This is a genomic window from Veillonella atypica (assembly GCF_041431435.1).
GTDB lineage: Bacteria > Bacillota > Negativicutes > Veillonellales > Veillonellaceae > Veillonella > Veillonella atypica.
On the sequence record NZ_JAPVXV010000004.1, the window covers coordinates 57,672 to 115,342 of the forward strand.

The 57,671-nt window shown below is 39.6% G+C and carries 54 protein-coding genes, 1 tRNA gene, 2 other RNA genes and 1 other annotated feature (1 of these 58 only partly in view); of the genes, 2 read left to right on the forward strand and 55 right to left on the reverse strand.

Features of this window, described 5'->3' with window-relative positions; translation table 11 throughout:
- Nucleotides 1-90 precede the first annotated feature (90 nt).
- The 5 genes from O3598_RS05885 to O3598_RS05905 form a co-directional block, all read right to left on the reverse strand.
- Entirely contained in the window at nt 91-555 is a 465-nt protein-coding gene (locus tag O3598_RS05885; RefSeq protein ID WP_287500271.1) for a hypothetical protein, read from the reverse strand.
- Nucleotides 556-598: 43 nt separating this feature from the next.
- A complete protein-coding gene (locus tag O3598_RS05890) occupies nt 599-916 on the reverse strand; it encodes a hypothetical protein (RefSeq protein WP_287500270.1) in 318 nt (105 codons plus the stop codon).
- An 898-nt stretch (nt 917-1,814) separates the two neighbouring features.
- Complete coding sequence (locus O3598_RS05895) at nt 1,815-2,189, reverse strand: hypothetical protein (protein WP_371447521.1); 375 nt, start codon at nt 2,187-2,189, stop codon at nt 1,815-1,817.
- Nucleotides 2,179-3,021, reverse strand: a complete 843-nt coding sequence (locus O3598_RS05900) for a BRO family protein (protein ID WP_371452133.1) — start codon at nt 3,019-3,021, stop codon at nt 2,179-2,181. Before O3598_RS05900 ends, O3598_RS05895 begins: the two co-directional genes overlap by 11 nt.
- 247 nt (nt 3,022-3,268) lie before the next feature.
- Nucleotides 3,269-4,606, reverse strand: coding sequence for a hypothetical protein (locus O3598_RS05905; RefSeq protein ID WP_371452135.1), 1,338 nt, complete (start codon nt 4,604-4,606; stop codon nt 3,269-3,271).
- Nucleotides 4,607-4,719: 113 nt separating this feature from the next.
- Between O3598_RS05905 and O3598_RS05910 the strand changes: the two genes are divergently transcribed.
- Nucleotides 4,720-4,947: a hypothetical protein gene (locus O3598_RS05910; RefSeq protein WP_156718414.1), complete on the forward strand. Its 228-nt coding sequence runs from the start codon at nt 4,720-4,722 to the stop codon at nt 4,945-4,947.
- A gap of 355 nt (nt 4,948-5,302) precedes the next feature.
- Here the strand turns inward: O3598_RS05910 and O3598_RS05915 are convergent, their stop codons facing one another.
- The 5 genes from O3598_RS05915 to infC form a co-directional block, all read right to left on the reverse strand.
- Nucleotides 5,303-5,785, reverse strand: a complete 483-nt coding sequence (locus O3598_RS05915; protein WP_371452137.1) for a hypothetical protein — start codon at nt 5,783-5,785, stop codon at nt 5,303-5,305.
- 79 nt (nt 5,786-5,864) lie between these two features.
- Nucleotides 5,865-6,506: a polysaccharide deacetylase family protein gene (locus O3598_RS05920; protein ID WP_371452139.1), complete on the reverse strand. Its 642-nt coding sequence runs from the start codon at nt 6,504-6,506 to the stop codon at nt 5,865-5,867.
- Nucleotides 6,507-6,676: 170 nt separating this feature from the next.
- Nucleotides 6,677-7,027, reverse strand: coding sequence for a 50S ribosomal protein L20 (gene rplT, locus O3598_RS05925; protein ID WP_005376311.1), 351 nt, complete (start codon nt 7,025-7,027; stop codon nt 6,677-6,679).
- Nucleotides 7,028-7,073: 46 nt separating this feature from the next.
- A complete protein-coding gene (gene rpmI, locus O3598_RS05930; RefSeq protein ID WP_005376016.1) occupies nt 7,074-7,271 on the reverse strand; it encodes a 50S ribosomal protein L35 in 198 nt (65 codons plus the stop codon).
- Between the two features lie 21 nt (nt 7,272-7,292).
- Nucleotides 7,293-7,847: a translation initiation factor IF-3 gene (infC, locus tag O3598_RS05935; protein ID WP_005376236.1), complete on the reverse strand. Its 555-nt coding sequence runs from the start codon at nt 7,845-7,847 to the stop codon at nt 7,293-7,295.
- Nucleotides 7,848-8,156: 309 nt separating this feature from the next.
- Between infC and O3598_RS05940 the strand changes: the two genes are divergently transcribed.
- Entirely contained in the window at nt 8,157-9,671 is a 1,515-nt protein-coding gene (locus tag O3598_RS05940) for a DASS family sodium-coupled anion symporter (RefSeq protein WP_371452141.1), read from the forward strand.
- A 442-nt stretch (nt 9,672-10,113) separates the two neighbouring features.
- Here the strand turns inward: O3598_RS05940 and O3598_RS05945 are convergent, their stop codons facing one another.
- The 45 genes from O3598_RS05945 to O3598_RS06165 form a co-directional block, all read right to left on the reverse strand.
- Entirely contained in the window at nt 10,114-10,635 is a 522-nt protein-coding gene (locus tag O3598_RS05945; protein WP_287503338.1) for a MarR family winged helix-turn-helix transcriptional regulator, read from the reverse strand.
- Nucleotides 10,636-10,862: 227 nt separating this feature from the next.
- Complete coding sequence (gene thrS / locus O3598_RS05950; RefSeq protein ID WP_005380602.1) at nt 10,863-12,773, reverse strand: threonine--tRNA ligase; 1,911 nt, start codon at nt 12,771-12,773, stop codon at nt 10,863-10,865.
- A gap of 74 nt (nt 12,774-12,847) precedes the next feature.
- Nucleotides 12,848-13,077, reverse strand: a binding site (T-box leader).
- 513 nt (nt 13,078-13,590) lie between these two features.
- A complete protein-coding gene (locus O3598_RS05955) occupies nt 13,591-14,583 on the reverse strand; it encodes a hypothetical protein (protein ID WP_371452143.1) in 993 nt (330 codons plus the stop codon).
- A 46-nt stretch (nt 14,584-14,629) separates the two neighbouring features.
- Nucleotides 14,630-14,974, reverse strand: a complete 345-nt coding sequence (locus O3598_RS05960) for a DUF4911 domain-containing protein (RefSeq protein WP_005380637.1) — start codon at nt 14,972-14,974, stop codon at nt 14,630-14,632.
- Between the two features lies 1 nt (nt 14,975).
- Nucleotides 14,976-16,217 carry a peptidase U32 family protein gene (locus tag O3598_RS05965; RefSeq protein WP_105084666.1) on the reverse strand — a complete coding sequence of 414 codons (1,242 nt, stop codon included), beginning with the start codon at nt 16,215-16,217 and terminating at the stop codon, nt 14,976-14,978.
- Nucleotides 16,217-16,822 carry an O-methyltransferase gene (locus tag O3598_RS05970; protein ID WP_005382665.1) on the reverse strand — a complete coding sequence of 202 codons (606 nt, stop codon included), beginning with the start codon at nt 16,820-16,822 and terminating at the stop codon, nt 16,217-16,219. Before O3598_RS05970 ends, O3598_RS05965 begins: the two co-directional genes overlap by 1 nt.
- A gap of 121 nt (nt 16,823-16,943) precedes the next feature.
- Nucleotides 16,944-18,356, reverse strand: a complete 1,413-nt coding sequence (gene mltG / locus O3598_RS05975; protein ID WP_371452145.1) for an endolytic transglycosylase MltG — start codon at nt 18,354-18,356, stop codon at nt 16,944-16,946.
- Nucleotides 18,357-18,550: 194 nt separating this feature from the next.
- Nucleotides 18,551-18,841 carry a DUF1292 domain-containing protein gene (locus tag O3598_RS05980; protein ID WP_005376289.1) on the reverse strand — a complete coding sequence of 97 codons (291 nt, stop codon included), beginning with the start codon at nt 18,839-18,841 and terminating at the stop codon, nt 18,551-18,553.
- A gap of 66 nt (nt 18,842-18,907) precedes the next feature.
- Entirely contained in the window at nt 18,908-19,330 is a 423-nt protein-coding gene (ruvX, locus tag O3598_RS05985) for a Holliday junction resolvase RuvX (RefSeq protein WP_005380531.1), read from the reverse strand.
- On the reverse strand, nt 19,330-19,590 hold the full coding sequence (locus O3598_RS05990; protein WP_005376219.1) for an IreB family regulatory phosphoprotein: 261 nt from the start codon (nt 19,588-19,590) through the stop codon (nt 19,330-19,332). Before O3598_RS05990 ends, ruvX begins: the two co-directional genes overlap by 1 nt.
- Before the next feature lie 99 nt (nt 19,591-19,689).
- A complete protein-coding gene (alaS, locus tag O3598_RS05995) occupies nt 19,690-22,308 on the reverse strand; it encodes an alanine--tRNA ligase (RefSeq protein ID WP_371452147.1) in 2,619 nt (872 codons plus the stop codon).
- Between the two features lie 243 nt (nt 22,309-22,551).
- A complete protein-coding gene (locus tag O3598_RS06000) occupies nt 22,552-23,346 on the reverse strand; it encodes a C40 family peptidase (RefSeq protein WP_016475778.1) in 795 nt (264 codons plus the stop codon).
- A gap of 83 nt (nt 23,347-23,429) precedes the next feature.
- Nucleotides 23,430-24,440 (reverse strand): glycosyltransferase family 2 protein, encoded by a 1,011-nt coding sequence (locus O3598_RS06005; RefSeq protein ID WP_156718423.1) that lies wholly within the window; start codon nt 24,438-24,440, stop codon nt 23,430-23,432.
- A 247-nt stretch (nt 24,441-24,687) separates the two neighbouring features.
- The gene (locus O3598_RS06010) at nt 24,688-25,065 is read right to left on the reverse strand and encodes a hydrogenase expression/formation C-terminal domain-containing protein (RefSeq protein ID WP_005376242.1); all 378 of its coding nucleotides are present in this window, start codon (nt 25,063-25,065) and stop codon (nt 24,688-24,690) included.
- Nucleotides 25,066-25,123: 58 nt separating this feature from the next.
- Nucleotides 25,124-25,699: a HyaD/HybD family hydrogenase maturation endopeptidase gene (locus O3598_RS06015; RefSeq protein ID WP_005376020.1), complete on the reverse strand. Its 576-nt coding sequence runs from the start codon at nt 25,697-25,699 to the stop codon at nt 25,124-25,126.
- Nucleotides 25,692-26,498, reverse strand: coding sequence for a Ni/Fe-hydrogenase, b-type cytochrome subunit (gene cybH / locus O3598_RS06020; RefSeq protein ID WP_005376195.1), 807 nt, complete (start codon nt 26,496-26,498; stop codon nt 25,692-25,694). Before cybH ends, O3598_RS06015 begins: the two co-directional genes overlap by 8 nt.
- A gap of 14 nt (nt 26,499-26,512) precedes the next feature.
- Complete coding sequence (locus tag O3598_RS06025; RefSeq protein ID WP_371452149.1) at nt 26,513-28,414, reverse strand: nickel-dependent hydrogenase large subunit; 1,902 nt, start codon at nt 28,412-28,414, stop codon at nt 26,513-26,515.
- On the reverse strand, nt 28,414-29,553 hold the full coding sequence (locus O3598_RS06030) for a hydrogenase small subunit (RefSeq protein ID WP_371452150.1): 1,140 nt from the start codon (nt 29,551-29,553) through the stop codon (nt 28,414-28,416). The genes O3598_RS06025 and O3598_RS06030 overlap by 1 nt, the downstream gene beginning before the upstream one ends.
- A 211-nt stretch (nt 29,554-29,764) precedes the next feature.
- A complete protein-coding gene (locus O3598_RS06035; protein ID WP_005376172.1) occupies nt 29,765-30,103 on the reverse strand; it encodes a thioredoxin family protein in 339 nt (112 codons plus the stop codon).
- 38 nt (nt 30,104-30,141) lie between these two features.
- Nucleotides 30,142-30,498, reverse strand: an RNA gene (gene rnpB / locus O3598_RS06040) — RNase P RNA component class A.
- 65 nt (nt 30,499-30,563) lie between these two features.
- Nucleotides 30,564-31,670, reverse strand: a complete 1,107-nt coding sequence (locus O3598_RS06045) for a Nif3-like dinuclear metal center hexameric protein (RefSeq protein WP_371452152.1) — start codon at nt 31,668-31,670, stop codon at nt 30,564-30,566.
- A gap of 21 nt (nt 31,671-31,691) precedes the next feature.
- Nucleotides 31,692-32,429: a tRNA (adenine(22)-N(1))-methyltransferase gene (locus tag O3598_RS06050; RefSeq protein WP_371445102.1), complete on the reverse strand. Its 738-nt coding sequence runs from the start codon at nt 32,427-32,429 to the stop codon at nt 31,692-31,694.
- Nucleotides 32,430-32,548: 119 nt separating this feature from the next.
- Nucleotides 32,549-32,623 (reverse strand) — tRNA-Ile (locus O3598_RS06055).
- 507 nt (nt 32,624-33,130) lie between these two features.
- The gene (gene folE, locus O3598_RS06060; protein ID WP_005376291.1) at nt 33,131-33,694 is read right to left on the reverse strand and encodes a GTP cyclohydrolase I; all 564 of its coding nucleotides are present in this window, start codon (nt 33,692-33,694) and stop codon (nt 33,131-33,133) included.
- Between the two features lies 1 nt (nt 33,695).
- A complete protein-coding gene (locus tag O3598_RS06065) occupies nt 33,696-34,358 on the reverse strand; it encodes a radical SAM protein (RefSeq protein WP_371452154.1) in 663 nt (220 codons plus the stop codon).
- Nucleotides 34,333-34,671 carry a 6-carboxytetrahydropterin synthase QueD gene (queD, locus tag O3598_RS06070; RefSeq protein ID WP_005382629.1) on the reverse strand — a complete coding sequence of 113 codons (339 nt, stop codon included), beginning with the start codon at nt 34,669-34,671 and terminating at the stop codon, nt 34,333-34,335. Before queD ends, O3598_RS06065 begins: the two co-directional genes overlap by 26 nt.
- A 106-nt stretch (nt 34,672-34,777) precedes the next feature.
- The gene (rpoD, locus tag O3598_RS06075) at nt 34,778-35,944 is read right to left on the reverse strand and encodes an RNA polymerase sigma factor RpoD (RefSeq protein WP_009660799.1); all 1,167 of its coding nucleotides are present in this window, start codon (nt 35,942-35,944) and stop codon (nt 34,778-34,780) included.
- Nucleotides 35,945-35,965: 21 nt separating this feature from the next.
- Complete coding sequence (gene dnaG, locus O3598_RS06080) at nt 35,966-37,723, reverse strand: DNA primase (RefSeq protein ID WP_371452156.1); 1,758 nt, start codon at nt 37,721-37,723, stop codon at nt 35,966-35,968.
- Nucleotides 37,724-37,893: 170 nt separating this feature from the next.
- Nucleotides 37,894-39,438, reverse strand: a complete 1,545-nt coding sequence (rny, locus tag O3598_RS06085; protein ID WP_255308902.1) for a ribonuclease Y — start codon at nt 39,436-39,438, stop codon at nt 37,894-37,896.
- Between the two features lie 127 nt (nt 39,439-39,565).
- Complete coding sequence (locus O3598_RS06090; RefSeq protein WP_156718429.1) at nt 39,566-40,018, reverse strand: regulatory protein RecX; 453 nt, start codon at nt 40,016-40,018, stop codon at nt 39,566-39,568.
- Nucleotides 40,019-40,073: 55 nt separating this feature from the next.
- Nucleotides 40,074-41,117 (reverse strand): recombinase RecA, encoded by a 1,044-nt coding sequence (recA, locus tag O3598_RS06095; protein ID WP_005376148.1) that lies wholly within the window; start codon nt 41,115-41,117, stop codon nt 40,074-40,076.
- Entirely contained in the window at nt 41,117-42,367 is a 1,251-nt protein-coding gene (locus tag O3598_RS06100; RefSeq protein ID WP_156718430.1) for a competence/damage-inducible protein A, read from the reverse strand. The genes recA and O3598_RS06100 overlap by 1 nt, the downstream gene beginning before the upstream one ends.
- A gap of 63 nt (nt 42,368-42,430) precedes the next feature.
- Complete coding sequence (gene rimO, locus O3598_RS06105) at nt 42,431-43,777, reverse strand: 30S ribosomal protein S12 methylthiotransferase RimO (protein ID WP_371452158.1); 1,347 nt, start codon at nt 43,775-43,777, stop codon at nt 42,431-42,433.
- Nucleotides 43,778-43,841: 64 nt separating this feature from the next.
- Entirely contained in the window at nt 43,842-44,882 is a 1,041-nt protein-coding gene (locus tag O3598_RS06110) for an ABC transporter substrate-binding protein (protein ID WP_038123109.1), read from the reverse strand.
- Nucleotides 44,879-46,807, reverse strand: coding sequence for a YgiQ family radical SAM protein (locus tag O3598_RS06115; protein WP_371452160.1), 1,929 nt, complete (start codon nt 46,805-46,807; stop codon nt 44,879-44,881). The genes O3598_RS06110 and O3598_RS06115 overlap by 4 nt, the downstream gene beginning before the upstream one ends.
- A 34-nt stretch (nt 46,808-46,841) precedes the next feature.
- A complete protein-coding gene (locus O3598_RS06120) occupies nt 46,842-47,294 on the reverse strand; it encodes a helix-turn-helix domain-containing protein (RefSeq protein WP_005376169.1) in 453 nt (150 codons plus the stop codon).
- Between the two features lie 13 nt (nt 47,295-47,307).
- Entirely contained in the window at nt 47,308-50,001 is a 2,694-nt protein-coding gene (locus O3598_RS06125; RefSeq protein WP_371452162.1) for an FtsK/SpoIIIE family DNA translocase, read from the reverse strand.
- A gap of 77 nt (nt 50,002-50,078) precedes the next feature.
- A complete protein-coding gene (locus O3598_RS06130) occupies nt 50,079-51,383 on the reverse strand; it encodes a replication-associated recombination protein A (RefSeq protein ID WP_371452164.1) in 1,305 nt (434 codons plus the stop codon).
- A gap of 28 nt (nt 51,384-51,411) precedes the next feature.
- Nucleotides 51,412-51,584, reverse strand: a non-coding RNA gene (gene ssrS, locus O3598_RS06135) — 6S RNA.
- A gap of 100 nt (nt 51,585-51,684) precedes the next feature.
- On the reverse strand, nt 51,685-53,487 hold the full coding sequence (gene aspS / locus O3598_RS06140; RefSeq protein WP_005380601.1) for an aspartate--tRNA ligase: 1,803 nt from the start codon (nt 53,485-53,487) through the stop codon (nt 51,685-51,687).
- 7 nt (nt 53,488-53,494) lie between these two features.
- On the reverse strand, nt 53,495-54,766 hold the full coding sequence (gene hisS / locus O3598_RS06145; protein WP_316580699.1) for a histidine--tRNA ligase: 1,272 nt from the start codon (nt 54,764-54,766) through the stop codon (nt 53,495-53,497).
- On the reverse strand, nt 54,766-56,193 hold the full coding sequence (gene hemZ / locus O3598_RS06150; protein WP_371452167.1) for a coproporphyrinogen dehydrogenase HemZ: 1,428 nt from the start codon (nt 56,191-56,193) through the stop codon (nt 54,766-54,768). Before hemZ ends, hisS begins: the two co-directional genes overlap by 1 nt.
- Complete coding sequence (locus O3598_RS06155) at nt 56,186-56,674, reverse strand: Fur family transcriptional regulator (RefSeq protein WP_005380706.1); 489 nt, start codon at nt 56,672-56,674, stop codon at nt 56,186-56,188. Before O3598_RS06155 ends, hemZ begins: the two co-directional genes overlap by 8 nt.
- A gap of 30 nt (nt 56,675-56,704) precedes the next feature.
- Nucleotides 56,705-57,340, reverse strand: a complete 636-nt coding sequence (locus tag O3598_RS06160) for an MBL fold metallo-hydrolase (protein ID WP_371452169.1) — start codon at nt 57,338-57,340, stop codon at nt 56,705-56,707.
- A protein-coding gene (locus O3598_RS06165; RefSeq protein WP_016475797.1) for a RelA/SpoT family protein crosses the window boundary here: on the reverse strand, nt 57,340-57,671 show its 3' portion. 1,909 nt of this gene lie beyond the right edge of the window; 332 of the gene's 2,241 nt are visible here — the last part of the coding sequence; its start codon lies off the right edge, out of view; it ends in the stop codon at nt 57,340-57,342. Before O3598_RS06165 ends, O3598_RS06160 begins: the two co-directional genes overlap by 1 nt.

Sequence of the window (57,671 nt, forward strand, 5' to 3'; positions counted from 1 at the left end):
GCATTTAAAAAAATTACACTGCATATCTTTTAATTAAAGTATACAGTGTAATTCATATAAAAGCAAATGTAATTTTTAAAAATGCATATCTTATTTCATCATTTGTTGATATTTAATAAATTCAGCTTTAGCTACATTAATTATTTTTCTATATAGATCCTGATTAGCTTGCATATCTGTATAACGAACAAACACTCCAGATTTACTAAAGGATTTAGACTCTGCAGCAAACGGATTAACATGAGAGGCTACGCCAGCTTCCCTCCCAATAATTAATGAATCATGATATGGGTTTACATAAAAAGTATAATAAGTGCCTAAATGACTACCTCCAGATGCACAGTAAGCGACAGGAACTAAACCATAGTCCTTAAATATACGCATAGAATAGGATGCTACTTCGGATACATCACCATCATTCATTGACATATCTGCAACAACCCAACCATTATAAGAGCCATAGCCTTCACCTTTACCTACTAACTCAGATGTTCTTGCCTGGGAACCAAAAGCTGTTATACTGATAACCAGTAACGCTAATAAAAATTTCCTCATTTAAATCTTTTCCCCTTAACTCTTTTAAATAAATTTTACGTCATTATATTCTGGAATACTCTACAAAAGTATGAGTAGATTCGTTTTCAATAATCATATAATTAGGATTATCATCGGCTATAGTAATTTGATTAATATATCGCCCACCAATCAAAGAAACTCTAATATAAGTTTTTCCATTTATATGATTTATATCTTTAATAGTATAATGTGATTTACCTAAATAATGTGAATCTACATGTAAATAATTACCACTCTTAGATACCCATGATCCTTGCATAGTAAACGCATCCGTTGCTAATACGGGGGAACTACTAAAAGCTAAAAATATTGATAATAATAAAAATTTATAATACCGCATAGTTTCTCCTTCCTACTAAACAAAAAGCTACCTACCTCGTATTCTTAATATCAAATGCCCCATTTCTTTCGGCATCTTAGCCTCAAGCCCGCTTGAGAGTGTGTTATAAATTAGTTGTTGCACAAAATACTAATCAGTTAGAATCATACCTCGTACAGTTTTAGGAAAAATCTTCCTCTCACATAAATTCTCTCAAATAGTATATATGTATAGAATATCATATTTCATTTGACTTATAGTAGTATAATATAAGTATAAAAAATAGGAGATGATTACTATGAAATTTACTAAACGTATACTCATCGTGACTACCCTAGCCGTGACTGCTGTAGTGTCCACAGGATTTGCTTATGATTATATATGCAATAATTCTCAGTACAATTGCAATACTAACACACAATACAACTGCAATAACAATGCTAACTATGCACCATACAACAATAACAACCAAAACTATTGCGGTTCAAACTCTAATACTAGAGGATGCGGCGGATATAGAAGATAAGATATTAGACATGACAGAAGCCTATAGTACAATTTTCGTGCTATAGGCTTTTATCATCTATAAGTATACATAACTCTATAGCATATTAACATAAACAAGGTTAAATAAGTGTCGACAAATTGTCGACACTTATTTATACTGAACCTAGAGTCATCAACGTGAGTTAGGCTCATCACCGAAAGGTGGTGATGCTATGAACAATTATGAAAAAGTAATACTCATCATTGCTATATTGTCTCTAGCAGTATCCATTCTTACTTTTATTTTAAAATAGGGATTATAGGACATAACATAAGACCTCCCATAAATCATATATAAATAAAATACCACATCATACAGGACAAAAAATCCCTATCTGATGTGGTATTATTTTCTTTACGCTCTACTTCCTCACTATATACAAAATGTAATACTACTTTTAGGATTTTTCAGTTTCGGAAAGCCATATATCTCCAACGCATGTAAAATCTTTTGAATAGTCTCTTTGATATTATCTTTAGACACAGGTATAGAACTTACGATATATATAATGCCATCAGCTTTTGCAGGATAAATGCTTACAACACAATCATGACTATGTATGATACGAAGCAGATATACATCATAGGTAGACTCAACATAAAAATCAAACTCCTGATTTTCATATATTACATCAGGTATATCGTGTACTGGCGCTACTGTACAATCAGATATCAGAAAAGAATCTTCATCAAAATGTACTCTACAATTACGCTTTCGTTTCATCCGTTCAAATCGTTCATCTATCATGTTTCACCACATCACTAATTAGTCGTCCCAAGTCTATGGCATTTTTAGATGTAATAACAGGTTTGCCAGTTCTAGCTTCAATCGATTTACGTGCATCACCAGCAATAGAACCACCATCTTGAGCAACTTGTTTATTCTCGTCTAATCCTTGAGGATTAGTTGCCTCCGCAATATCCTTTGTAGCCGTTTCGGCTAACATATTTAAGATAAGTTCTGTAGTAGGCATATTATCTCGTAGATTTTCTTTTTTTAGCCCCTTAAAGTCCTTATATTCTCTAGTTGTCATTCCAGACCAAGCTTTAGAGATTTCATTCGTTAGGATAGCATATTCATTGCCACCCTTAACACCATGATCTTGCCATATATCTGTAAGTTCTTTACGCACTTGAATAGCCTGTAATCGTTGGTTAATCCATTCTCGGCTATAGCCCTTACGCGCATATGATTCTAAAGCCCTATCAATCGTGAGTTCCGGATCAATGATTTCATCAATACGTTCTTTACCAACCTCTGCTAACCACATTTTAAAAGGTTCTGCCTTAGGTGATGGAACAGATTGGATTATACGAAAAATACCTTGCATATCAGCTACATCAGTCTTATATGACTTACCATCTGTCGACTTAAGTTTCAGTTGTCGACAAAATGTCGACAACTCACTTCGTTCTTCTTCTGACATACGTTTTTTCACACGATACCAATAGTCACGCGGATTATTGCTTTCAGTCAGAGAACCTATCACATCAACTACACTAAAATACCACTCTTCCCTTTCATTATCCCACACAGAACGAATTTGACTACCTTCAAACATCTTTACATCATCACTCATACATCTTCCTCCTCTCTTTAATCACAAATATATGTTCTATATTATTATCTATAGTATACGCCTTTTAGCATAAGAAATAAAGATATTTTCTAGAAACATAGAGCTCTTTTTTAACTTTCATCACACACAAAAAGCCCTCTATCACAAGGTATATACCTCACAACAGAGAGCCTATAGTTACATGAAAAAATCTAACCGATGGTGAGAGTTACTTCACAAGGTATTTTTAGAACCCTTACATTATCTATTATTTCGCATTCTTAATATCAACCGTCGCCATGTCTTTTGGCATCTTAGCCCCAAGTCCACTTTGGAATGTGTTATAGTAGTCCTTATTGTTATTAGTATCTACATATTGCACAATATCTCGCAAATCTTTTTCAACTAAAGAGCTTGTATTATAGATCATAATAAAGTGATTGTATACGTATTGTTTATCATGGGATATTAACATATAAATCGTTGTTTTAGGACGCTTAATTTGCATATATACGGATGACATAGCATCATTCCATACGGTAGCAAATTGGATTGGTTGATGCATCGAATACTTGTCAGTTAGAATAATACTGCGTACAGCTTTAGGGAAAATCTTCTCTGGATGTTGTATATCATCAGCCTCAACCGGCATCACCATGATACCTTCTCTATACTGATCGCTATCGTATACATACATGTACGAATCATTCTTATCTTCCCGTATCATTTTACTTGTTTTTAGCGTTAAGAATGTAAAATCATTAATTCTTAATGCTTTACTTTTTGAAAGTATATCCTTCGCTGGTTCAATGGATGGTAATACATAGTTAACCAATGGGGACATTATTATCTCTTTAGCCTTATCAACACCTTGTACTTTTAACACACTAAACTGTTTTCTAGGCATAAAATTATAACCCACATGATACGAAATCGTCGGTGTATTCTTCATCGTAAAATTAAGGCTCCCCACCATTGGTGCATCCTTAGCATACGTGACATCCCATGTCGCTTTTTCAACCGTGGGATACGTAAATTTACCAGCATATAATGAATGGTCATCACCACGAAATACGCCAGCTGTTTTCTCTGCGATAGCTTTCATATCATCAACAGTCAGCTTGCTATAAGGAATCTTACTATCCTCCCAATTATTGCCTGCTGGTTGATGACGTAATTCATAAGCCATCATACCGTTGGGGCTCATAATCATTGCATTTCTGAAAGCAGGTGTACCATCTGCAATCTTCTCAGTATTCCCATATCGACTCGAGTAAGGCATGGTGAATTTTACATTGGCTCCATCCTCTTTCAAAATAAATATTGATGAAGAAAAATCTAATGCATGGTTCAACTCACGATTTGAATAAATGATATCATTTAGATCAAATTCGCCATTACCTACCACTTGTTTGGGCATATATGTTTTTATATCCTTTTCAACATCCCGTTCCATCTGTTGCGCATCCGCATCAGTCTTGCGATAATTCTGATATGCATCCTTTGATACCGTCGGATCTGCACCAGGTATATTAATATCAATTGCGTTACTACTAAAGGCAACACAACTTAAACAGAGCATAGCCATCAATACACGTTTCATCATACAAACTCGTCCTTTCACATAAATTCTCTCAAATAGTATATATATATAGAATATCATATTTCGTTTGACTTATAGTAGTATAATATAAATATAGAAACTAGGAGGTGATTACTATGAAACTTACTAAACGTATACTCATCATGACGGCTTTAGCCGTAACTGCTGTAGTGTCCACAGGATTTGCTTACGATTATGTATGCAATAATTCTCAGTACAATTGCAATACTAACACACAATACAACTGCAATAACAATGCTAACTATGCACCATGTAACAATAACAACCAAAACTATTGCGGTCCAAACTCTAATACTAGAGGATGCGGCGGATACAGAAGATAATATATTAAACATGACAGAAGCCTATAGTACGATTTTCGTGCTATAGGCTTTTATCATCTATAAGTATACATAACTCTATAGAACATTAACATAAACAAGGTTAAATAAGTGTCGACAAATTGTCGACACTTATTTATACTGAACCTAGAGTCATCAACGTGAGTTAAGCTCATCACCGAAAAACGCCTAACGTATAAAAGCATTCGCAGTGCTTACACGTTAGGCGCATTCTAAATTTGCAATTTTGTAGATGGGCCTAACGCTAGCTACACGTTGATGGCTCTCTTTGTATTTATAATATAACATACTTTACGTTATATAGCAAAAATACAAAATTCAAAGTATCTTAAATTTATCAATGTATAACTAATCCCGCTATTCCCCACATCACGGCGATAACGCCAAATATAAATCCCCATATACTAAGGAACGAATAGATCATAGATTGATGAGGATAGATTCTGATGGAATAAGAGCCATAATCATCCTTACCACCCATCAAAAATCGACTAATAGTGCCAAAGATCTTAGCCATCGGACTAGGGTTATCGTTAAATACAATCTGATATGTTCCCGGCTTAGCATGAAATGTATAGAGCTCGATGCGTACATCGATTACTTTAGTTACGCTAGCGGGTATATAGCTAGTTCTTAATGAGACTTCCTTTTCTGTTTCACAGTTAATCAGCTGCAATCCAAACATCCCTAAAGGAGATTTTTTAAATCGATTACCATTAAGCCATACCCCATAGCGACCAGCTGTTTCAATGGTAAAAACACCTTTATCCGTTCTATAGGGCATATCATGTATAGCCGAGATAGTAAAAATCTTCACCATATACCGAAGGCTAATCACCAGTAAGAACAGTCCGATGGGTATCATTAATAATGTTACATACAATATAACGCCACCTTTATTACGAGTTCATGCGGTTAAAGTATTCAATAGATTGCGGTGTAAATCCAATATAGGTAGTGCCATTAGAATAAGGTCCTAATTCATATGGTTGGTAAACTAGATCGATGTTCCCCTTACCGCGTAGGCAGTAGTTATCAGTTACATATTTTACACTCCAGCCTTGAGGAATACGGCTCTTTGTATGGGAACCTGTGTAGTAATCTAATACATAAAATCGTAATCCTCTGTCCAACTGTTCTGCATTAGCGATTTTTACATAATTGTATAGAGGAACACGTTGACCTGTTATTTTATTATATACAAGTCCTCTGGTATTAGTCATACCATGAACGGCACCGGCATAGTAATGATAGGTCGTCAATAGAATGGAAACAACTTGGCTATCTTCATAGGTTACCTTATAATTTTGAGCCACCTTATAAATATGTTGGTTGTAATACATATCCTTTGCTTCTAGCACATAGTTTGCGATATCTGTATTAATCGCTTGTTGAGCATAAGCAGAATCAGTATATACCAAAGGATATTTTAAATCTAAATTGGCATCTGATTGGCTACCAGTTACAACTTTTGCATAGCCTGGTATGGCTAACATAGCACCTACGGCCCCTAAAACTAAAGCTTTCTTTAATACGTTCATACTAATCCCTCCTCTACCTGAGATTTGTTAACGAAATATCTATACTGAGTATTTCGCCATGAACTAGTAAATCTCCTTTTTATTGTTTCTGTACCATCGTACTAGAGGAGGCTTTCACCATACAAAAAAGGACCCTCCAAAGAGAGTCCTTAATTCGTTATGGTATGCTATTAAGCGTTTTTAGCTACTTCAACAAGTTTAGCGAATGCTGCTGCATCGTTAACTGCCAAGTCAGCCAACATTTTACGGTTAACTTCAACGCCTGCTTTAGTCAAACCAGCGATGAAACGGCTATAAGTTGTGCCATTGATGCGAGCTGCTGCGTTGATACGAGCAATCCACAATTGACGGAATTCGCGTTTTTTCGCACGACGGTCACGACGAGCATAGTACAACGCTTTCATTACTGTTTCGTTAGCTTTTTTGAACAAACGAGAACGAGTACCGCGGTAACCTTTAGCTAATTTCAAAATCTTTTTATGACGTGCATGAGCTGTAACGCCCTTTTTCACTCTTGCCATTGTATATTCCTCCTAAATTACGATATATCAATCTAATAGTTAGCGATTAAGCGTATGGTAAGCATTTAACTACGCGTTTGTAGTCAGATTTAGCAACCAATGTAGCTTTACGTAAATTACGTTTACGAGCTGGAGATTTTTTCTCAAGAATGTGGCTTTTGAAAGCTTTTGCACGCTTGAATTCACCAGTACCAGTTACTGCGAAACGTTTAGCCGCTGCGCGACGAGTTTTAATTTTTGGCATAATTATAATCCTCCCAATATCCTATTTACTTACTAAAATCATGGTCATATTACGACCTTCTAATTTAGCTGCTTTTTCAATAGACGCCGTTTCTTTGAGTTCTTCAGCAAAACGTGTCAACACTGCCATGCCAAGTTCAGGGTGAGAAAGTTCACGACCGCGGAACATGATGGTTACTTTTACTTTGTTACCTTCACCCAAGAATTTGGATGCGTTTTTCATTTTTACGTAAAAGTCATGGTCTTCAATATGTGGACGTAACTTAACTTCTTTTAAAGTTACGATTTTTTGTTTCTTTTTCGCTTCTTTCTCGCGTTTTTGTTGTTCATAACGATATTTACCGTAGTTCATAATGCGAGCTACTGGTGGTTTAGCGTTAGGTGCAATTTCCACAAGATCAAGATGCTTTTCTTCAGCCAATGCCAACGCCTCACGGCCAGACATAATACCGATTTGTTCGTTTTCAGGACCTACGACACGAAGTTCACGAGCACGAATCTCTTCATTAATGCGTGGTGTATCCTTGCTAATAGCTTTCACCTCCAAGAGAATAAAAAAACGGATGGCATACACCATCCGAATAGAGTTCTCTATATGTAACCTCATACTTCATGGTATTAGGTGAGTGGCGGATGGCCTCTGCTTCATAAATTACTTAATTATAATAACAAATTGACTGGTGAAAGTCAACACTAATCTTGTACTTTCCCATATATTTATTATTACAACTCCTATAGTATAACAAAGTTTATGAATTTCGTACAGGTCCATACATCTCATTTTAATTATAATGATACCCTCGTATGTATACAATATTCTTATATATTATCACATACTTATTTATGAAATACTGTATAATAATAGCTACAGAAAGGAGTGTTTATTATGAGTACAGTAAGTAGTACTAACACAACACAGCATACTGCGGCTCCTCCGAAGGGTCCTACGACAGCACAAAATATCGGACTTATTCTCGCATTTATTGTTTTAGGTGTCATTTTATTATTACCAACGCCTGAAACATTATCCACTGGTGGCCATCGCATGATTGGTGTCCTCGCCTTTGCCATCATCCTATGGATGACATCGGCTGTATCCTATCCGGTCAGTGCGACCATGATCACAGCCCTTACGGCCTTATTACTCGGTTTCTCACCAAATCCTGAGGCCCCTGCTAAAATGATGGGCACCGCTAACGCATTAAAGCTCATCATTTCTGGTTTTTCATCACCTGCTATGATCCTCGTTGGTGCAGCCATGTTTATCTCGGTGGCCATGCGTAAAACGGGCCTCGACCGACGCATCGCCATGCTCGTTTTATCTAGCGTCGGCACCAAGGTAAGTCGCATTTATCTCGGCGTTATCATTACGGGCCTTATCCTAGCATTCTTTGTTCCAAGTGCAACAGCCCGTATTGCTTGCCTCGCTCCGATTATCATCGGTATCGTTGAGAACTTAGGTATTGAACGTAAAAGCCGCGTTGCGGCCCTTCTCATGGTGGGCGCTGTACAGGCTGATACATTCTGGAATATCATGATTCAAACGGCGGCCGCCCAAAACCTTGTGGCCGTAGGATTTATGCAAACACAGATGAATACATCTGTTAGCTGGATTGACTGGCTCACAGCTGCTGCTCCATTTTCCATCATCATGGTAATTATTGCCTACTTCTTAACACAAGCATTAATTAAACCAGAATTCAAAGAACTCGTCGGCGGCGATGTACAACTCGCTAAGATGCGCCAAGAAATTGGACCTATGAGCACCGATGAAAAGAAACTCTTATGCATCTCCATCGGTTTACTTGCATTGTGGGCTACAGGTGGTAAATTACATTCCATCGATACTACAACTACTACAATCATAGCGATTGCCCTATTCTTCTTCCCTAAAATTGGTATTATGGATTGGAAATTCGCACAACCAAATATCGACTGGGGTTCCATCGTTATGTTCGGTGCTGGTATCGGTCTCGGTACAGTTTTACTTAAAACAAAAGCAGCCACATGGCTCGCTCAAGTATTCGTTAACGCATTCTCTTTAGAATCCGCTACGGTGTTCTTGTTGATTGCCATCATGGCTGCATTCCTCATCGTAATCCATCTAGGATTTGCCTCTGCTACCGCCCTTTCATCAGCGATGATACCAATCGTTATCTCCATCGTTGTAGGTCATAATGCAGAAGGACTCAATCCAATTGGCGTAACCATGATCATGCAATATGCCATCTGCTTTGGTCTAGTATTACCAGTAAACTCACCACAAGGTATGGTGGCTTATGGTACAGACACATTCGACGTAAAAACATTCATGACAACAGGTATTCCTTTGACCATCATCGGCTATGTAATGATGCTCGTATTTGCACTTACATACTGGCACTGGATAGAGATTGCCTAAAATACTACAGGCCTGTATCATTTCTTGGGACCGTTAATACACCTTCCTAAAATTAGTACAGGCCTGTTCTATTTCTAGAGACACATATACACACCTTCCCCAAATTAGTACAGGCCTGTTCTTTTTCTAGAGACGCACATACGCATCTTCCTCAAATTAGTACAGGCCTGTTCTATTTCTAGAGACGCACATTCACACCTTCCTCAAATTAGAACAGGCCTGTTCTTTTTCTAGAGACGCATATATACACCTTCCCAAAATTAGTACAGGTCTGTTCTTTTTCTAGAGGCGCACATACACATCTTCCTCAAATTAGTACAGGCCTGTTCTATTTCTAGAGACGCACATTCACACCTTCCCCAAATTAGTACAGGCCTGTTCTATTTCTAAAGATGCACATTCACACCTTCCCAAAATTAGTACAGGCCTGTTCTATTTATTTTTATTGGATATAATCCGAATCAATAAAGTTAGCTATAGGTTTCTTTGCCATTCTATTATGTATATGAATTAATAGTCTTGTTGTTTGTTCTCGTTGTTCTTTAGGTATTTGAGAAAACAAGGCCCCCATTACCTTATTATGCGTTGATGATATGCGTTCGTAGGTACGAACTCCTTTCTTTGTTAGCATAACATCCCGAGATCGTTGGTCGCTCCAATGTTTTACAGTGGTAACTAAACCTTTTTTCTCAAGATTTTTTATAACCCACCCCACATGACTAAGGTGTTTGTTATTTAACAAGGCTTTGAGTTCCGTATAAGTTACTACATGTTTCGTCTTATACACATGTTTAATAATAGAAAATTCTTCACGTGTTACATTGCCAGCATCATAGATTTTAGATTCTTTATCATAGAAATCTTTATAAACCAAGTCAATCATCCCCCATAATTGACGATGAGCGAGCGTAAGATTTTTATTCTTTTTACGTTGCAAAATTGAAGCTAAACTTGACTTCTCCACACAAGGTCACCACCTAATCATAATAAGATGTTCATTATAATTTCTCCCGATACTATAATAAAAGAAAAATCCCCTTATATATGAACTGCTACTATTAGATTATAAAATCTAAAGATAACTGTCCAGTATATAAGAGGATTTTTTATACTAAATTATTATTGACCAAATATCGTTAAATCCATCAAAAAATGATAGATAAATAATCAGATATATCAACAATTATATAATTAGTTGCGTTCTTTAATTTCAATTTTAATGGAATTGAAGAATTCGTCGAATGGAACTGTACCCAATTCGTCGCCGCCGTGTTTACGTACGTTAACGGAATTATCTTCCATTTCTTTATCGCCAACAACGAGCATGTAAGGAACTTTTTCCATTTGTGCTTGGCGAATTTTGTAACCAATTTTTTCGTTGCGATCGTCTACTTCTACGCGAACGTAGTCATGGCGCATTTGTTTTGCCAATTGGTTAGCGTATTCCACGTGTTTTTCTGAAATAGGTAATACTTTCACTTGAACAGGTGCCATCCAAGTTGGGAATGCACCAGCATAGTGTTCAGTCAAGATACCGATGAAACGTTCCATGGAACCGAAGCATGCACGGTGAATCATGATAGTACGATGTTTTTGACCATCTTCACCAATGTATTCTACGTTAAAGCGTTCAGGCAAGTTCATATCCAATTGGATAGTACCACATTGCCATGTACGGCCCAAGGAATCTTCGATATGGTAATCGAGTTTAGGACCATAGAACGCGCCGTCGCCAGGGTTGATAACATAATCGATGCCTTTTGCTTCGATAGCGTTACGCAATGCTTCTGTAGCTGCTTCCCAAATTGCATCATCACCCATTGCATTGTCTGGTTTAGTAGACAATTCAACATGGTATTTCAAACCGAATTGGCTATAGATACGGTCGAACAATTCGATAACTTTCATCAATTCGGATTGCATTTGTTCAGGCAACATAAATACGTGCGCATCGTCTTGTGTGAAAGCACGAACGCGGAACAAGCCGTGTAGTGCGCCAGATAATTCATGACGGTGAACTAGGCCAAGTTCTGCATAACGAAGTGGCAAGTCACGGTAGGAATGCATTTCGTTTTGGTAAACTAAGATACCGCCTGGGCAGTTCATAGGTTTAATTGCATATTCTTCGTCATCAATGATTGTAGTATACATATTTTCACGGTAATGATCCCAGTGACCAGATGTTTCCCACAAATGTTTATTCAAGATGATTGGTGTGCGGATTTCATCATATTCGAAATCATGATGTACTTCGCGCCAGAAGTTTTCCAATTCGTTGCGAAGAGCCATGCCTTTTGGCAAGAAGAATGGGAAGCCAGGACCTTCTTCTTTGATAACGAACAAACCAAGTTCTTTACCAAGTTTACGGTGGTCGCGTTTAGCCGCTTCTTCAAGCATGTGAAGGTATGCATCTAGTTCTTCTTTCTTTTCAAATGCTGTACCGTAGATACGTTGCAACATTTTGTTCTTTTCATCGCCGCGCCAGTATGCACCTGCAATGCTTTGTAATTTGAAAGCTTTCACCTTACCAGTGGATGCAACGTGAGGACCTGCACAAAGGTCAACAAAATCGCCTTGTGCATAGCAAGAAATCACAGCATCTTCAGGAAGGTCTTCGATCAATTCTACCTTGTAATCTTCGTTTTTAGATTTGAAGAACTCGATAGCCTCTTGACGAGACATTACGGATTTAGTGATAGGCAAGTTTTCTTTCACAATACGGCTCATTTCCTTTTCGATTTTAGTCAAATCTTCAGGAGTCAATGTATGCTCCATATCGATATCGTAGTAGAAACCTTTATCGATAGCAGGACCGATAGCCAATTTTGCTTCTGGCCATAAGCGTTTAACCGCTTGTGCCATAACATGAGAAGCTGTGTGACGTAATGTGTGTTTACCACCATCTTCTTCGAATGTTAAAAACGCTACTTCAGAACCATCTACAAGTTCTTCACGAAGGTCTGTTAATTCTCCATTTACATTGGCTGCTAACACTTTTTTAGCCAAACTATTAGACAATTTTTTTACTGCTTCCCCAAGAGTAGTGCCAGCAGCGTATTCCTTTGCACTACCATCAGGTAAAATGATTTTTACATCTGCCATTTTAATTTCCTCCAATTTATTATCTAGGATAGACTGGATTTTTGTAATAAAAAAAGACCCCCTATCCCTACAAAACAAGGGACGAAGATCATTCGCGGTTCCACCCTAGTTAATTCACCGCATCACAAGGATACAGTTCATTCACTTCATTAAGCCCGATAACGGTGGCTGCCGTATTTGCCTACTTAAGTTCAACAAATCAGTTTAAAGGGGGTAACTCTAATATATGTGTAAGGCATTTCCAGCATCTGCCTCTCTCTGGTACACAGGGATATAAGAATCATGTCCTTTGCATCACTTTTACTAAGATATCTTATCATAGGTCCTAAAAAATTTCAACTATATAAGTACCTCCTAAAAAATAGAACAGGCCTGTTCTATTTCTAAATATACTCTATTAACATGTCTCTCAAATTAGTACAGGCCTGTTCTATTTCTAGAGGCACGCATACACATCTTCCTAAAATTAGTACAGGCCTGTTCTATTTCTAAAGGCACGCATACACATCTCTCTAAAAATTAGTACAGGCCTGTTCTATTTCTAAAGATACGCATACACATCTCTCTAAAAATTACTACAGGCCTGTTCTATTCCTAAAGGCACGCATACACATCTCTCTAAAAATTAGTACAGGCCTGTTCTATTCCTAAAGGCACGCATACACATCTCTCTAAAAATTAGTACAGGCCTGTTCTATTTCTAAAGATACGCATACACATCTTCCTAAAATTAGTACAGGCCTGTTCTATTCTTAAAACACGCTCTATTAACGTGTCCCTCAAATTAGTACAGGCCTGTAGTATTTCCAAGAACTATCTATTTACGTTCAAAGTGCGCAGATAGCATGGATCCAATTACTTTTTCAATTTTAGAGTTTGTAATGTCTGGGCCCTTGAATAGGATCAACATTACGTCGTCGGAATTGTCTTGTTTAGATACCATCAAAACGCCGCTACCATGAGCACCATTATCGTCGTAATCTTTTGCAACAATAATCATGTTAAGGTAATGGTCTTTCATATATGTATATACTTTGCTTTGTTTAGCGGAGTTGCCGATGCTGCTCGCCATTCCCATAGCGCGGTTAAATACGATAGCATTCGCATTGTGCGGGTTATTGCGAAGTTGTTGTTTTTCTTCATCGTTTAGTGGCAATAGGTTAACCATCATGGATTCACCCATGCGGCCACGAAGCATAGCCGGCATGGTTTCGCGCACGTCCGCCGGAATGTCGTTACTAGGATTGAGTTTTAAATCCTTAGGAACGGTCATGTACAATGTCCCCTTGCTGTTTTGACCTTGTACAGTTTTACTATTGTCGATAGCGCCCATTGTGAAAGTGTCTTTAATGATTTCCAGTTGTACGCCCAATGGTTTTTCAGGTACACCACGGCTAGCTACTTGAATATCACCAGATTTAGTTTTCTTAATAGTTTCCACAGACCAAGTTGCACCTGGTTTGCCTTCATCGCTAGGAGATGTCAACGCAGCAGGCACTTCTTTGGCACCTGTAAATACATAGGTTTGTGCTGGCACAATTGTATCAGGAGCACCGGACTTGTTGAATACAGCACCATATAATACATTTGGTACAACAGTAGAACCAATTTTCAAATTATTGTTTTCTTGGCTTTCAACATCAAAGTTAATATTGCCAGCAAATGTTACATCTGGATTATGATTAATCACAACAACCGTACCTGGTTGTGGAATCATGACAGGGCCATTTGGCGCTGCAAAAGCAGCGGTTGCCATAGAGGCACCAAGTGCTGTTAAGACTAATGCGCGTTTTAATACATTACATTTCATTATTATTCTCCTAAATTTGGATAATTCTCTAATCGATGTTATTGAACTATATTTCTAAGGTAACCTCTGGCAAGCGAGATAGGATTTCGCTGGCTAGACTACGCGTATCCGGTGTACACCGCACCATGCAGCGCCCCGACTTGTCTAGGCTAGTCATAACACCTACGTATTCATAGCCTTCTAAGATGCGATTGACATAATTGGTATGTTTTGGATCTATGTGAAAGTACAAATATCCTTCCTCCCCTGTGCCGCTATACGAAGGCGGTTCAGGAAAGCCTGACAATGAACGGGACGGCATCAATGGTTCTTGATTATCGCGTAACGGTATCGTCTCATCAGGTGTCATTTCGTCAAGCATTGACATAGTAGCAGTATTTTCATGTACCATGTTACTCTGCTTTCACCTTGCACTCGCGGCGCATCATGGAATATGGTTCCAATTTTGTATCCATATACAAACGAACCTTCATTTGCGCATGAGGTGCTACGTCGATAGGATTACCATCTTCGTCTGTCATTTTTTCGATAACAGCCTCTACGAGTTCACCCTTAGGTTGGCAGAATTCTACCTTATCACCAACCTTAAAGTTATTACGTTGTTCAAGGTCAACATATTTTTCTTCATCGTTATAGCCAAGCACTAAACCGATGAAATCATGGGATTGAGTATTTGTAGATTTCCCGTAGTTTTGTGCGCTTTCATCAGGGCGACCATTCGCAAAGCCATCTGTGTAAGGGCGGTGGGAAATTTTTTCTAATTCAGCAATCCATTCTGGACGAACGTACCAGTTTTCACGTTCTTTCAAATAGGTATCGATAGCTGTACGGTATACCTTAGCTACCGTTGCACAATAGTGAACGGATTTCATGCGACCTTCAATTTTAAGGCTATCGATGCCTGCTTCATACAATTCTGGAATGCGATGAATGAGGCATAAATCCTTGGAGTTAAAGATGTATGTACCATGTTCATCTTCTTCGATTGGATAATATTCACCAGGGCGATTAGATTCTACAATGCTGTATTTCCAACGGCAAGATTGAGAACATTGACCGCGGTTAGCATCGCGTGTACCTGTCATATAGTTAGATAAGAGGCAACGGCCAGAATAGGAAATACACATAGAACCATGAACGAAAGACTCGATTTCAATATCTACATGTTCCTTCATTTCCTTAAGATCCGCTACAGATACTTCGCGAGCTGCTACAACGCGAGCCGCACCAAGTTCCTTCCACATTTGCACAGTATGCCAGTTCGTCGTGGATGCTTGTGTACTTACATGAAGTTCAAGGCCTGGTGCTACGCGTTTAGCCAAGCTAAAGATGCCCATATCAGCAACGATAATCGCATCTACACCGATACTTTCAAGAAATTTCAAATAGTCTTCAAGACCTTCAAAGTCCTCGTTATGAGGAATGATATTGCATGTAACGTGGATTTTTTTACCATGTTCATGCACAAATTGAACGGCTTCCTTCAATTCTTCGTCGGAAAAATTGGAGTTACCAGCACGCAAACCAAATCGTTTGCCTGCACAATAAACGGCATCCGCACCATAGCGAATGGCCATTTTTAATTTGTCCATATTACCTGCTGGACAAAGCAATTCCATAAAATGATCTGCCATTATTTGTTGTGTCCTTTCCACACACTTACACTCATGCCATCTCCCATCGGGTAAATGGTGGTGTTAAATAATTCTTTATTTTCTACATATGCTAAATACGCTTGTAATCGCTTAACAATAGTTTTGAATCGATGCGGAGCCTCTTTGTCGCCACGCACATAGCCTCTAAAGAGAACATTATCGGCAAGGATGACGCCACCTTCTTTCACATGAGGCAATATGACCTCTAGCTGATTAAGATATTGTCCCTTTGGGCCATCGAGAAATACGAGATCATATTCACCTTTAATTTGTGTTAATACGTCCTTCGCATCACCTTTAATCAACGTGATTTGATCCTTATACTCGGATTGACCTATATAATATTTCGCCATCTCATGGCGAACCTCATCCAATTCAATAGATGTGATTTTCCCGCCTCGTTCAATAAGAGGTGCCATCAGTAATGTAGAGTAACCAATGGCGGTGCCCACCTCTAGCACAGAGGTGGGCCGATATAATCCAATCAATTCTTCAAATAAATGCACCTCAGATTCCCGAAGGATGGGTACATTATTAATCATCGCGTAAATACGCTGCTCATTTAATATCTCATTTAATTCCATAAAATGTATTATAAATTCCCGCTATATATTTGACTATGAAAGTAATCATATACGCACAAATTACTGTGCGTATATGACATGCTAATACAATATAATAGTTTACAGTATCTAAATACGCTGATTATCTATCAACGCCGCCGCGATTATTACCAGAAGCAGGTGCCGTTGGTGTGCTAGGTCTGATCACACGAGGTTCTTCCGCTGCTGGCGCCGATTGAACCGGTGCTGATTGCTGTGGAACTACTTGTTGCATGCTTTCTGGTATTTGGCTAGGCGATGATGTTGTAGCCGGTTGTTCAGTCGCCGCTGGTGCTGCTGGCGCTGGCGTTACTTGAGTTGCTGCCGGTACAGTTGTCGGTGTATATGTATATGTTGGTTCTACATCTACATATTGAGAATCTGCCGCTACAGCCTCTGCAGAGCTATAGTTATAATCAGGTTCGGATGTAGCCGCTACGTCATAGTTAGGACCAGCTTGTGCCAATGCAGGAGCCTGACCTTGATTAGAAGAGCCTGCACTCGCTTGTTCAGCACCATAAATTTTTTCAACCTCAGCCATATGCTCAGCATATGTTTTGGAGAAATGATTATGACCATCTTTATCTGCTACAAAGTATAGATAATCTGTATCTTCAGAATGAAGAACCGCATCTAACGCCTTTTTACCAGGGTTTGCAATCGGTCCTGGTGGCAAACCTTTACTTACATATGTATTGTAAGGACTTTGTAACTGCGTATCTCCAAGCGTTACATTTTCCTTTGCATAACCAAGAACATAAGAAATAGTTGCATCAGATTGCAATGGAATACCATGTGCTAAGCGTTTCTTAAATACACCCGCAATGGTTGGGCGATCCGCATCATATAATGATTCACGTTCAACGATGGATGCTAAGGTTACAAAATCATGAATACTCATGTGTTGTGCTTGAATTTGTTTTTTTACAGCTGGTGTTAAATAGCGATTCATTTGCTCAGACATCATCAAAATGACATCCTTTGGCGTAGCACCAACTGGCACTTCATAAGTGCTTGGGAAAAGGAAACCTTCTACAGGATATGTAGTCGGTTTAGTACCCTTCATATATGGGTATGGGACGAATGTTTTCGCCTCTGCCAAGAAATCAGAAGCTTTCATAATTTGAGCTTTTTCAAGAGCAATGGCGATATCCCCTACGGTATACCCTTCAGGAATCGTTAATTTAATGGACTCAACGTGACCCTCTTGTAATAAGTTAATTAATTCATGGACCGATACCTTATTTGGAATTTGGTAGTGACCAGATTGTAGTTTTGAACCGGTTCCACTAAGAGCTAACCATAATTTAAACACCTGTGTAGACCGAATTAGTCCATGTTCATAGAGCATATCGGCAATTTCTGTTCCTGTTGCATCCTTGCCTATTACGAGGACTTGAGATCCACCGTCATCGTTAAAGGTATTTGGTACAAAATAGGATGCACCTAAAGCACCACCACCTAAAATAGCAAGGCTAAGAACACCTACGGAAACATATTTTAAGGCTTTTCTCATGGATGAGTTCCTTTCTATTACAAACCATTGTATATCATCTTATTATACCATATTAAAGGCTTTCGATGTATCTCTTCTTTTATATTATCTATCATACCAAATTACCATGAGTCAATTAGTACACAAGAGATTACAATTACAAAAAAGACCCTAGTATAACAACCGTTATACTAGAGTCTTTGAGAGCTTAGAAATTACTCTTCTTCACCCATTGCTTCGTACATATTTACCAATACTTCGAAGTTTTCATCATCTTCATCTAATGGAACATATTCCTCTTCGCCTTCATCGTTTGTTTCGATGCGAGCCAAAATCATATATGTATCATCTTGACCTTCATGTTCTTCATCTTGTACATGAACAAGTACAGCGTATTCTTGACCTTCATGATTCAAGATTACATCTTCTGTAAAATATTGTTTATTACCATCTTCATCTTCAAATTCGAGATAGAAAATTTCACCTTCGTAATTTTGATCAACCATGGGTATTCCCTCCTTTATTATGTATATAAGAACCTGTATGATATTCGCATTAGATATCTATGCGAATTAAGATTTACTAAATTGTAGTCTGTCTAAATAGCCTTGTAAAATAACGACAGCAGCCATTTTATCGATGACGCCCTTTCGTTTTTTACGACTCACATCAGCTGCGATAAGTTGACGTTCGGCCATAACGGTAGATAAACGTTCATCCCAAAATGTAACAGGCAAGTCGATGACCGCCTTCATTTTTTCGACAAATTCTTCCGTTTTTTCAGCGCGCTCACCCTTGGTGCCGTTCATATTCTTCGGCATGCCCACTACGAGTTCATGCACTTCGTATTCTGAAATCAATTCACGCAATCGGTTAAAGTCATTTTCTAAGGATGTACGACGAATCGTTTCTATACCTTGAGCAGTCATCAATAGCGCATCACTACATGCGATGCCAATGGTGCGACTACCTACGTCTAATGCCATAATTCTCATTATAGTTGTTTAGCCTTTGCGTATTCTTTTAATAATTCTTCGATTAAATCATCACGTTCTAAACGGCGAATATCACTACGTGCATTATTATAGCTTGTAATGTACGCTGGATCCCCAGAGATAAGATAACCTAAGATTTGATTGATAGGATTATATCCTTTTTCTTGAATAGATTTATAAACGCGAGTCAATACCTCTTCGGCAGTCATCGGTTCATCGTCTACTTTACGGAATAACATAGTTTCATCTGAAACCTTCATGGGTATCCCTCCTTTGTATGAATGGGCCACGTACGTGGCCCACATATATGTATTGTATGTTTCTATTATAGCATATGCAAGATATACCTATAGAACGTATTATGCGTTAAGAGCTTCTTTAACAGCTTCGCCAGCTGCTTTTAATGCATCCATCAATTTAGCTGGTTCTTTACCACCTGCTTGCGCCATATCTGGACGACCACCGCCATTACCACCAGCTACTTGAGCTGCTGCTTTAACGATATTACCAGCTTTTACGCCTTTACCGACAACATCTTTGGAAACTTTACATACAAAGTTTACCTTGTCATCGCCCATAGCGGCACCTACGAGTACTACGCCAGAACCATCTAATTTATCAAGGCCCATATCAGCGAAATCACGCAATTCATCAATAGAGGATGCTTTCACAGACGCAGCAACAAATGCTACATCGCCAATTATAACCTTACCAGCTACGATATCAGCAGCACCTGCAGCAGAAACCTCTTTGCGAATTTGATCTAATTCTTTAGCTGTTTCTTTAGCCTCTGCCAATACTTGGTGCAAACGTTCTTCTACTTGGGCAGGTTTAGTTTTTAATTCACTAGCAATGCGTTCAATAGTCAAACGATCATGTTTTGCTGCATCAAGAGCGGCACGACCTGTAATCGCTTCGATACGACGTACACCAGAACCGATACCGGATTCAGATGTTAAGCGGAAGGAACTGATGAAAGCTGTATTGCCTACATGAGAACCGCCGCACAATTCAACGGAGAAACCAGGAACCTCTACTACGCGAACTACATCGCCATATTTATCGCCAAAGAGTGCCATAGCACCTTTCGCTTTTGCTTCGTCCATAGACATTTCAGCAATAGCAAGATCTGTAGCCTTAAGGATTTCTTCATTTACAAGGGCTTCGATTTGATCAAGTTCCTCTTGTGTTACAGGAGAGAAATGTGTGAAATCGAAACGCAAGTAATCAGGTGTTACCAAAGAACCTGCTTGGTTAACATGTTCGCCAAGCACGCGTTTTAATGCAGCATGTAACAAGTGAGTTGCTGTATGATTACGAGCCATCGCTGCACGACGAGCTGTATCTACTTCAAGCGTTACATCATCGCCTTCGGAGATGGAACCTTCTACAACAGTACCGATGTGGTATACAGTACCTTCTGGTAAGCGTTTTGTATTATGAACCTCTACCTTGCCCATTGGACCAACGATAAAGCCAGTATCACCTAATTGACCGCCACCTTCTGCATGGAATGGTGTAGTGCGCACAATAACAGTGATTTCATCACCATCAACAGCTGTTTGTAAACGTTCAGAGCCTTTACCAAGCATCAATACAGAGGATGCAGTTTCTGCTTCATTTTCTACAAGTTCTTCGTCTTTTAAGAATGTAATATCTGGTGTAGCTACCTTAGCATCTTCTTTTACGCGAGCTTCACGAGCGCGTTCACGTTGTTCTTTCATGGCAGCGTCAAAGCCTTCATGGTCGATTGTGAAACCGCGTTCGGATGCGATTTCTTCTGTTAATTCCCAAGGGAATCCATATGTATCATATAGTTTGAATACTTCTGTACCAGGAACTACAGTTGCTTTTTCAGCAGCCAATGTATCGATTAAGGAATTCAATAACTCAAGACCTTGTTCCAATGTTTGGTTGAAACGTTCTTCTTCGTTTTGAACGACACGTTTAACGAAGTCTTGTTTTTCAGCAATGGATTTGATACCAGGGCCAAGAATATCTACAACTACATCGATAAGTGGTGTTAAGAATAGACCTTCGATACCAAGCAAACGGCCATGACGTACGGCACGGCGCAAGATACGACGCAATACGTAACCGCGACCTTCGTTGGATGGCAATACACCATCGGAAATCAATGCGGTTACAGCACGAGCATGGTCAGCAATAACCTTCAAGGATACATCTGTATTTGGGTCTTCGTTATACTTAACACCAGCCCGTTTTGCAGTCGCTTCGATGATTGGGAAAATCAAATCTGTTTCAAAGTTTGTTTTGCAATGTTGCAATACGGAAGCCAATCGTTCAAGACCGGCGCCAGTATCGATGTTTTTATGTTGCAATGGCTCATAAGAACCATCTGGCATTTTATTGAATTGAGTGAACACGAGGTTCCAAATTTCAAGGTAACGGTCACAGTCACAACCAGGTGCACAGTTAGGATCATCACAACCATATTCAGGGCCTTGGTCGAAGAAGATTTCGCTATCTGGACCACATGGACCTTCACCAATTTCCCAGAAGTTATCTTCAAGGCGTGTAATGTGGCTTTCTTCTACGCCACAATCGTTGTGCCATGTATCATATGCTTCTTGGTCATCTGGATATACAGTGACATATAATCTGTTTTTGTCGAGTTTAATAACTTCTGTTAAGAATTCCCATGCCCAATGAATAGCATCCTTTTTAAAGTAATCTCCAAAGGAGAAGTTACCAAGCATTTCAAAGAATGTATGGTGACGTGCTGTGCGGCCTACGTTTTCAAGGTCACCAGTACGCATACATTTTTGGCTTGTCGTAATACGATGACAAGGAGGTACCAATTTACCTGTAAAGAAAGGCTTTAATGGCGCCATACCTGCCCCGATCAATAATAGAGACGGATCGTTTTCTGGTATAAGAGAAAAACTATCTAATTTTAAATGTCCTTTGCTTTCAAAAAACTGCAAGTATGCTTGACGCAGTTCATTACCTTTCATGTGTATATTCCTCCTAAAATAATTTACTCTTAATTATAACGTAAAAACCATAGAAAATCTATTATAACCTATATATATCCGGATATAATTAACCGTCATTAGCATTCTCTATTCCATCTAGTTGCCATAAAAAGAGATACAAAAAAGAGGTTATACAAATCAACAGAACATAATTGATTCGTATAGCCCCTTTTTATGGCTCATATATAGTTCACCAATGGTTCTACATGGAGAAACCATATATTATATAACGCGTTTCGCGCCAATATAGCGTTCGCCCCAATAACCAGTATCAAGATCAGCTACGGCTACGCCACGACTAGATGTAGCACTGATAAATTTACCATTGCCAATGTAAATACCGGAATGAGATGGACCTGGTTCATAGGTTTCGAAGAATACCAAATCACCAGCTTTAAGGTTCGCGCGGGAAACTTCAACACCTACATTGTATTGTTCATCCGCTAAACGAGGCAACGCAATACCTTGTTTTGCAAATACATATTTAACATAGCCAGAGCAGTCAAAACCACTTGGTGTAGTACCGCCAAATACATACGGAACACCGCGGTATTTATCGGCTTCTGCCAAAATAGCATGAATATTGTTTGGCGTTTGTACCTTTTTCAAATTATTCAACTTAACGTTTTGGCCTGCAAGACGTCTAGATTGAGCATTTTGATTTGTGAAAGCAGATTTTGTTGCCACTGCTTTTGTAGCTGCATTATTGGATAATACTGCTTTTGTTGTACGAGGAGCACCCATCAATGCATTGTACGTTGCTGGTCCAATAATACCATCTACAGGTAAACCACGATCTTGTTGGAATAGGCGTACAGCCCATTTTGTTTCCTTACCATACACACCATTTTTATCGGTTGCATTGTAACCGTGTTTAATTAATTGTTGTTGTACAGCAATTACGTTTCTACCTTTATCACCATATTGTAATGTTGTAGCGCTTGCCATCGCAGTGGTAGCACATACAAATGTTAATGTTAATGCCGCAATTTTACTCTTACTATATTTTGACTTCATATTCTTCCTTCCTAAAACTTCAAAGTGAGTTTACTTATTCAAAATATACTAACCGTCTCTCTATTTGCATCCAACAAATACAGCTAGTCTTTATCTTCTTCAGGGCCAGGTACTTGATTGGCTATAAATATATCAGCTTTTGATGGTTCATAAGCTATTTCTGGATTTTCACCATCAAAATTTATAGCAGCTTTCACCCAATATAATGGACGTTGTTTTACCTCTTCGAATACGCGTCCTACGTATTCACCGATAATGCCAAGTCCGACTAATTGGATACCACCGATAAATAATACGGACACGCCCAAGGTGGTCCACCCGTTTAATGCTTGACCCGTTAAGTACACGTAGAGCAAATGTAGTATTAAGAGAAAACTCAAGCCACCACATAGGACACCTACATACAAAGCCGCACGCAATGGCACGCGAGAAAACGCAGTAACCCCATCAAGGGCAAAGCGAATCATTTTGCGCACACTGAATTTCGAAACCCCTGCAAAGCGAGGAGGCGCAACAAAGTGAAGTTCTGCTTGGCGATAGCCAAGCGCACCAACGATGCCACGCAAGAAACGTCCGTGTTCACGGAAATGTTTCAAAGTTTCTAGCGACTTACGATTCATTAAACGAAAATCAGATCCCCCTTCTACGATGGGAACATCTGCCATTTTATTCATCAGTTTATAATAATATTTAGATGTGAAGGATTTTGCCCAGCTGGCATCCTCCGTAGAGTCGCGTATGGTACGGACCACATCGTAACCAGCCTCCCACAAACGTATCAGTTCTGGAATCAAAGCCGGCGGATGTTGCATATCACCATCCATGGTGATTACCGCATCACCTTTGGCATAATCAAGACCACATGTCAACGCAGTCTGATGACCAAAGTTCCGTGCCAATAACACGACCTTAACTCGCGTATCGAGTTTTGCAATCTCGCGCAAAACGACAACAGACGAGTCCGTAGATCCATCATCGACATAGATAAGTTCATATTCATAAGGTAGACCTGTCATAACTTTTGTTACGGCATTGTAAAAAATAGCTATATTTTCTTCTTCATTATATACAGGTACAACAATTGAAACTAACATATATCCTCCGTCGATTACTTCTATATTTTAGCGTTAAATCGTCAATATAGGCAAATTTAAAAGGTTGACAATAAAGAAGATGAACCTCATAATTCCCATAGCTATGCTACTTTTCAGGATTTTGAGGTTCATTCTCTTCATATTGTAGTCTTATCTTAAACGCTTATTAATGAGCTATTCATTTATTAAAATGTTATATTTATACACTTTTACGCATATCATATATATAGGCATTAAACTATTTGTTTTATAGCCCCGCAGCATCAATCCATGTCGTAAGATCTTCTTCTGCTGTCACCATATCTTCATCAAAAGCACCTACGACTTCAGGATAACGAGCTACCTCTACCGTATGTAGGATTGAGTCATCACGACCATTTTTATAGGTACCAACCCAAATGCCAGAAAATTGAGATTCATACCATTCTACAGGTTGATCTGTTTCATTGAAGGTAATCGTAATATGTCCACGCCCTAAAGTTTCTAGCACCTCTACTTGCTCTTCTTCAGCAAGGCCTGTCTTCTCAATATATATGGAATAGGTTGCACCAGTTTCACGTAATTGCTTTAGTGCTTGACGCAACTCATTTAGAACGGCACGTACATTATTATAATTTTCAATCATAGTGTCCCTCCTTTCTCATCCTATCAATCTATTCTTATTTATCTATAAACATATCAGTTTATTTAGGTTCGATTTGTATGCCCCATTCGCGAAGAACACGTAGAACGCGTTCTTTTACCTCAGGTAATGCCTTTTGTACAGGCGCGCTAGGTTCAAATCCTACGTCTAAGGACTCCGGTTCAACACCTATAACAATAGCATCTTCCAATGGATTTTCTTGAATGGCACGAATGCGCAATATATCTTGCATGCCTACTTCATGAACAGAAATATGGTCAGTAAAATACTGTTCTAATTCGCGATGTGGGAACTCATAGATTGTGCCAGGTACTTCGCCACCGTTAACGGCGTCAATCAAGAGGATTTTCTTCATGCCCCGCATATAGGTCAATAATTCCATGCCCATCGTTCCCCCATCAATCAAGCTTATCTGAGGGGTGAAAGTATAATTGGCTTTTAAATCTTCTACAACATGAACTCCAAGGCCCTCATCAGTAAGCAAAATATTACCTACCCCTAGAACGACAATAGAGTTCTCATAATCATCATAAATGGCATGTAAATCAATACGCGGGCTCTCAGAGCCCGCGTATTCTATGCCACCAAATTGTTCTTCAGTGGTTATATTAGTCATCTTTTAATTCCTTTTCTCGTGGATCGTCAGGATTGCTTGGACGATATGTAGTACCAGATGGTTTATCGATACGTTCACCACGACGGCGTTTACCGTTAAGGTCTTCAATATCGATAGGATCATGGGCATAATATTTCATGCCTGAAACCATAGCGGATACTTCGCCAGATTCTTCCATAACATCTTCTCGGAATGCCATGTACACATGAATAATGGTAAAGAATAAGAAGCCCCATGCAATATAGTGATGGATAATATGAACTTTATATTCACCACCAAATAGCGTAATAATCGGTGCAAAAAGAGTTCCTATAATACCATTAGGATCAATCATCGCATACATAGAAAAACCTGTGATGATTTCAAAGAAGAACATGATGTACACCATCATATATGCCGTTCTCGCCAAGGAGTTACGTAACCAGTGATGTTCATGCTTTTGTGGAATCATCAAATAGTGTAATGTTGTTTCGCGAAGGCCATACCAATACCGTTTTTGACGGAATTTAGGCAACAATCTATCTCCGCGATTCCAAAGTGCACCAGCAAATCGGAATATAAAGGAGAATGTCAAAATAACACCCGCAATGAAGTGGATACGACGCATCGTCTCCATAGCGAACCAGCCATCAATAGCGAAAGTTGGTTCCGGATGGCCTGTAATAGCTGCAAAACCTGGATCACCAATATAAAGGCCAGTCCAGAATAAAGCTGTTACGGAAAGCACCATTGTCCAGTGGAATATGCGCAGCCATAAACTAAATACGACATACGCTTTTTTGTCAGTATGTATTAACATAAGCCCACCACCCTTTATTTACACAATGCATCAGTATTGACGGAAATAATTTTTTCGCCTTTTTTATTGTATAAATGGGTTGCACATGCGAGACATGGGTCAAAGGAGTGGATAACTTTCAAGATTTCAAGAGGTTTGTCCGCAATCTTAACATGTGTATCAATCATAGAATCTTCGTATGCACCATGTTCGTTAGCTGCTGTCTTAGGACATGCATTCCATGTAGATGGTACGATACATTGATAGTTTGCAGAACGACCATCTTTAATATGAATCCAGTGACCCAAACCGCCGCGAGGTGCATCTACAAGACCAACGCCTTTAGCATCCTTAGGCCATTTATTTGGCTCAAATTTAGATGTATCCGCAACAGTAGTATCACCATTTTTGATGTTAGCTACGAGTTTATCAAAGAAGTATTGACTAATATTAGAAGCCACTTGTGCATCAAGGCCACGACATGCGGTACGGCCAACCATTGTCGTCATCCATACATGAGCAGGCACACCCAATATTTGGGATACAGTATCGATTTGACGAACCATCATGGATTCAGCCCAAGTTGGATCAGTGATAATGCCTTGTTTTACCTTTGTATATACAACGATATATTTAGCTAGTGGACCCACTTCTGCTGTTTTGCCTTTGAAAGTTGGAGACTTGATCCAAGAATATTTTTTATCTTCATCAAGGTATTCCCATTTTTCTTTTGTACCAGATTTAGGACCTGTAAATTTAGGGTCTGTCACACCATCGAGTGGATGAAGTGTGCTAGTACCATCTGGATATGCAAACCAGGAGTGATCAACCTCTTCACTGAGGTATTGAGGATCCATGAAATCCTTGCCTTCTAATGGAATAAATGTAGCTTTTTCTACACCTAATGCAAAGTTTTCTACAACACCATTAGAGCGAACGATACATTTTTTATGGTAATCGCCATCAGCAATACCTGTATACGAATCATCAGGATAATCGCCATAAGACATAACGCGTTTTTTCGCAAGGCCACCACCATCGACCATGCCTTTTTCAACGTAAATTTTGCCGATAGCTAATAAATCAGGCAAGTAGAAATTACTTACTAAATCCTTAGCCAATGCAATAGATTGTTCTACAGCAGCAAGACGCTGTGTATTGATAGGTGCATTCATGTCATTCATAGAAATAGCACATGGCATACCACCTACAATATAGTGTGGATGAGGGTTTTTACCGCCGAATACAACGTGAGGAATAACTACGTCACGTTGACGGTCTAGAATATTCAAGTAATGAGATACAGCCATCAAATGAACTTCTGGTGGCAATAATTGGTAATCAGGATGATCCCACCATTGAGCGGAGAAGATGCCTAATTGACCAGATTCTACGATTTTCTTAACCTTTTGTTGTACCGCTGCAAAATAGGCAGTGGTAGCTTTAGGGAACTCTTTAGGATATGCAGAGTCTTTAGACGCAGTTTCAGCTGGCGCCAAACCACTTACATTATAAGTAGCTAATACGTCATTTTGTAATTGTGCAGTTTTAGCTGGGTCCGCACTAAGTGCAGCTACTGGGCTAACCCAGTCAAGTGCATGTAAATGATAGAAATGCACGAGATGGTCATGTACATCTAAAGAGCTATGCATGATATTACGAATGTAGTTTGCATTTTTAGGGATGGAAATACCAAGTGCATCCTCTACGGCACGTAACGCTGCCAATGCATGTGTTGTTGTACATACGCCACAAATACGTTGCACAAATGCCCAAAGGTCACGAGGATCGCGGTCCTTTGCAACAAGTTCGATGCCACGCCAAGCAGTACCAGAGGACAATGCGTCCTCTACCTTACCACTTGCTTCATCAACTTTTATTTCTACCCGTAAATGACCTTCAATACGGGAAATCGGATCTACTACTACGCGTTTCATTAGTGACCTCCTCCATTATTATGTTTCTTTTCATCCCATAAGCCTTGTTCTTTCAAGCGTTTTTCTTCTTTCATATCAAGAATTTTATTACGCGTAAGAGTTGCAGCACCATGTACGATAACTGCAGCGGTAGCACCAACAGCAGCTACTGTGCCGATTGTATCAGCTGTAGTAATGGTGTTTGCCAATGGAATATCTGGTAATCGTTTGTAGAATACATCGTTATCCCAGAAGCCTTTTTCAGAGCAACCAATACAACCGTGACCGGATTGAATTGGATAGGACAAACCATTCCACCAACGCAAGTTACCACAAGAATTATATGTTTGAGGTCCACGACAACCTACTTTATATAAGCACCAACCAGCTTTGGATGCATCATCGTCAAATTCTTCAACGAATAGACCGGAGTCAAAGAACGCACGACGGTAGCAAGTATCGTGAATGCGATTGCCATAAAATTGTTTAGGACGGCCTTGAGAATCCAAAGGAGGAATTTGACCAAATAATGCGTAGTGCATAACTACACCAGTCATAACCTCTGGAATTGGAGGACAGCCAGGAACTTTAATAATAGGTTTACCAGATACAACAGAGGATACAGACACTGTATTTGTTGGATTTGGTCTTGCCGCTTGAATACCGCCCCAAGATGCACAAGAACCATACTCGATAATTGCAGCAGCGCCTTTAGCAGCTTCTAATAAAGATTCCTTAAATGTACGGCCACCTACTGTACAGTAGATACCATTTTCATCCAATGGAACCCCACCTTCAACAGCGAGGATATATTTGCCATTTTTCTCAGCAATGATTTTTTTAAGGTGTTCCTCTAAAGGTTCTCCAGATGCTGCAGCCAATGTATCATCATATTCCAAAGAAATCATATTCAAGATCACATCGGATGTAAATGGTGAGGAAGAGCGAATAAAGGATTCGCTACAACCGGTACATTCGTGACCATGAAGCCAGATTACAGTAGGTAATTCTGTTGTTTCTGCAGCTTTTACAACTGTATTAAGCATAGTAGGTGGCAACCCTAGAATAGCAGTCAACGCCACGCAAGATTTCATAAATGTACGTCGACTGAGACGTCTCTCTTGGAAGAGAGTCCATAAACTGTTCACACGATTTTTCATGGAATACAGCCTCCTTACAACAACTTTGCAGCAATATGTATATATTACCTAATCAACTATAACTATTGAGAGATATATTATCTCGATTAACTTATTATATCATTTTAAATTACATAAAACTATGACATTATGTATATATATCAAAAAAATTGATAAAAAAATCACCTAGCTAGATAATATCTACTATTATCCAGTTAGGTGTTCTCATCAATTAGAATTGTTTAATCACTTCATTGATCAAAGATTCTAATACAGCAGCTTTTTTGTAACCTGCAAGACGATCTAATAGTTTGCCTTCTTTAAAGAATGCCATGGAAGGAATACCTTCTACATCTTCTTTTAAAAGAATAGGACGCAAAGCCTTATCTTCTGCATCTACGCTGAAGAATTTAACGCGGCCGTCCAATTTTTCTGCTACAGCTTCTACTTCTGGACGCATAACTGTGCAAGGTTCGCACCAGCCAGCCCAAAAATCTACAATAACGAGCTCTTTAGAACCTAATACTAATTCATCAAATTGTTCTACGCTTGTAATAGCAGTAATAGCCATCGAAAGGCCTCCTTTATGTGTTACATATTATAAACTATATAAGAAGCAAGCAATCATTAAGCCGAGTTCTGTTCCGCTTGCGCGGTGACGATTATCTTTCTAGGCGTACAGTCGCCTGCACGCTCGAGCGACACAACCCGGAAGGTAGGCGGGACCACCGTTAACCCTTCCCTATTCGGTCTTGCTCCGGATGGGGTTTACCGAGCCAGCCTGTTACCAGACTGCTGGTGAGCTCTTACCTCACCTTTCCACCCTTACCACTGACGTGGCGGTTTCCTTTTCTATGGCACTTTCCCTAAGGTCACCCTCGCCAGACGTTATCTGGCATCCTGCCCTATGGAGCTCGGACTTTCCTCGAGTCCAATGGACTCGCAACCGTCTTTCATACTTGCTTCAATTCAGTTTATCATAGCTGTATATACTATGCAAGAATATCGAAATTTACTATTAAAATAGATTTTTATTCAAAGAAAAAATCTGCTTGGTTCTCAAAGGATTGTACAGTAATATCCCAGCCACCTTTGTCAGATTGGTCTCGTAAATAATCGCGGATACCATCAGCCACAATCTCTTCCGTACCAAAATGGCCTGCATCTACGACGAGTAAACCTAGTTCTTTAGCTAGCTGTGCATCATGGTATTTTACATCTCCTGTTACATATGCATCAGCCTTAACTGCATTTTTGATAAACTCTGCACCACCACCAGAGCAAAGGGCTATCGTTTTAATAGAATCTTTTTTAATGCCTCCAAATCTAAGATTAGCATGTGGCAAAGATTCTTGGAGGTGCTCGCGGAAGCTTTCAAAATCCATAGTCTCAGACAATTCACCGATACGACCCAACGTACGACCTACATTAGGTTCATGTAACGTAAATACTTCGTATGCCACCTCTTCATAAGGGTGAGCCTCTTTCATAGCATTGATAACAGCCTGTTTATGAGCACCATCTACGATAACATTAACGGCCACCTCTGGTACAACCGTCAATGTTCCAGCTTCACCAATGACCGGATGGGATTCATCATTACCTCTAAACCGACCTTCGCCTGCAAAACTAAAGCTACATGATTCGTAATTGCCAATACGACCAGCGCCAGCACTAGCCATTGCTTCACGTACTGCATCGGCAGTATCGGTCGGCACAAAGGTGGTAATTTTATATACCATATCAGAACCGGTCGGAACAAAGCCTCTCACATTCGTCAATCCTAATCGGTTCGCCAACATATCATTGAGCCCGCCAACGGTAATATCTAAGTTCGTATGTGCACTATATACAACAATATCATTTTTTATCAGTTTCTCGATTAATGTTCCTTGAGGACTATCTAAATGTAATGATTTCAAACCTTTAAAAATAAATGGATGATGGCTAATGATCATTTGGGCCTGTTCAACTATCGCATATTCTATAACCTCAAATGTAATATCGAGAGTCGTAATGATTTTGGATACATCGCGTTGTTTCGAACCCACCATAAGGCCTACATTATCCCATGACTCAGCATAATGAGGCGGTGCCCATTGTTCCATCAATTCTATAATTTGTTTTGCTAACACCATCGTATCACTCCTAACCGATAATTAGCGCAAGCTGGCCAATTCATCTATTTCATGTTGTAATTGTTTATATTTCTCCGTATGTGAAAGTTCCACTGTCATGCCATCCAGCGCACATTGTCGTTGATATATCAAAAAATCTACATATTCATTCCACAATGCAGGTTTCTCTTTAGCTAATAAAGCCCCTACAGACCAAAGAATAGAGGTTTTTGGCAATGTATCATAAAGAGCATCGTCAGAATGAATCGAATAGCTAGCATTGTTACCATATGTATCGACACAGTCAGAACGAACAGCTACAAATGCAGTGTACATTTTACCCATATCCTTCATGATAATTTCTTTGACAATACGGTATCCTTTTTCCACCATATATTGGCGTAATTCGGCCTGGCCATTCTGGGGTTGTAACACATAAAACCCCAGCGGTTCTGGACCGTTCTCAACGATATCGCGCATTAAAAATCCACCCATACCGCAACAGATGGCGCCGTTTAATTCGCCCTTTTTAGTAACTTGCAAGCCATCACCAAGGCGGCAGTCGATCACACTGCTAAGTCCTTGAGATGTAACATAGGACTTGGCCGATTCCAAAGGGCCCTTATGAACATCACCAGCGATAACGCGTTTGGCCTTGCCTCTTACAATTAACTCAACAGCTAAATAACCATGATCCGTTCCAATATCTGCAATAGCTTCTGCATGGGGAACGATATCAAAGACCGCCTCTAAACGATCCATCATAGGTCTTGCTTTCATAACCACCTCGTATACTAACAGGTCCATCGACCTTCATACTATCTACTCTTCATATCTATATTATAACAAAAAACCTGCTCCAATCGGAGCAGGTTTCATTGATTCAATTTATACAAGTTTGGTGGGCCCACCTGGGATCGAACCAGGGACCGACCGGTTATGAGCCGGTTGCTCTACCCCTGAGCTATAGGCCCAAGCTTGCGTATAAAATTATACTGAAAATTCTTGCTTACGTCAACTAGGTTATTTCCGAACATGCAGTTCCTCTCAAGCCTCCACCGCCTTAACAGTCTTCGGCCTAGGGCCTCGACTTAGCAAAGTCGTTTGAGAGGAACTGCATGTTCTACTCTATCCTATATTCTGTGAGCAAAGAATTTACAGCATCTACGGGAATCCCGGATTAAACAGGAAAAATCGTTTGTGGACGGTACCTTTCCGCTACACTTCGCCATCTATGTAAGCAAGAAATTTTCAGTATCTACGGAACCCCGGGTTTGGACAGGCAAAGTCGGTTGGACAACCCTTCTTTTTGTTACTATACGACAACTGAGCACCTAAGAGTTTTCAGTATTCACAGTGCCCCGGGCCCAAACAGGAGATAAGTCGTTTGAGAGGAACTGCATGTTCTACTCTATCCTACATTCCGTGAGCAAAAAATTTTCAGTATTTACGGGGCTCCGGGATTAGACAGGATAACTGTCTTATGCGTTTTTGAGTGTTAGGAATCGGTTAATCATGTCGTCTTGTTCGAAGACGCCTTTTGTGGCGAGGGTGGTTGTTTTGCTGTTGGCGGATTTTACGCCGCGGGCGCTGACGCAGCTATGGGAGCTTGTGATGTGGACGATGACGTCGTCGGTGCCGGTGGCAATGGAGATGACTTCGGCAATGTCTTCACCGATTTTTTCTTGTAGTTGTAATCGTTTGCAACACATTTCTGCAATGCGTGGCATCTTGGACAAGCCGATGACACGGCCACGAGGAATATAGCCGATACTAATGTTCATATCATACATCAAGGCCATGTGATGTTCACAATGGGAAAAGCAAGTAATATCTTTTACAATTACCATTTGGTTTGTATCGACGTCAAAGGTTTTACCAAACATATCCGCAATGTCTGCATTCGTATATTGGATACCTTCAAACATTTCTTCCATCATTTGGGCCACCCGTTTTGGGGTTTCTACGAGGCCTTCGCGATCTGGATTTTCTCCCAATGCTTCCAGTAATTGATACACTAGAGATTCAATTCGTTTTGTGTCCATGTTATACTCCTTTCGCATCAGGGTCCCAAATAAATTTATGAATTTGTAGCTGGAATCTAACGTTCTGCCAATTGTGGGCTTTCATATACTCAATAATCGTAGCCCCTTCAATATTGCCCCATACAGGAGACACGAAAATTTGTGCATCCGTAGGATATGTTTTTAAAATCTCATCCATACGGTCTAAATCTTGCATAGAACCAACTACAAATTTAATGATATCCGCAGGTGTAGCTACCTTGAATATATCTAAGTTCATAGCCTCTTCAACCAAGGATGACGGCGTCTTATAGTCATAGGTAAACCATACATTATCTCTGTGAAAGCTGGGTATGATTGTACCATTCGTTTCTATATTAAAATCATATCGCGCATTACGTCTTGTTAACTCATCAATAAGTTCAATAATGGCCGGTTCCTGTAAAAGCGGTTCTCCACCGGTAAGGGTGATGCGATGATTTTCTAATTGTTCAATCACATCAGCTACAGCCTGAACACTCATGCTTTCAAAAGTGCTTTCAGGACCATAACTATACAATGTATCGCAATAAGAGCAGCGAATATTACAGTCATGGAGGCGCAAAAAGGTCGTCAAAAATCCTTGCCGTTTCCCTTCTCCATCAATGGAGGAAAATAGTTCAATCACGTTCATAGATAGCAACATTTCCTTCTGACTCTTGAACCTCTACCTTAAAACATTTTGGACCTAATTCATCGGCAATCCATTTCGCCATATTTTCTGCAGTAGGATTAATATCCCCTAATACGTCGTTGATATGTTTATGATCAAGACGGCCATGAATCTTTTCTTTAATGATCGTAAAGTCAATCACCATGCCATTATGATCTAATTCTTCGCTACGCGCATGAACGGTTATAATCCAATTGTGCCCATGTAAATTCTGACATTTACTCGGATAATCTAATTGTAATTGATGAGATGCACTCACCTCTAAACGTTTGCTAACAGTATACATGTTATCCCCTATATATCTAAAAACTTAGTGTATTATATTACTTTTATTATAGCACAAAAGGGCTGCCATACATGTATTGTACAGCAACCCTAATAGTAATCTAATCTTATAAGAAATCTTTAATTTTATCGCGTTTACCACGATTACGTAATTTTGTTAACGCCTTACCTTCGATTTGACGAATACGTTCACGAGTTACGTTAAAGTGTTGACCTACTTCTTCAAGGGTACGTGGTTTGCCATCTTTCAAGCCAAAACGTAAAATCAATACTTGTTGTTCACGGTCTGTTAAGCATGTGAAAACGTCTTCGATTTGTTCTTGCAACAAAATGTAGCTAGCCGCATCATCTGGTGCCACCGCATCTTGGTCTTCGATAAAATCGCCCAAATGGGAGTCTTCTTCTTCACCAATTGGTGTTTCCAAGGATACTGGCTCTTGTGCAATTTTTTGAATTTCACGAACACGTTCAGCAGTGATACCCATGCCTTCTGCAATTTCTTCTGGCGTTGGCTCTCTGCCTTTATCTTGCAATAATTGTCGGGAAATACGAATCAATTTATTGATAGTTTCAACCATGTGAACTGGAATACGTATTGTTCTCGCTTGGTCTGCAATAGCCCGCGTAATCGCTTGACGAATCCACCATGTTGCATAGGTGGAGAATTTATAACCTTTTGTATAGTCGAATTTATCAACCGCTTTGATAAGGCCCAAGTTGCCTTCTTGAATCAAATCCAAGAATAACATGCCTCTGCCAACATAACGTTTAGCAATACTTACAACAAGGCGCAAGTTAGCATCTACCAATTTCTTCTTAGCCTTTTTGCTAAGTTGAATTTCTTTATATGTAGCATCTTCCTCTGCCCCTGCTTCAATTTGTTTTGCTAATACGATTTCTTCGTCAGCTGAAAGCAATGGAACACGACCAATTTCTTTCAAATACATACGAACTGGATCGTCGATATTAACACTAGCATCTACGCTTAGGTCAATGGAGATATTTTTTTCAGACGCAGCATCACGGTCCTCATCGACATCATCATCAGGTTCAAGGGCATCGTCTTTATCATCGTCCTCAACATCTGGAACAACTTCGATATTTAGTTTGTTAAAAGTAACATAAATATCATCTAATTGTTCTGCTGTTAAATCAGTTTGCTCATGAAGAGCATCTGAAATTTCTGATTGTGTCAACACACCGCTTTTACGGCCTTTTTCAAGAAGTTGTGCCACAATCTCCTCTATTTGACTTTTTTGTACTTTCTTAGCCACAGCGCTCTCCTTTATTACTTACTATTTAGACCATTCTCTAATTAGATTTTGTATTTCCTGACATTTATGTAATTCGCTAATAAATGTCGAATCTCCTGCACGTTTTAACTGATCGGCCAAAATTGAGTGCATTTTATATTGTTCCCGTAAGGAATGTAGCCGTATTTTACGGATAAGTACAGGTACAGCCTCATTTGCCTCAATTATCATAAGCCGTGAAAAAATTTCATATTCTTGAGGCGTCAATACGTCCTCCACAGATTCCGGCTGATATTGACCTGTTTGAGTAAATAAGGTGTATATCTTTTCTATTATACCCCGATATTGAATATTTTGAAAGTCCTCAAGCGGTAAATATTGTACTACCTCTTGTAAAGCCTTTGAATCTGTAATGACATGAGCCATCAATAACTCTTCATCACCACTGACAATCGTCTTAGGCTGTGTAATCTTTTCATCGACTAATTCAATATTCCCCTTTTGGGTATAATTTCTAAAATAGCGGAATATAGTACTGTTATCTAGCCATAATGGCAATGCTAAGGCCTTTAATGCATCGTCTCGAATCGTTTGACTATGAATATTCGCAATATAAGGGAATATATCTTGCATAACCGCCTGTTTGCCTTCTGCATCATTCGTATCATGCTTAATAAGAGATTCACTTAATAAATAATCGAGCGGCTTAACAGCCTTTTCTACTAATTCCTTAAAAGCTTTGCCGCCGTGATTTCGCACATAGTCATCAGGATCCTTGCCATCAGGCATAGCCAACACGCGAACCTTAAAATCCGTATTCTGTAGTAATTCTATAGCGCGTGCAGCAGCCTGGCGGCCAGCGCCATCCATATCGTAAGCCAATATAATCTCATCTGCTTGGCGCATCAAGATGTGACCATGATCCTTTGTATATGCCGTCCCCAACGAAGCCACTACGTTGGTTACACCCTTATTATGAGCGGAAATAACATCCATATAGCCTTCTACTAATATGGCTTGTTTTTCTTCGCGTATCGATTTATAAGCCTTATCAAAGGCAAATAGAATTTTACCCTTTTCAAAGATTTGGCATTCAGGAGAGTTCAAATACTTCGGCGTGCTATCATCCATAACACGGCCCCCAAAGCCGACAACACGGCCTTTACCGTCCATGATTGGAAACATGACCCGATTACGGAAGAAATCATAGGCCTGACCTTTATCATTCTTGCGAATTAAATTAAGTTCAAGCAAAATAGATTCTTCAATACCCCGTTCTCTAAAGGCCTTATATAATCTATCCCAACCATCAGGAGCAAATCCAAGTCTAAACGTTTCTATGGTTTCATCTGTGAGTCCCCGCTTTTTTAAGTACTCTAATCCGGCCTTACCATATGATGTTTTAAGCAAGCAATTATGAAAGAAATTGGCCGCCAAATCACAGGCCTCATATAATTTCTTTCGCCGTTCCTCTCTAGCTCGCACCTGTGGTGAAAGCTTTGCTTCTGGCAATGGTATATTAGCTCGATTAGCAAGCCGTTCCAAGGCCTCAACAAAGGTAATTCCTTCTAGTTCCATCAAAAACTTGATGGCATTTCCCGATGCATGGCAGCCAAAACAATAATAAAACCCCTTGTCAGGAGCCACACTAAAGGATGGCGTTTTCTCATTGTGAAATGGACAACAACCCCAATAATTCTTACCTTTTTTCTTTAATGTAACGTGTTCTGATACAACGGATACGATATCATTGGCATCTTTAATTTGTTCAATTAATTCATTTTCAAAATATCGACTCACCAGAACACCTCCTTTTAATTTTTATATTTTATCGACTATACAATCATAGAAAAAAGGGTCTATAATTCTATATTCGATAAAACTTTCAAAAATCCTCTAATATAATAGCCTACAATTAAAAAGGATAGGCTGCAATATAATATTGCAGCCTACAATTTTTGGTATAATGCTTATTTAGCAAAATCAACAACGCGTGTTTCACGAATAACAACTACCTTGATTTGACCAGGATATTCTAATTCGGATTCAATGCGTTTTACAATATTCCGAACAAGTAATGTAGATTCAGCTTCATCAATCTTATCCGGTTTTACTACAACGCGAATTTCTCGACCGGCTTGAATAGCAAAGCACTTTTCAACACCTTCGAAAGATTCAGCGATTTCTTCCAATTTAGATAATCGTTTTAAGTAATTTTCTAAGGTTTCTCTACGAGCACCTGGACGGGCTGCAGAGATAGCATCTGCTGCTGCTACGAGAACAGCCTCTACGGATTGGAATTCTTCATCACCATGATGAGCTCCAATACAGTTGATTACTGCTGCGCTTTCACGATACTTACGGGCTACATCAACACCGATTTCCACATGGGAACCTTCAATTTCACGATCTAGAGCTTTACCGATATCATGAATTAAACCACCTCGTTTAGCCAATGTCACATCACAGCCAAGTTCTGCGGCCATAAGACCTGCTAAATGAGATACTTCGATAGAATGTTTTAACACATTTTGACCGTAACTAGTACGGTATTTCAAACGCCCTAAAATTTTAATAATTTCAGGGTGTAAGCCATGAACATCTGCCTCAAAGGTTGCTTGTTCACCAGCTTCTTTAATTGTTTGGTCCACCTCTTTACGAGCTTTTGCCACCATCTCTTCAATACGAGCTGGATGAATTCGACCATCGACAATCAATTTTTCCAATGCAATTCGCGCTACTTCACGACGAATTGGATCAAAGCCTGATAGAATAACAGCTTCTGGTGTATCATCGATAATTAAATCAATGCCAGTTAATGTTTCTAAAGCACGAATATTACGACCTTCACGACCAATAATACGTCCCTTCATTTCATCATTTGGCAATGCGACAACAGAAACAGTTGTTTCTGCAACATGGTCAGCTGCACAACGTTGAATAGCGCCGGAAATAATTTCCTTAGCCTTTTTCTCAGCTTCGTCTTTAGCTTGCTGTTCCATTTCTTTTACCATGATAGCTGTTTCATGACGGATTTCTTGTTCTACATTGGTTAACAAGATGTTCCGCGCTTCATCAAAGGTCATGCCAGAAATACGTTCTAATTCTGCCATTTGCTTTTCATACAAAGCATCAATTTTTTCTTTGCTTTGAACTAAGTCAGCTTCTTTACGATGTAAAGCTTCCTCTTTGTGCTCAATATTGTCTAATTTTTTATCCAAAGATTCTTCTTTTTGAAGAATACGGCGTTCCATACGTTGTAATTCAGAACGACGCTCTTTATTTTCTCGTTCTACATCAGAACGGAGCTTATGAATTTCTTCTTTCGCCTCTAATAAAGCTTCTTTCTTTTTAGACTCGGCCATGCGCTCGCCATTTGCGACAATGCGCTCAGCCTCTTGCTCAGCTTGATTCAGTTTTCCTTCAGCGATATTTTTTCGTAAAAAATAGCCTACACCTAGTCCAATTAGCACCATTACTACTGCAATTAGACTATACTCTAAAATCAGTCTCACCTCCTGTATCTTCACATACGGGCACTACGCCCCTTGTTTCCTGATCTTTAACATATTAAATTAATAACCTATAATACATTATATGTTTACAAGGCTATTTTAATTTTATGCTTGAAAGCCCTTTCTGTCAAGATTGATAGGCCTCGCAAACCTTAGTAATAGTGCTCATAGAAAATCCCCTGTTTTTTAGGAAATTCATTATTTTTATACGCGGAATATCGCTTATAGATTCACCATATTTTTTATCTACGATTCGAAAAGCGGCTGCCAGTTCATCATATTTTTCAATATCACGAGGCACATCAAGGCCTCTCTGTTTCATTTTTTGCTTTATAAGATATGCACCATATTTCTGCTCTCTCATCAAATAGGATACAACCTGTTTCGCTAAACGCTCATCATTAATGTAATCATAGTAAATTAATCGCTCTTCTACGTAATCGATGAGATCCGACGAAATCTGTTTTCGTTTCATCTTTTGGCGCAGCTCATAGGAGCTTAAAAAGCGCTGTGCAAGAAATCGATAGGCTTGATCTAACGCAGCCTGCTTTTCCTCTTCTGTAAACATATCGTCTATCATAATAACCTCAATGAAAAAGGGCTACACAGTAGCCCTTTTTTATATGCTATATCGATTAATCTTCTTCTGGTGTAGCATCTTCGCCAACAACATCAAATGTTTCTGGTTCAGCTGCCAATGTATCACGAATGATACGATCGATTTCTTCAGCTACTTGAGGATTGTCGAAGAGGTATTGTTTTGCCGCTTCTTTACCTTGTCCCATCCGTTCCCCATTATAGGAATACCACGCGCCAGATTTTTTGATAATTTCCATATTAGTACCGATATCGATAAGAGTACCTTCTCTGGAAATCCCTTGACCATACATTAAATCAAATTCAGCAGTTTTAAATGGAGGTGCCACCTTGTTCTTAACAACCTTAACCTTTGTACGGGCCCCTACATTTTCATTATTGGCCTTAATCAATTCGCCCTTACGCACATCAAGACGTACAGAAGAATAGAATTTTAAGGCACGACCACCGGTCGTTGTTTCAGGATTACCAAACATTACGCCTACCTTCTCACGCAATTGGTTGATAAAGATAACAACGGTTTTTGTCTTATTAATAGTACCTGTTAATTTACGCAATGCTTTACTCATCAAACGGGCATGGAGACCTACATGAGCATCACCCATTTCCCCTTCAATTTCTGCTTTAGGGACCAATGCAGCAACAGAGTCAACTACAACGATATCTACAGCACCACTACGTACAAGCGCCTCTGTAATTTCTAAGGCTTGTTCACCATTGTCTGGTTGGGAAATTAACAAGTTATTAATATCTACGCCAAGATTACGTGCATAGATTGGGTCCATTGCATGTTCCGCATCAATAAATGCAGCGACGCCACCTTGTTTTTGCGCTTCAGCTACAGCGTGAAGAGCAACAGTTGTTTTACCAGATGATTCTGGGCCATAAATTTCAATGACACGACCACGAGGGAAGCCACCTACACCTACAGCGAGGTCAATGGCAAGAGAACCAGAGGAAATAACCTCAACATTCATACGATCTGCCGCTTCACCTAGGCGCATGATAGCACCTTTACCAAAGTCTTTTTCTATTTGTTTTAATGCGTTATCCAACGCTGCTTGTCTACCATCAACAGCCATTATTTATCCCCTTTTTCTTGAATGTACAAATTCATGTAATATAATGCTAATTCAGCCGCACTTTGGCGGATATCTTCTCGATTTCCAATAAGATTAGCTTTGTGAGCAACGGTTCCATATGGTCCAGTTACGCCAAACCAAACGAGGCCCACTGGTTTATCCGGTGTGCCACCACCAGGGCCTGCTATCCCCGTTGTAGACACCGCATATGTCGTATTACATACGCGTTTTGCACCTTCAGCCATCGCTTTAGCTACTTGTTCGCTCACGGCGCCATATGTATCGAGTAAATCTTGTGGCACACCTAAGACCCGATGTTTTACATCATTGCTATAGGATATAATGCCACCCATATAGTAATCACTACTACCACTTACGTTTGTCAATAGTTTACCAACTAAACCAGATGTACAAGACTCTGCCGTAGCAATGGTCGCAGACGATTCTTTTAACGTATTACCGAGTGTTTCTTCCATAGAAATATCTAACTTACGGCCAATCAAAGAACCTAAACGACGACGAATGATTTCATCCCAAGGATTTAACAATCTATGTGCTTCATCGAGAGATGAAGCCTTTGCAGTAATGCGTAATTCAATGTAGCCTTTTTTTATTAACAAAGCTATAGTTGGATTTGATTGTTGCTTAATCAAATCCATAACGCGTTCTTCTAAATCGATTTCACGAATATCATAAACGCCATAACGATAAGACGTTACAACACCTTGTGAACCAAAACGCTTATGAAGATAAGGCACTACACTTTGTGTAAACATCCCCTTCATTTCACCTGGAGGTCCTGGTAATAGTATATAGGTTACATCGCCATCTACGGTTACTACGCCTGGTGCAACACCGACAGGATTAGCTAAAACACTAGAGCCATCAGGCAACATAGCCTCTCTACGACTCGCATCAGGCATTTCACGACCTACTCGTTTGAAAAACTGTCGCACCTCAGCCATAGCATCATCATTATATACGACACCGCGATTTAAAGACGATGCCAAAACTTGCCGTGTTATATCACCCTGAGTTGGACCCAACCCACCTGTACTAATCACGAGATCAGCACGTTGTGCCGCTTTTTTAAACACTTCAGACATACGGCCTGGATTGTCTCCCACCACAGACTGATACGCTATGGTATAACCTAATTTATTAAGTTCCTGAGCTAACCAAGAGACATTGGTATTCACCGTATCCCCTAACAATAATTCAGAACCTGTAGAAATTAATTCTACAATCATCGTAAATACCTCCCATCACTTCAGATGTGTTAATAGTGGTATTACCTAATACACCAATCAATATTATTCTACGATAGTAGCTACTACATCGTAAGCAAAACCTTGCTCTACTTGTACCTGTACAATATCTCCAGCTTTAACCTTATCGCCACAGTCTTCGATATACATGTTCCCATCTACATCTGGAGCTTGTGATTTCAAACGACCTTTTGCAAGAACAGTATCATTATCGCCTTCTTCTAATTCTTCAATCATGGCATAGTCAATAGTGCCTTCTAAATCGCGGTTATTCTCTTCAGAAATAGCAGCTTGTATAGACATCAATGTATGATAGCGTTCTTCTTTAACCTCTTCTGGTACTTGATCTTCACGAGCCCCTGCAATGGTCCCTTCCTCTTGAGAGTATGTGAAAACACCCATGTTATCAAACTTGATATCCTTCACAAATTCACAAAGTTCTTGGAACTGTTCATCTGTTTCACCAGGGAATCCAACAATAATCGATGTACGCAATGTAACATGAGTTGGTGCATTGCGGATTTTCTTTAATAATCGCTCAATATCCTCACGAGAATCACGACGATTCATTTGTTTAAGAATATCGTTGTTTACATGTTGTAATGGTATATCAACATATTTACAAAGCTTCGGTTCATTGACGATAATATCAAGCAATTCATCACTAAAGAATGTTGGATATAAATAGAGCATGCGAATCCACTCGATTCCCTCAACCTTAGTTAATTCTTTTAACAGCTCTGTAAGTAATGGTTTACCATTATTTAAATCAATGCCGTAGCTAGTCGTATCTTGTGCAATGAGAACGATTTCTTTAACCCCTGACGCAGCTAATCGTTCAACTTCAGCCTTAATAGATTCAATGGAACGACTTCTAAATGCACCACGCACCTTAGGAATGATACAGAATGTACAACCATTGTTACAACCTTCTGCAATTTTTACATACGCACTATAGCGAGGCGTCGTTTGAATGCGAGGCATGCGTTCATCATAGATATTAGTGATATTTTCCATGATGCAGCTACGATTGCCATGCTCAATCGCATCAACAGCTACCATAACTTGATCCCATGCACCAGTACCAATAAGGGCATCAATTTCAGGAATTTCTGTAAACAACTCATCTTGGTATTGTTGACTCAAACAACCTGCTACAATTAAGCCTTTACAACGACCAGTTTCTTTATACTGAGCAGCTTCAAGAATCGTATTGATAGATTCTTCCTTAGCTTTCTCTATAAAGGTACATGTATTTATGATAATTAAGTCAGCCTCATGTAAATTATCGGTAATGATATAACCATCATCCTTTAACAATCCAAGCATAACCTCTGTATCTACTAAATTTTTAGCACAACCTAGGCTAATATATCCCAATGATTTGGTCATTCTAAATCCTTTCTTATTTATAGAATGTAACGATATTGTATACGTATTTTATAGAAATACACTTCTATTGATCTTTTCTAAAACGTACTTGGCTAACCCAGTGATTCAATAAAAGTTCTTTTCCCTCCACTGTATAGCCGCCATTAACAGGCCATAACACTACGGAACGCCCTAGTGCATCTACGGGTTCGGTAACTTCAGGATTGGCGAATATATAGGTAAAATTATTATTCATCATATATTTTGCAGTTTCACTAGATAGTAACCAAGTAATAAACTCTATACTTTCATTTTTATGCTTAGAATCTTTTTGCACCGCTGCACCTGTTATATAAAATGATGTGCCATCACTAGGATAAATCATTTTTACAGGATAAGAATGGCGAATGTACTGTTGTGCATCAGAAAGATTCCCAATGCCAATATCCGATTCACCAAGAGCTGTTAGCCGTACAGGTGTGGAAAGGAACTTAGAATGTTGTATAACATGTGTTTTTAAAGCTAATAAATCTGCAAGAGCATCTGGCTCGCCTTTATATTCCACCAAATTGTACAAAAGATTAGCCGCATTTTGAGATGCTCCGAAATCTGTCATCACCACACGCCAGTTCCCAGGCTTTTGCAAGGTATCCCAAGTCGTAATATGTTGACCTAGTTTATTGTAAAATGACTCATTTTGTACAAAAACGATAGGATCATACCATAAGCCGACCCAGTAACCATTTGAATCCTTTAGGCGATCCAAGACCTCATCTATGCGTTCATTTACAATAGGAGCAAACTTATCTTTACTAGCACCGATGACGAGGTTATCCTCAGATGTAATCACTACATCACCAGATGAATCTGCTAACTTAGAGGAAACCCGTTGTTCCATTTGCTCCTCAGTGAGTGGCATAATATTAACTTTTACGTTTTTATCCTCTAAATATTTATCAGCTAATAGTGTTGTTAAGTTATTAGGTAAGTCAGTGTAAACCGTAATTTCACCGCGTACAGGCGCTTTTGATTTTTCAATTTGTTCCTCTCGATAAAAGTATATGCCATACCCCATCATACCTAAGACAAAAAGCATTAACACAATAAATGCCATCCATCGTTTCATCGCGTAAATCTCCTTTTACGTTCTCCCTTAGTCTTATTGACCTGTGAAGGAGAACCACTTCGAGCATATCGAGATTGACCGCCTCTCGATTGTCCCGTTTTGTTTCGTCCTTGATTTTGCATTTTACCTTGTCCAATTGGTCTAGATGGAATTAAGCACTCAGGTCCAAATCCGATTAAATCACGCCGATTAGCTTCGATAAGGGCCTCTTTTACCAAGTCGTAATTTTCAATGTTTTTATATTGCATCAAGGCTCGTTGCTTAGCCTTGTCCCGACCTTTTTTAGCCACATAAACAGGCTTGCCATCAAGAGGATTAATACCCGTATAATACATACACGTTGAAAGACTGCCCGGTGTAGGAATAAAATCTTGAACTTGTTCAGGATACATATGCTGATCTCGTAAAAATTCAGCTAATTCTATGGCATCCTCTAATGTACATCCTGGGTGAGAACTCATAAAATAAGGAACTAAATATTGTTTTTTCCCTAATTCACGATTTGCCTCTTCAAACCATTTTTTAAAGGTCAGAAATTCTTCTTTTCCAGCCTTGCCCATCATAGTCGTTACACGCTTTGATACATGTTCAGGCGCAACCTTTAGCTGACCACTCACATGATATTGACAAAGTTCCTTTACAAAGGCTTTGTTATTGTCGGCTAAAACATAGTCATAACGTAACCCTGATCTGACGAAGACCTTTTTTACGCCCTTTAACTTTCGTAACTTGCGCAATAATGCAATGTAATCATCGTGATTAGTATTCAAATTTTCACAAGGTTCCGGCGCCGCACAGGTGCGACCTTTACAAGCGCCAAAGACGGCTTGTTTATCGCATGCTAAATGTCTAAAATTGGCCGTTGGACCACCTACATCATGAATATAGCCTTTAAACCCATCCATATTGATCATCAACTTAGCTTCATCAATCAAAGACTGATGGCTGCGATTTTGAATTATACGGCCTTGATGATTGGTAATAGCACAAAATGAGCAACTACCAAAACAACCACGTTGACTAACGAGGCTAAACTGCACCTCGCTTAATGCAGGCACGCCCCCTTTATCATCATACGATGGATGCCATTTACGAGTGTATGGTAAGTCATAAGCCGCATCCATTTGCTCCTGTGTTAATGGTAAGGCCGGTACATTTTGTACAACATAGCGATCTCCATGTTTTTGTACAATAGGTCGTCCATAGAATGGATCTTGTTCATCATATTGAATGCGAAAAGCATCGGCGAAGGCCATTTTATCTGCCTTGATTTCTTCAAAGGAAGGACATTCAACACAATCAATAGATGGTATGTCTTTTGACATATAACAAATACCACGTATACTGGGCAATGATTCTTCGAATCGATTTTGATCTAGTGCTTCGGCTAACTCTATAATCTGTAATTCACCCATGCCATATATAAGTACATCAGCCTTAGAGTCTACAAGAATGGACCGACGCACCGTATCAGACCAATAATCATAATGCCCAAAACGCCGCAATGAAGCCTCGATGCCACCAATGATAAGAGGCACATCTCTAAAGGCTTCTTTCATGCGGTTAGAGTATACCAAGGTCGCTCTATCGGGGCGATGTCCTGCCTCACCTCCCGGTGAGTAATCATCTTCACGACGGATTTTTTTAGCGGCCGTAAACTTATTGAGCATGGAATCCAAGTTGCCTGCAGTAACAAGCGATGCAAGACGAGGCTTCCCTAATTTTTTAAAAGCATTAACATCATTCCAATCAGGTTGAGCAATAATACCAACTCGATAGCCTTTGGATTCTAGATAACGACCAATTACGGCAGGCGCAAAAGATGGATGATCTACATACGCATCGCCACTGATGAGCACGAAATCGAGTTCTGCCCACCCGCGCGCTTCCATATCTGCGCGTTCTGTAACTAAAAATGTATCCATCAATATAACCTTCCTTTAACTGTAACGATGTATCTTAGAATAAAAACAACCATATCAAAAATATCACCATGAATACGGCAATAATAGCAAGCATAATGCGTTCTTGTTCAATGGACCGTTGTCGCTTTTTCTGTCTCGTTTCAAGCGACATACGACGTTTTGCCATCTGATGCTCAACGTACTCACTCTGCACAGAATTAATGGTTTCCTGTTTCTTTTGACGCATAATAGGACGTATTGTAAATGTATCCACTTCACCTACTTGATTTTGATAAACCTTCACTAAGCGATCTCCATCAAGGCCAAGGTAATTTCCATAATTGCGAATAAAACCTTTCGCGTATACACGTCCTGGGATAACTGCATAGTTTCCATCTTCGATGGCTTCTAAATAGGTTGTTTTAATATGAAGTACTTGTTCAATATCTTTAAATGTGAGATTTCTACGTACTCGTTCTCGACGTAATTCTTCACCTAACTCAGCCACAGTATATCCCTTTCTATTCCTCAGAATCAGAGAAGTATCGAGCTTTCACCTGTTCTGGACTCATTAAAATCTCTCGTGCTTTACTACCCATATTAGGACCTACAATTTTAAGATCCTCCATGGTATCTACAAGGCGTGCAGCACGCGTATAACCGATACGGAATCTACGTTGCAACATCGACACGGATGCTTGACCAGATTCCATCACAAGATTAACGGCTCGTTCTAATAACTCATCACGATAAATATCTTGTTCATCATTATCTTGTGCTGCGATTTCCTTTTCTGCCTCAGCCGTTACCGTATCATCATATTCTGGTTCTCGTTGTTGTTTTACAAACTCTACCAAATGTTCCACTTCATCATCTGAGATGAAAGCACCTTGTACACGAATTGGTTTATTAGCACCAATTGGAGAGAACAACATATCACCTTTGCCTAATAGTTTTTCAGCACCCGCCATATCGAGGATTGTACGAGAATCGATTTGGGACCCTACGGCAAAAGAAATACGGCTTGGCACGTTTGCCTTAATAGAGCCGGTAATAACGTTAACAGATGGACGTTGTGTAGCTAATACCATATGAATACCAGCAGCACGTGCCATCTGCGCCAATCGACTAATGGATTCTTCAATATCATCAGGAGCAGTCATCATCAAGTCCGCCAACTCATCGATAATCAATACGATAAGCGGCATTGCCGACTTAGGATGCGCTTCATTATAACTTTTAATATCGCGCTTACCGGATGCAGCAAACGCCTTGTAACGAGCTTCCATTTCTCGAACTGCCCAACGCAATACAGCAGCCGCTTTTTTCATATCCGTTACAACTGGTGCCATCAAATGAGGAATGCCATTATACACAGATAATTCAACCATCTTAGGGTCGATAAGTAATAACTTAACCTCTTCTGGTTTACGGCTAAAGAGAATACTGGAAATCAATGTATTCACACATACAGATTTACCGGAACCTGTTGTACCAGCTACCAATAGATGTGGCATCTTAGCCAAGTCTGTAATCACCGGTTTACCAGCGATATCCTTACCGAGGCCTACAGGAATACCTCCCCTCGCTTCTTTAAAGTCACTGCAATCTAGCACATCGCGCAAGTGAACGGCTTCTGTTTTCGTATTAGGTACCTCAATACCGATAGCAGATTTTCCTGGAATTGGCGCCTCCATACGTATATGTTGAGCCGCTAGATTCAAAGCAATATCATCTGTTAAGTTTACAATTCTACTTACCTTAACACCTTGGGCTGGTTCAATTTCATACCGTGTTACCGTTGGACCTTGCGTAGCATTAACAACCTTGGCAGAAATGCCAAAACTAGATAATACATCTTCTAGGCGCATCGCATTGTATGCAACCTCATCACTATTGTTTTGACCTACCTTCCCTTTCGCCAAAATATCAAGGCTTGGGAAGTGATATGGTTTGTCATAAGTTCTATGAATTTGACCATCTTTTGATACGGCTACCTGAGCTGTATCCTCAGCAGTACTTGCCAAAGACGGTACAGATAATGGCATAGAACTCATGCCTGCGCCAGCACTAACAGAACTAGCAGCGGCACCTGTACCAGGTACGGCACTTGCAATCGCCGCATGATCGGTTTCTAACGGACCAATAGTTGTTGGTTGATAAGAGTATTCTGCTGGGCCTGATTCATCGGTGCTATACGCATCATTCTCAACACTATCATCTGTATCAAATTCTTCAATATCGACATGTTCTTCATCATGATTATGGAGCCATGCAGGCATTGATTTTGGCTCATCATCCATACTATTAGTACGAATTTCACCGTTATCGACAGCATCACCAGATTCTTCAGAGATTTGTACTAATCGTTCTGCCGCTCTATTACGAGCCTCTAACTCGGCTAATTCTTTCCAAGAAGAAGGCGTATGTGTATCGATTGGCTCAACTTCATAATCATCATTAGCAGCTACAACGCCTCTATTTTCAAGAGTCTCTACAGCATTCTGAGCTGCATCGGTGTATCGCGTATCCTTTTCGCGGTCATAAGCCTTGCGCTGTGCTGCTTCTTTACGCTGTTCATTCCAATCTTCAATAACCTCTTTGGCTACTGCTACCTTTTCAACAGCCACTTCTTTTGCCTTATCAAGGCCTTCTTGCGTTTTATCAGCAGCCTTACGCAATCCGTTACCTAAGGATAGGCGCGTAATAAGGAGACCACAACAAAGCATAAGTACGGTGACAACAATAATAGAGCCAACTTCACCGAACATAGTTCGTATAAAGGAAGCCAAGAAACCGCCCACAACACCACCTTGATCTGCAAGCGCTGTAGTCGCCAATTCATCACCCACAGGCACACGACATAATGGAACCATGGTAATAGCTAATAAGTAAAAAACTGTTATGAGAAGGCCACGACGTGTAATAGACATAAATTTACCTTGGTATAACAAACGCCATCCAAGCCATAGTACAGCAATGCACGGAATTATGCCCCCAAAGCCAAATCCATAGCGAAATATTCCCGTCAATATTTCGCCTACAATGCCTAAATCAAAGCCAAAAAAGCCTAGCAATGCCAGTATGGCAACACCTATGACAATAATGCCTTTCACTTCATTACGCAGTGAAAATCCTTCTTTTTTTGATGCCGGTGTAGCTCGTTTTTTGCGAGGCTTCCGCCCTCGTGTAGAAGTTTTTTTCTCTTCTGCCATAATCGTATACAAACCCCTTACTTTTATATAAAAATCTATTTTAAATCATCATTATATTATACCATATATTGACCATTCTATTTATCTTTGCGCCTATCATTCCAATCCTTTAACAGATTATGCTCTACCCCACGATCGACACCCGTATAATACTCAGCATGTATTAAAGGATCCGGTAAATATTGTTGATTAACATATCCATTCGGATAATTATGAGCATATTTATAAGTTAGCCCATGTCCTAGTTTACTAGCTCCACTATAATGGCTATCACGCAAGTGATCCGGCACTTGCCCACAGTCCTTATGACGCACATCTGAAATAGCCGCATCTATACCTAGATATGCAGAATTGCTCTTAGGCGCTAGCGCCACATAGCACGCCGCCTCAGATAAAATGATACGCGCCTCTGGAAATCCCACCATATGCGCGGCCTGTGCTGCTGCATTAGCCAATATTAAGGCTTGTGGATCTGCTAACCCTACATCTTCGGCGGCACAAATGACAATACGACGAGCGATAAAATTAGGATCCTCACCGGCCTCTATCATACGTGCTAAGTAGTGAAGTGTAGCCTGTACATCGGACCCACGCATACTTTTAATAAAGGCTGAAATTGTGTCGTAATGACTATCTCCTTTTTTATCGTATGTATAAATGCGACGGCCTACGACCTTTTCAAGTATTTCTAAAGTGATTGCTTCGCCATCGTGTACCATGGCCGCAGCTTGCTCCAAAATATTGAGTGCCATACGACCATCTCCATTGACGAAGATACCTATATCCTCAAGCAACTCATCCTTTACCTGTAGGTTACGAGCCCCTAAGCCTACTTCGCTATCTGTAAGAGCTCGCTTTAAAATTTGACTAATTGCCTTCGGCGTTAAGGCCTCCAATGTAATAAGTCGTAGCCTCGATAATAATGGGCGATTGACTTCAAAAAATGGATTTTCTGTAGTTGCCCCAATAAGAATAATCGTACCATCTTCAACGCAGGGTAACAGTACGTCTTGTTGACTCTTATTAAAGCGATGTATTTCATCGAGAAATAAAATGGTTCGTTGTTGCAAAGAACGAACGCGTTTCCGCGCATCTTCTATAATATTTCGCAATTCACCGATACCTGCATTTGTCGCATTTAAATTGACAAAATGGCTGTTGCTCATCTTAGCAATGATACCGGCTAATGTCGTTTTACCAGTTCCACAAGGCCCGTAAAACAACATGGATGGTATTGTATCCTTTTCCACCATGGCGCGAAGGAATGTCCCCTTCCCTACCGCCTGTTCTTGACCATACAAATGATCAAGTTCTGTCGGTCTCATTCGCACCGGTAGTGGTTCATATTTATTCGTAGGTAATGCATCAAATAAACTATCCATGCTACCTCCATTCATTCTTTACATGCAAAAAAGCCCCACCATGCCGTAATGTACCGCGTTTTGATCCTGCAAGAGCAGGTGGGTGTCCTCCTCATCCTGCAGTTGTCCCGTGAGGGCGTAACGTTCAGACGAGAGTTCTGGACTCCCGAAGAAAATGTGTTGGCTCAAAACTGCGATATCACACGCACATGGCAGGGATATCTTATACATAAATAGTAGCAGAAAGATTTATCATTTACAAGACTTGACTTTTAAAATTTTAGCAATTCTTGCGGTCCTTTTATAATATGCTTACTTGCGATTATACCAAGGATTGTTCTTCTTCCTCTACATCTGGTTTTATGTGTAATTCTTTTAATTGTTTAGGTTCTACTTCAGATGGCGCTTGGCTCATGATATCAGAAGCGGATTGTGTTTTAGGGAATGCGATAACGTCGCGGATGGATTGGCGTTTAGCCATCAACATAACGAGACGATCAAGACCAAATGCACAACCTGCATGAGGTGGCGCACCGTATTTAAATGCATCAAGCATGAAACCGAATTTAGATTTAGCTTCTTCTTCGGATAAACCAATTGCTTTAAATACTTTTTCTTGTACGTCAGATTGATAAATACGCAAGGAACCGCCACCGATTTCAACGCCGTTCAATACCATATCGTAAGCAATTGCTTTTACGCTACCAGGATCGGATTGTAATTTATCAAGATCTTCGTGGCGAGGCATTGTGAACGGATGATGCATAGCAACATAGCGTTTTTCATCTTCGTTATATTCGAACATAGGGAAATCTGTTACCCATGTGAAAGCCAATTTATCTTCGTCAATCATGTTCATACGACGAGCCATTTCAAGGCGCAATTCACCAAGTGCACGAGCAACAGTTGCTGGTTTATCAGCAATCATCAATACAAGGTCGCCGCCTTTAGCACCCATTTTTTCACCGATATTGCGGATTGTATCTTCGCCTAAGAACTTCATGATTTGAGATTTAATGGAACCGTCTTCATTGAAGCAAGCCCAAGCCAAACCTTTTGCACCGTAGCGATTTACATATGCTACCAAATCATCGAGTTCACGACGAGGAATACCTGCATCACCAGGTACAACGATACCTTTTACGATACCGCCATTGTCGATAACAGAGCGGAATACTTTGAATTCAGTATCTTTTACAAGTTCAGTTACATCTGTGAAAGCCATGTCAAAGCGAAGATCTGGTTTATCAGAACCGTATTTATCCATCGCTTCATCCCATGTAATACGAGGCATAGGCAATGGAATTTCTTTGCCCAATGTCTTTTTGAACACTTCTGCAACCATTTGTTCCAATAGTGCGTAAATATCCTCTTCATCAACGAAACTCATTTCCAAGTCGAGTTGTGTAAATTCTGGTTGACGATCTGCACGCAAATCTTCATCGCGGAAACAACGTACGATTTGGAAATATTTTTCATAGCCTGCTACCATCAAAATTTGTTTGAAAATTTGTGGAGATTGAGGCAATGCATAGAATGTGCCTGCATTCACACGAGAAGGTACTAAATAGTCACGCGCACCTTCTGGTGTGGATTTTGTAAGCATAGGTGTTTCGATTTCAAGGAAATCGCGGCTATCGAAGAAATCGCGCATAGCCTTTGTTACCTTATGACGTAAAATCAAGTTGCGTTGCATTTCTGGACGACGCAAGTCAAGATAACGATATTTCAAGCGGATGTTTTCATCTACATCGATATTATCTTGAATGTAGAATGGAGGTGTTTTCGCAGAATTCAATACGCGAAGTTCTTCACAATACATTTCATAAGCGCCTGTAGGCAAGTTAGGATTGATTGCTTCTTCATCGCGTTTTGTAATTTTACCACGTACACAAAGCACATATTCATTACGAACATCTTCAGCCTTGTGGAAAGATTCCACATTATGATCTGGGGATGCTACAACTTGAACAATACCAGAACGATCTCGCAAGTCCAAGAAGATCAAACCGCCGTGGTCACGACGACGTTCAACCCAACCACATAATACAACCTCTTTACCTACTTCTGCTTCAGAAATAGTGCCACAACCGTGTGTACGGTGTAAGCCTTTCATTGTTTCCATTCTACTGTCATCCTTTCACCAAAGAAGATATACGTTCAGAAACAGATGCTAATGGCACTGTTTCTTGTTCACTTGTTTCCATAAAACGAATGATGGCCTCTTGCTTAGCCAATTCATCATCACCCAATATGATAACATATTTTGCATGAATTTTGTTAGCATATTTTAATTGAGCCTTCATACTTTTACCTTGTCCATCCATTTCCGCAGTGATATATGCGCTACGTAAAGTTTGACAAATCTTGAAAGCTTCTAATTTTGCAGCCTCTCCAAGGGCTACTACAAATACTGCTGGTTCGATTGTCGGTTCAGGCAACAAGTTTTGTTTTTCTAAAGCCAATAACAATCGTTCCATGCCCATTGCAAAACCAATAGCTGGTGTATGAGGACCATCGAGTTCCTCTACCAGGCCATCATAACGACCACCACCAGCAACGGCACTTTGCGCACCTAATGGAGTATATTGAACTTCAAAGGCAGTTTTTGTGTAGTAATCTAGGCCACGAACCAAACGTGGATTTAGATTATATTGAATATTCGCCGCATCAAGTAATGTTTTAAGTTCTTCAAAATGTGTATTACATTCTTCACATAGATGTTCATGAATTTCAGGGGCACCTACGGATAAGGCTTTGCACGTTTCATTTTTACAATCCAATAAACGCAATGGATTTTTGTACAACCGCTCTTGGCAATCTTCACAAAGTTGATCTTTTTTAGGTTCAAAGAATTCAATCAACTTTTGACGATACGTAGGACGACAGTTTGGACAACCTACAGAGTTCACCTCTACATTGAGATCCTTAAGACCAAAATCTTTCAACAACTGTACAATCATACAGATAACTTCGCTATCCACTACAGGAGATGGCGAACCGAGTACTTCTGCACCAAATTGATGGAATTCACGATAGCGACCGGCTTGTGGTTTATCGTGACGGAACATGGAACCCATATAGAACCATTTTGTTAAATTTTCTTTACCATACACCTTATTTTCAAGGTACGCCCGTACGGCAGAAGCCGTATTTTCAGGACGTAATGTATAGCTTTGTTCCTTGTCGTCTCCAGTGGAGAAGGTATACATTTCCTTTGATACTACGTCCGTAGTTTCCCCAATGCCCCGTAAAAATAATTTTGTATCTTCAAAGGCAGGTGTGCGAATTTCACTAAAGCCATAAGCTTTACAAATTTCGCGCATATGCTGTTCTATATAATGCCAATTTACAATTTGTTCTGGCAAGAAATCTTGTGTACCTCTTGGTCTTTTAATAGCCATTACACAACCTCCCAAAATGATTTACATAATGCATGCCGCTTAGCTAATAAAGCCTTTAATGTATCTGTATATACATCTACATCCTTTGGCATGTGTTGCTTTTTCTGTCTAAACGCAGGAGCCTTCATCCATTTAGATGATCCACCTGGTCCCATAGACATAATTGTTTGCCGCTCTTCCATGATTTGAATATTATATTCACACGCTTTACCTGGCAATGTATATCCAATATTTTCAAGTTGCCCTCTCATATATTGTTGACGATATAGATAATACGGCACATAACCTGCCTGCTCTAATCGTTCCTGAGCATACTGTACCATGTGTTTTACTATGGACTCATCAGGTACATCATGTTGCATGTTCAAATCATATAGCGGACTACCACGTTTGATAGCTAACGTATGAATTGTAACATTTTCAGGCAAATTATGACAAATATAATCCATGTTATGCACCATATGTTTTATATTTTGCCCAGGTAGACCTGCTATAAAATCCATATTAACAGCAAAATCTGTATGTTTTTTTACATATTGATACATATCATCGATATCTTGTGCGCTGTGTCCACGCCCGATGCGACGTAATATAGTGTCGTCCATCGTCTGAGGATTAATGCTAATACGATTCACATGACACGCTTGCATAGACTGTATTTTTTCAGTGGTTATAGAATCTGGTCTTCCCGCTTCAACCGTGAATTCACGCCCTTCCGGTATCAATGCAGATAATCCAGTTAGGACTCGATGAAAGTCTTCATTATTCAATATAGTTGGTGTACCGCCACCCATATAGAGCGTATTCGTGTGCAAATTGTAAGTTTCACAAATCTGGCGCACATCATCTATATCCTCTAATAAGGCTACTATGAATTCAGATTGTCGATGATACTCTTGATATAAACCGTATGGAAATGAACAATATACACAACGTGTTTCGCAAAACGGAATACCACAATAGAGACTTATATCCTTATTAGAGTGAGACTCTAAAAAAGGGCGTTGATATTGTCCAATACGGCTAAGAATATCTAATTTTTCCAAAGACACAGAAAACTCGTCCCCAATGTGACGAGTTGCATCCTCTAATGAACCATATTGGTCTATATATTTATGAAGTAATTTAGTAGGACGCACCCCTACCATTGTGCCCCACTCATTATGAGCAGGTAAACCTTGTTCTGTACGTAACAATACAAGTAAGGACTGTCCTATTAAGCGTCGGCCCATAGAAGATACAGGACCTGTCAAAGTATGTTCAACGCCACGAATAGATACGGTCAAGACATACATATCATCACGCTCAACAGCCTGTAGGATTACATCAGCCTTTTCATTGCGCGAAAACAGCCCTGCTGCGCCACAGTTGTGGGCCACTACCGATCCAAGCGGTAGTGGCCCTGTGTAATGATATCCATTAAGCATGATGTGCCATTTTATCGAGCTTTTCAAGTTCTGCTGGCGTCATATGCGCTTGGCAATCACTGCAGTAACCATATACTTTTAATTGATGATCGATGGTACGGAAATTCAATTTCTTTGCAATGATAGATTCCAATGTTTCTAGCATATCATCTTCAAACTCGGAAACCTTACCACATTTTACACAGATCAAATGATGATGGAAATGGGCAAACTCTTCGTCATTTAATTCATAACGATTACGGCCATCACCAAAGTCAAGACGTTTTAACAAATCTAGTTCTGTAAATAAATCCAATGTACGGTAGATAGTAGCAAGTCCGATATCTGGCGCTACTTCTTTTACCAATACATATACATCTTCTGCACTCAAGTGATTTTCTTCAGCATCGATGAAAGCTTGTAAAATCGTTTGACGTTGTGTAGTCAATTTGTATTTTTTGTCTTTAATACGTTCTTTTAATTTTTCCAATGTTGTATTCATAATTACTATCCCCTTTACTAAATAAATTAATTAAGCACCTACAAATGGATTATATTGTTTTTCATAACCAATTTGTGTTTCTGGACCATGTCCAGGATATACCATCGTATTGTCTGGTAATGTATATAACTTTGTTTTAATCGCGTTGATGAGGGCATCATAATCACCTTCTACAAAATCAGTGCGCCCCACAGATTGATTAAATAAAGTATCTCCAACAAATACTAAACCCGGCATATAGTAGCATACACCACCAGGTGTGTGACCTGGTGTTTCGTATACTGTCAAATCAATATCACCACATGTGATGTGATCACCTTCATGAACCTCTACAATGCGCCCTTTTACGGTAATCGGTGTAGGATTGCTATAATTGCTTAGATTCAATTCCGGATCACTTAAGTATTTCACATCATTATGATGTATATAAATAGGCACATCGTAAGCATCTACAATGCCTTGTACGCCACCGATGTGATCCCCATGACCATGAGTTAAGAGAACTGCTTTCGGCTTTAAATTATATTTTTTTAAAGCATCGAGTACCTCTGTCGTAGCAGGATCGATAATGAACGCTTTCCCCTGTTCCTTATCGCCTATCACATAACAATTGGTTCCAAGCGGTCCTAACGGCATACGCATGAGAACTAAATTTGATGTATCCATTATGCACCACCTTTACTACGTTGTACCGTGTAAACTTCACGGATACGACGCAATTTAGTCATAACAAAATCAAGTTGCGATATATCTCGAATTTCAACAACGATGTTGATCATTACATTTTTCGTATTTTCAAGGACTTTGGCATTCATATTGGTAATGGTAATTTTCAATTCTGAAAGCACCGCCATTACCTCCATGAGGATTCCTGATCTATCATAGGCTTGAATATCGATGCCGACATGGAAGGATTCACTCGATGCTTCATCCCACGAAACTTCAATCATACGCTCTAGATCTTCCGGTGTATGACCAAGGCTTGTACAATCAGAGC

What these genes read in the sequence shown, in the direction of transcription:
- O3598_RS05885 (WP_287500271.1), bottom strand. Translation starts at nt 555, where the DNA reads ATGAGGAAATTTTTATTAGCGTTACTGGTTATCAGTATAACAGCTTTT.
- O3598_RS05890 (WP_287500270.1), bottom strand. Translation starts at nt 916, where the DNA reads ATGCGGTATTATAAATTTTTATTATTATCAATATTTTTAGCTTTTAGT.
- O3598_RS05895 (WP_371447521.1), bottom strand. Translation starts at nt 2,189, where the DNA reads ATGATAGATGAACGATTTGAACGGATGAAACGAAAGCGTAATTGTAGA.
- O3598_RS05900 (WP_371452133.1), bottom strand. Translation starts at nt 3,021, where the DNA reads ATGAGTGATGATGTAAAGATGTTTGAAGGTAGTCAAATTCGTTCTGTG.
- O3598_RS05905 (WP_371452135.1), bottom strand. Translation starts at nt 4,606, where the DNA reads ATGATGAAACGTGTATTGATGGCTATGCTCTGTTTAAGTTGTGTTGCC.
- O3598_RS05910 (WP_156718414.1), top strand. Translation starts at nt 4,720, where the DNA reads ATGAAACTTACTAAACGTATACTCATCATGACGGCTTTAGCCGTAACT.
- O3598_RS05915 (WP_371452137.1), bottom strand. Translation starts at nt 5,785, where the DNA reads ATGGTGAAGATTTTTACTATCTCGGCTATACATGATATGCCCTATAGA.
- O3598_RS05920 (WP_371452139.1), bottom strand. Translation starts at nt 6,506, where the DNA reads ATGAACGTATTAAAGAAAGCTTTAGTTTTAGGGGCCGTAGGTGCTATG.
- rplT (WP_005376311.1), bottom strand. Translation starts at nt 7,027, where the DNA reads ATGGCAAGAGTGAAAAAGGGCGTTACAGCTCATGCACGTCATAAAAAG.
- rpmI (WP_005376016.1), bottom strand. Translation starts at nt 7,271, where the DNA reads ATGCCAAAAATTAAAACTCGTCGCGCAGCGGCTAAACGTTTCGCAGTA.
- infC (WP_005376236.1), bottom strand. Translation starts at nt 7,847, where the DNA reads ATGGTGTATGCCATCCGTTTTTTTATTCTCTTGGAGGTGAAAGCTATT.
- O3598_RS05940 (WP_371452141.1), top strand. Translation starts at nt 8,157, where the DNA reads ATGAGTACAGTAAGTAGTACTAACACAACACAGCATACTGCGGCTCCT.
- thrS (WP_005380602.1), bottom strand. Translation starts at nt 12,773, where the DNA reads ATGGCAGATGTAAAAATCATTTTACCTGATGGTAGTGCAAAGGAATAC.
- O3598_RS05955 (WP_371452143.1), bottom strand. Translation starts at nt 14,583, where the DNA reads ATGAAATGTAATGTATTAAAACGCGCATTAGTCTTAACAGCACTTGGT.
- O3598_RS05960 (WP_005380637.1), bottom strand. Translation starts at nt 14,974, where the DNA reads ATGGTACATGAAAATACTGCTACTATGTCAATGCTTGACGAAATGACA.
- O3598_RS05965 (WP_105084666.1), bottom strand. Translation starts at nt 16,217, where the DNA reads ATGGCAGATCATTTTATGGAATTGCTTTGTCCAGCAGGTAATATGGAC.
- O3598_RS05970 (WP_005382665.1), bottom strand. Translation starts at nt 16,822, where the DNA reads ATGGAATTAAATGAGATATTAAATGAGCAGCGTATTTACGCGATGATT.
- mltG (WP_371452145.1), bottom strand. Translation starts at nt 18,356, where the DNA reads ATGAGAAAAGCCTTAAAATATGTTTCCGTAGGTGTTCTTAGCCTTGCT.
- O3598_RS05980 (WP_005376289.1), bottom strand. Translation starts at nt 18,841, where the DNA reads ATGGTTGATCAAAATTACGAAGGTGAAATTTTCTATCTCGAATTTGAA.
- ruvX (WP_005380531.1), bottom strand. Translation starts at nt 19,330, where the DNA reads ATGAGAATTATGGCATTAGACGTAGGTAGTCGCACCATTGGCATCGCA.
- O3598_RS05990 (WP_005376219.1), bottom strand. Translation starts at nt 19,590, where the DNA reads ATGAAGGTTTCAGATGAAACTATGTTATTCCGTAAAGTAGACGATGAA.
- alaS (WP_371452147.1), bottom strand. Translation starts at nt 22,308, where the DNA reads ATGAAAGGTAATGAACTGCGTCAAGCATACTTGCAGTTTTTTGAAAGC.
- O3598_RS06000 (WP_016475778.1), bottom strand. Translation starts at nt 23,346, where the DNA reads ATGAAGTCAAAATATAGTAAGAGTAAAATTGCGGCATTAACATTAACA.
- O3598_RS06005 (WP_156718423.1), bottom strand. Translation starts at nt 24,440, where the DNA reads ATGTTAGTTTCAATTGTTGTACCTGTATATAATGAAGAAGAAAATATA.
- O3598_RS06010 (WP_005376242.1), bottom strand. Translation starts at nt 25,065, where the DNA reads ATGATTGAAAATTATAATAATGTACGTGCCGTTCTAAATGAGTTGCGT.
- O3598_RS06015 (WP_005376020.1), bottom strand. Translation starts at nt 25,699, where the DNA reads ATGACTAATATAACCACTGAAGAACAATTTGGTGGCATAGAATACGCG.
- cybH (WP_005376195.1), bottom strand. Translation starts at nt 26,498, where the DNA reads ATGTTAATACATACTGACAAAAAAGCGTATGTCGTATTTAGTTTATGG.
- O3598_RS06025 (WP_371452149.1), bottom strand. Translation starts at nt 28,414, where the DNA reads ATGAAACGCGTAGTAGTAGATCCGATTTCCCGTATTGAAGGTCATTTA.
- O3598_RS06030 (WP_371452150.1), bottom strand. Translation starts at nt 29,553, where the DNA reads ATGAAAAATCGTGTGAACAGTTTATGGACTCTCTTCCAAGAGAGACGT.
- O3598_RS06035 (WP_005376172.1), bottom strand. Translation starts at nt 30,103, where the DNA reads ATGGCTATTACTGCTATTACAAGCGTAGAACAATTTGATGAATTAGTA.
- O3598_RS06045 (WP_371452152.1), bottom strand. Translation starts at nt 31,670, where the DNA reads ATGGTGTTAGCAAAACAAATTATAGAATTGATGGAACAATGGGCACCG.
- O3598_RS06050 (WP_371445102.1), bottom strand. Translation starts at nt 32,429, where the DNA reads ATGAAAGCAAGACCTATGATGGATCGTTTAGAGGCGGTCTTTGATATC.
- folE (WP_005376291.1), bottom strand. Translation starts at nt 33,694, where the DNA reads ATGGACACAAAACGAATTGAATCTCTAGTGTATCAATTACTGGAAGCA.
- O3598_RS06065 (WP_371452154.1), bottom strand. Translation starts at nt 34,358, where the DNA reads ATGTTGCTATCTATGAACGTGATTGAACTATTTTCCTCCATTGATGGA.
- queD (WP_005382629.1), bottom strand. Translation starts at nt 34,671, where the DNA reads ATGTATACTGTTAGCAAACGTTTAGAGGTGAGTGCATCTCATCAATTA.
- O3598_RS06090 (WP_156718429.1), bottom strand. Translation starts at nt 40,018, where the DNA reads ATGATAGACGATATGTTTACAGAAGAGGAAAAGCAGGCTGCGTTAGAT.
- recA (WP_005376148.1), bottom strand. Translation starts at nt 41,117, where the DNA reads ATGGCTGTTGATGGTAGACAAGCAGCGTTGGATAACGCATTAAAACAA.
- O3598_RS06100 (WP_156718430.1), bottom strand. Translation starts at nt 42,367, where the DNA reads ATGATTGTAGAATTAATTTCTACAGGTTCTGAATTATTGTTAGGGGAT.
- rimO (WP_371452158.1), bottom strand. Translation starts at nt 43,777, where the DNA reads ATGACCAAATCATTGGGATATATTAGCCTAGGTTGTGCTAAAAATTTA.
- O3598_RS06110 (WP_038123109.1), bottom strand. Translation starts at nt 44,882, where the DNA reads ATGAAACGATGGATGGCATTTATTGTGTTAATGCTTTTTGTCTTAGGT.
- O3598_RS06115 (WP_371452160.1), bottom strand. Translation starts at nt 46,807, where the DNA reads ATGGATACATTTTTAGTTACAGAACGCGCAGATATGGAAGCGCGCGGG.
- O3598_RS06125 (WP_371452162.1), bottom strand. Translation starts at nt 50,001, where the DNA reads ATGGCAGAAGAGAAAAAAACTTCTACACGAGGGCGGAAGCCTCGCAAA.
- O3598_RS06130 (WP_371452164.1), bottom strand. Translation starts at nt 51,383, where the DNA reads ATGGATAGTTTATTTGATGCATTACCTACGAATAAATATGAACCACTA.
- aspS (WP_005380601.1), bottom strand. Translation starts at nt 53,487, where the DNA reads ATGGAAACAATGAAAGGCTTACACCGTACACACGGTTGTGGCACTATT.
- hisS (WP_316580699.1), bottom strand. Translation starts at nt 54,766, where the DNA reads ATGGCTATTAAAAGACCAAGAGGTACACAAGATTTCTTGCCAGAACAA.
- hemZ (WP_371452167.1), bottom strand. Translation starts at nt 56,193, where the DNA reads ATGCTTAATGGATATCATTACACAGGGCCACTACCGCTTGGATCGGTA.
- O3598_RS06155 (WP_005380706.1), bottom strand. Translation starts at nt 56,674, where the DNA reads ATGAATACAACATTGGAAAAATTAAAAGAACGTATTAAAGACAAAAAA.
- O3598_RS06160 (WP_371452169.1), bottom strand. Translation starts at nt 57,340, where the DNA reads ATGGATACATCAAATTTAGTTCTCATGCGTATGCCGTTAGGACCGCTT.